Consider the following 57,671-nt stretch of genomic DNA (forward strand, 5'->3'; position numbering starts at 1 on the left):
ACAAATTGGCTGTGCATAAATCATAGTGTGCTTTAAGTTATCCACTGTCTGTGATTAACTTGTGGATAATTATTAACATGCTGTGATTATTTTTATCCACGGGTGTTATTTTTGTGTATAACTAAAAAATTTTGAGAAAGATGGAGTTATTTATGTCTGAAAAAGAAATTTGGGAAAAAGTATTAGACCTCGCCAAAGAACGAATTTCAAAAATTAGTTTTGATACTTTCGTAAAAGATACGCAACTCTATTCACTCCAAAATGATAAAGCCATCGTATTAGTCAGTGAATCTTTCAATGCGAATTGGCTCAATCAAAAATATAGTGAGATTATGCAAAGCATCATATATGAAGTGATTGGTTATGAAGTCAAGCCTCGTTTTATAACTGAAGAAGAACTGTCAAAATATATGAAGACCGATCAAAAACAACCTGAAGAAACTGCAACTCCAGAAACGCATCAACATCAGAATGTCGATAATCTAGGTGGTATTGAACAATTTAATACACACAATACATTTGACACATTTGTAATCGGACCAGGCAACCGTTTTCCACATGCTGCGAGTTTAGCAGTAGCAGAAGCACCAGCCGAAGCATACAATCCATTATTTATTTATGGTGGAGTTGGATTAGGAAAAACCCATCTAATGCATGCCATTGGACATCATGTTTTGGATAATAATCCTAATGCTAATGTGATTTATACATCTAGTGAAAAGTTTACAAACGAATTTATTAAGTCAATTCGTGATAACCAAGGTGATGCTTTTAGAGAGAAATACCGTAATATCGACGTTTTACTAATCGATGATATACAGTTCATTCAAAATAAGGAACAAACACAAGAAGAATTCTTCCATACTTTTAATGAACTGCATAACAATAATAAACAAATTGTTATTTCTAGTGACCGTCCACCAAAAGAGATCTCTAAATTGTCAGATCGACTCCGTTCTCGCTTTGAATGGGGCTTAATCGTGGATATTACACCACCAGATTATGAAACAAGAATGGCTATTTTACAGAAAAAGATTGAAGAAGAGAATTTAGATATACCAATGGAATCATTAAACTACATTGCAAATCAAATTCAATCCAATATTCGTGAACTTGAAGGTGCATTAACACGTTTATTGGCTTATTCACAATTACAAGGTAAACCTATCACGACAGAATTAGCTGCGGAAGCTTTAAAAGATATTATACAAGCACCTAAATCTAAAAAGATTACTATTCAAGATATACAAAAAGTCGTTGGACAATACTATAACGTTCGCATAGAAGACTTTAGTGCCAAAAAGCGTACAAAATCTATTGCCTATCCACGACAAATTGCAATGTATCTTTCACGTGAACTTACAGATTTTTCATTACCTAAAATTGGTGAAGAGTTTGGTGGACGTGATCATACAACCGTCATTCATGCTCACGAAAAAATTGTAAATGATATTAAAGCAGATCCTACATTTAAACAAGAAGTGGAAAATTTAGAAAAAGAAATCAGAAACCAATAGTTGGGAAATAATTTAAAAAATTAAGCTGTTATAGTACAGTTCGAATTGAAGATTAAATTTGATTATAAAAGGGAATAATTACATGGAAAAGCGCATGTCATTTTGTTGTCGTTTTATTATTCTAGAAAAGATAATCAAGTTGTGGATTGTGGACAATGTTGAAAAGGTGTACACAGTATACACACTTTATCCACATGTGCATAACTTTGATATGCCAGACTTATTGTCACTTATCCACTAATTCACAGGCCCTACTACTATTACTATGAATTTAAAACCTATATAATTATATATAAACGACTGGAAGGAGTTTAAATTTTAATGATGGAATTCACTATTAAAAGAGATTATTTTATTAATCAACTAAACGATACATTAAAAGCTATTTCACCTAGAACAACTTTACCAATTCTTACTGGTATTAAAATTGACGCTAAAGAAAATGAAGTCATTTTAACTGGATCAGATTCTGAAATCTCAATTGAAATCTCAATACCAAAACAAATAGATGGTGAAGATATTGTTGATATCTCAGAAACAGGATCAGTTGTACTTCCTGGTCGTTTCTTCGTTGATATTATTAAAAAATTGCCAGGTAAAGATGTTAAATTATCTACTAATGAGCAATTCCAAACACTCATTACATCTGGTCATTCTGAATTCAACTTAAGTGGTTTAGATCCAGATCAATATCCACTATTACCAGAAGTATCAAGAGATGACGCTATTCAATTATCTGTAAAAGTATTAAAAAACATCATTGCACAAACTAATTTTGCAGTGTCCACCTCAGAAACACGCCCAGTATTAACTGGTGTGAATTGGCTTATACAAGATAATGAATTAATATGCACAGCAACTGACTCACACCGCTTGGCTGTAAGAAAGTTAAAATTAGAAGATACATCTGAAAATAAAAATGTCATCATTCCTGGTAAAGCTTTATCTGAATTAAATAAAATTATGAGCGATAGTGATGAAGATATTGATATTTTCTTCGCATCTAACCAAGTATTATTTAGAGTAGGTCATGTTAATTTCATTTCTCGTTTATTAGAAGGTCATTATCCAGATACAACGCGTTTATTCCCTGAGAATTATGAAATCAAATTAGGAATTAACAATGGTGAGTTTTACCATGCGATTGATCGTGCATCATTATTGGCTAGAGAAGGCGGTAATAATGTCATCAAATTAAGCACTGGTAATGAAGTTGTTGAACTATCATCAACATCTCCAGAGATTGGTACTGTAAAAGAAGAAGTAACAGCAACTGATGTAGAAGGCGGCAATCTTAAAATTTCATTCAACTCAAAATATATGATGGATGCATTAAAAGCGATTGATAATGACGAAGTCGAAGTCGAATTCTTTGGTACGATGAAACCGTTCATTTTAAAACCTAAAGACGATGATTCAGTTACTCAATTAATCTTGCCAATCCGTACGTACTAATCATGACTTAAAAAGCGAAAACGAATAATAGCTGAGACAAGATAAAATGTCTCAGCTATTTTTTATTTAAAGTTCATTTTAAAGTGTGTGAGCCTTTGTTTAAGCGTAAGAAATTATTTTTAGGAGGAATTTATCGTTTTATAGAAAAATAAGCTAATATGCCCTTTAAAATTAAAATGACGTTAATACAACTCCAAAAACGTAAGTAAAATAGCATTGAAATTTAAAATAGAGAAATTATCACTATAAGTAAACGTTTACATTCTTTGTTTCACATGAAATTTGAGCACAAAACAGGTATAATATATTAATGACATAAAAAGAAATGGAGTGATGAATTTGATTCAAGAAGTTGTTGTAGAAGGTGACATTACTTTAGGTCAATTTCTGAAAACAGAAGGTATTATTGAATCAGGTGGCCAAGCGAAATGGTTCCTACAAGATTTCGAGGTTTTAATTAATGGTCAACGTGAAGTTAGACGTGGCAAAAAATTAGAACACCATGATCGTATCGATATACCTGAATTGCCTGAAGATACGGGTGCTTTTTTAATCATTCACCAAGGTGAACAATGAAATTAAATACACTCCAATTGGAAAACTATCGTAACTATGAACAGGTTACAATCGATTGTCATCCTGAAGTGAATATTCTCATAGGTGAGAATGCACAAGGAAAGACGAATCTCCTTGAATCAATTTACACTTTAGCTTTGGCAAAAAGCCACAGAACTTCTAATGATAAGGAACTCATACGTTTTGATTCTGAGTATGCTAAAATAGAAGGTGAGCTAAACTATAGACATGGCACAATGCCACTGACGATGTTCATTACTAAAAGAGGTAAGCAAGTGAAGGTCAATCACCTAGAGCAAAGTAGGCTAACACAATATATCGGACATCTAAACGTGGTTCTTTTTGCGCCGGAAGATTTGAATATCGTGAAAGGATCACCTCTAATACGCCGTCGTTTTATAGACATGGAGTTAGGACAAATATCAGCTGTCTATTTGAACGACCTTTCTCAATATCAACGTATTTTAAAACAAAAGAATAACTACCTAAAACAGCTACAAATTGGTAATAAGACTGACACCACTATGCTGGAAGTCTTAAATCAACAATTTGCTGAATATGCGTTAAAGGTGACGTTGCGTCGTGAACATTTTATTAAAGAACTAGAACAATTAGCTCAACCTATTCATGCAGGCATTACGAATGAGCGTGAAGCATTGGTGCTTAAGTATTTACCAAGTTTGAAATTCAGTCATCAGGATCAATCAGAATCAGAAATGTTAGAAGAGATTCTGACATTACTTAATGACAATCTTCAAAGAGAAAAAGACCGTGGTGTGTGTCTCTTTGGACCACATCGTGACGACTTAGGTTTTAACGTTAACGGCATGGATGCGCAAACTTATGGTTCACAAGGTCAACAGAGAACAACTGCATTGTCGATTAAGTTAGCTGAAATTGAACTAATGAATATAGAAGTTGGAGAATATCCAATTTTATTACTAGATGATGTGTTGAGTGAATTAGATGACTCACGTCAAACGCACTTATTGAGTACAATTCAACATAAAGTACAGACATTTGTAACTACGACATCCGTAGACGGTATTGATCATGAAATTATGAATAATGCTAAGTTATACCGTATAAATCAAGGTGAAATTATAAAGTAACAGAAAGTGATGGTGAATACATTGTCAGATGTAAACAACACAGATAATTATGGTGCTGGGCAGATACAAGTATTAGAAGGACTAGAAGCGGTCCGTAAACGACCTGGTATGTATATCGGTTCAACTTCAGAAAGAGGCTTGCACCATTTAGTATGGGAAATTGTTGATAATAGTATTGACGAAGCATTAGCAGGCTATGCTGACGAAATTAACGTAACAATTGAAAAAGATAATTGGATTAAAGTTACTGACAATGGTCGTGGTATCCCAGTAGATATTCAAGAAAAAATGGGACGTCCAGCAGTTGAGGTTATTTTAACTGTACTTCACGCCGGAGGTAAATTCGGTGGCGGCGGATACAAAGTATCAGGTGGTCTACATGGTGTAGGTTCATCTGTTGTTAACGCCCTATCAGAAGATTTAGAAGTATACGTACACCGTAACGATACGATTTATCACCAAGCCTATAAAAAAGGTGTACCTCAATTTGATTTAAAAGAAATTGGTAGCACAGATAAGACGGGTACAGCAATACGTTTTAAAGCAGATAGCAGTATCTTTACCGAAACAACAGTTTACAACTATGAAACATTACAACAACGTATTCGTGAGTTAGCATTCTTGAACAAAGGTATTCAAATCACTTTAACTGATGAGCGAGACGAAGATGATATCAGACAAGATTCTTATCACTATGAGGGTGGGATTAAGTCTTATGTAGAAATGTTGAATGAAAATAAAGAACCTATCCATGGCGAACCTATTTACATTCACCAATCTAAAGATGATATCGAAGTTGAAATTGCGATCCAATATAATAAAGGCTATTCAACGAATTTATTAACATATGCCAACAATATCCACACGTATGAAGGTGGTACGCATGAAGATGGCTTTAAACGTGCGTTAACGCGTGTGTTAAATAGTTATGGTATGAACAGTAAAATAATCAAAGAAGATAAAGATAGACTTTCAGGTGAAGATACACGTGAAGGTTTAACAGCTATTATTTCTATCAAACATGGTGATCCTCAATTCGAAGGTCAAACGAAAACAAAATTAGGAAACTCTGAAGTACGACAAGTTGTAGATAAATTATTCTCTGAACACTTTGAACGTTTCTTATATGAAAACCCTAGCGTTGGTAGAATTATTGTTGAAAAAGGTATTATGGCATCTCGCGCACGTGTAGCTGCAAAGAAAGCACGTGAAGTGACACGTCGTAAATCAGCATTAGAGATTTCAAGTTTACCTGGTAAACTTGCTGACTGCTCTAGTAAAAACCCTGAAGAAAGTGAAATATTCTTAGTCGAAGGGGACTCTGCCGGTGGGTCTACTAAATCAGGCCGTGACTCAAGTACACAGGCAATTTTACCATTGAGAGGTAAGATTCTTAATGTTGAAAAAGCACGTCTAGATCGTATTTTAAATAACAATGAAATTCGTTCTATGATCACAGCATTTGGTACTGGTATTGGTGGAGAATTTGATATTAGTAAAGCACGATATCATAAAATTGTAATTATGACAGATGCCGATGTTGATGGTGCTCATATTAGAACATTATTATTAACATTCTTCTATCGTTTCATGAGACCGCTAATTGAAGCGGGATATGTATATATTGCCCAACCACCGTTATACAAATTAACGCAAGGTAAACAAAAATACTATGTCTTCAACGATAGAGAATTAGATAAATTAAAAGCAGAATTAAATCCAACACCTAAATGGTCTATTGCCCGTTATAAAGGTCTTGGTGAAATGAATGCCGATCAATTATGGGAAACAACGATGAATCCAGAACACCGTTCAATGTTACAAGTAACATTAGAAGATGCAATTGATGCCGACCAAACATTTGAAATGTTAATGGGTGATGTTGTTGAAAACCGTAGACAATTTATTGAAGATAACGCGGTCTATGCCAACCTAGATTTCTAAGCACTATGAACTGAACTTTTGAAGGAGGATCTCTTGATGGCTGAATTACCTCAATCAAGAATTAATGAACGAAATATAACCAATGAAATGCGCGAATCATTCCTAGACTATGCAATGAGTGTTATCGTTTCTCGTGCATTACCAGACGTCAGAGATGGATTGAAACCAGTACATCGTCGTATACTGTATGGATTAAATGAGCAAGGTATGACTCCAGATAAGCCATATAAAAAATCCGCACGTATCGTTGGGGATGTTATGGGTAAATATCACCCACATGGTGACTCATCTATTTACGAGGCTATGGTAAGAATGGCACAAGAATTCAGTTATCGTTATCCACTTGTGGATGGACAAGGTAACTTTGGTTCCATGGATGGTGATGGCGCAGCTGCCATGCGTTATACCGAAGCGCGTATGACTAAAATTACGCTAGAATTACTACGTGATATCAATAAAGATACAATTGATTTTATCGATAACTATGATGGTAACGAAAGAGAGCCGGCAGTCTTACCTGCACGTTTCCCTAACTTATTAGTTAATGGTGCGGCAGGTATCGCCGTAGGTATGGCGACTAACATACCACCTCATAATTTGACAGAGGTGATTGATGGTGTGCTTAGTTTAAGTAAGAATCCAGACATCTCAATCAGTGAATTAATGGAAGATATTCAAGGTCCAGATTTTCCAACTGCTGGTCTTATCTTAGGTAAAAGTGGTATTAGACGTGCTTATGAAACAGGTAGAGGTTCTTTACAAATGCGCTCACGTGCTGAAATAGAAGAACGTGGCGGTGGCCGTCAACGTATTGTTGTTACAGAAATTCCATTCCAAGTTAACAAAGCACGAATGATCGAAAAAATTGCTGAACTTGTACGTGATAAAAAAATTGATGGTATTACTGACTTACGTGATGAAACAAGTTTACGTACGGGTGTAAGAGTTGTTATTGATATTCGTAAGGATGCTAACGCAAGTGTTATCTTAAATAACTTATATAAACAAACACCATTACAAACATCATTTGGTGTAAATATGATTGCCTTAGTCAATGGCAGACCTAAGTTAATTAATCTTAAAGAAGCATTAGTCCATTACTTAGAACACCAAAAAACGGTTGTACGTAGACGTACAGAATACAATTTAAGAAAAGCAAAAGACCGTGCCCACATCTTAGAAGGTTTAAGAATTGCACTTGATCATATTGATGAAATCATTAGTACGATTCGTGAATCTGAAACAGATAAAGTGGCAATGGAAAGCTTACAAGAACGCTTCAAGTTATCTGAAAGACAAGCACAAGCTATCTTAGATATGCGTTTAAGACGTTTAACTGGTTTAGAAAGAGACAAAATTGAATCAGAATATAACGAATTATTAGCTTATATTGATGAATTAGAAGCGATTTTAGCGGATGAAGAAGTATTACTACAATTAGTTCGTGACGAATTAACAGAAATTAAAGAACGTTATGGTGACGAACGTCGTACAGAAATTCAACTTGGCGGATTAGATGATTTAGAAGATGAAGATTTAATCCCAGAAGAACAAATTGTAATTACATTAAGTCATAACAATTATATTAAACGTCTTCCAGTATCTACATATCGTGCACAAAACCGTGGTGGTCGTGGTGTACAAGGTATGAATACATTAGAAGAAGACTTTGTGAGTCAATTAGTTACTTTAAGTACTCATGACAATGTCTTATTCTTTACGAATAAAGGCCGCGTATACAAACTTAAAGGTTACGAAGTACCAGAATTATCTCGTCAATCCAAAGGTATCCCAATTGTTAATGCGATTGAACTTGAAAATGATGAAAGTATCAGTACAATGATTGCTGTTAAAGACCTTGAAAGTGAAGACGATTACCTAGTATTTGCAACACGTAAAGGTATCGTTAAACGATCATCATTAAGTAACTTCTCTCGTATTAATAAGAATGGTAAAATTGCGATTAACTTTAAAGAAGATGATGAGTTAATTGCAGTTAGACTAACCGATGGTGAAGAAGATATCCTTATTGGTACTGCACATGCTTCATTGATTAGATTCTCTGAAAAAGCATTACGTCCACTTGGCCGTACAGCAGCAGGTGTGAAAGGTATCACATTACGTGAAGGTGATGAAGTAGTCGGTTTAGACGTCGCACATGCGAATAGTGAAGATGAAGTATTAGTTGTTACTGAAAATGGTTACGGTAAACGTACACCAGTTGCTGATTACCGATTATCAAATCGTGGCGGTAAAGGTATTAAGACGGCAACAATTACAGAACGTAATGGTAACATCGTATGTATTACAACTGTTACAGGTGAAGAAGACTTAATGGTTGTAACGAATGCAGGTGTGATTATACGTCTAGATGTACATGACATCTCACAAAATGGTCGTTCTGCACAAGGTGTTCGACTTATGCGTCTAGGTGATGACCAATTTGTTTCAACAGTAGCTAAAGTAAAACAAGAAGATGACGCTGATGAAGCAGAATCAGATATTGAAAGTGATAATGCTCAAGGTGAGTCTAATAGCGAAGAAGTTATTGAAGGTGGCGCACCAGGCAAAGCGATTCAAACTGAAGTTACTGATGAAGAACAAGGTTCAGAAGACAATCAAGATGGCGATGAACGAATCGATGTAAGACAAGACTTTATGGATCGCGTAAATGAAGATATCGAAAATGATTCAGACAATAATGAAGATGAATAAACAATAATATAAAGTAAAAAAATAAGACTCCCCTATCACCAGGGGAGTCTTATTTTTATGTAATAAAAAGGGATATGGTGACTGTTAAATGTGACCATATTCCCTATATAAGCTATTCTTCTAATTGTTTCATTGCGAATGGAATTTCATTGATTAAACGTGATGGTGGTACGACATACATCGTTTCAGAAAGCTTTTCTCCGATATAACTATGTGTATATGTGGCGCTCATTACCGCTTCTTTAATACTATCAAATTGACCTACGAAGCTAGTAATCATACCTGCTAAAGTATCACCCATACCACCAGTTGCCATAGCTGGGCTACCGATAGATAGTTTATAATCTTCGTTTCTAAAGTAAACCTCAGTACCATGTTTTTTTAGAACAACTGTCGCGCCAATACGATCAACCGCTTCACGATTACGCTCATATGTTTGTTCTTCAATTGGGATACCACTTAAACGTTCCCACTCTTTTTGATGTGGCGTAAAAATTACTCGACATGAAGGTAGTTGAGGTTTAAGTTTACTAAAAATCGTAATAGCATCACCGTCTACTATTAAATTCTGATGAGGTTGGATGTTCTGCAATAAGAAAGTAATCGCATTATTTCCTTTAAAGTCTACGCCAAGTCCTGGACCAATTAAGATACTGTCTGTCATTTCAATCATTTTAGTAAGCATCTTTGTATCGTTAATATCGATAACCATTGCTTCCGGGCATCGAGAATGTAATGCAGCATGATTAGTTGGATGTGTAGCTACAGTAATCAATCCACTACCACTGAATACACATGCACGTGCTGCTAACATGATTGCACCACCTAAATTGGCAGATCCTCCAATTAATAGGATTTTACCGTAATCCCCTTTATGAGACTCTTCTTTTCTTTTAGGAATATTAATAGTATCTAAAGTTTCCATCTACCTAAACCTCCTTTTACCGGATTATTTATTTCTATTATACTGACCGGTCTATGTTCAATGATTCATTTTATATTGAATATAAGTCACAACGATGCGTGTGCTTTTAAATACAATTATGAATACTATACCTGTAATACACTTTCGTCAATAGAAATTTAAGAAATGTAACGATATAGAAACCTAATATAACAGTGACAATATTTTAGTGTATTAAATAATTAAATTGTTAATGTATTATAAAAATTGTAAAAAGTATTGTTTATATAAAAATGAAAACGTATACTTTTTGATAATGGAAGTTTTAATTCTACATAAAGGGGAGCTGTTTCTATGACTTTATTTTTAAATGGAGATGCTTTAACGATTGAGGATATTAAACAATTATTACACCAAGATTTAAAAATTGAAATCACTGAGGAAGCATTAGAAAGAGTTAAAAAAAGTAGAAGTGTAGTAGAAAGAATTATTAATGATAAAGAAACCATTTATGGGATCACTACAGGGTTTGGTTTATTTAGTGATGTGCGTATTGATTCGACTCAATATAATGACTTACAAGTTAATTTAATACGTTCACACGCTTGTGGGATGGGCGAACCATTTTCTGAAGAAGTATCACTCGTGATGATGATTTTACGTCTTAATACATTATTAAAAGGAAATTCAGGTGTAACGTTAGAATTGGTCGATCAGCTCAAATATTTCATTAATGAGCGTATTATACCTGTGATTCCTCAACAAGGCTCACTCGGTGCATCAGGGGATTTAGCACCATTATCTCATTTAGCTTTAGCACTTATTGGTGAAGGGCTTGTTTACTTTAAAAACGAAGAAGTTGATAGTCGTTATGTCTTAAATGAATTAGGAAGAGCACCATTACATTTACAAGCTAAAGAAGGATTAGCATTAATTAACGGCACACAGGCTATGACTGCTCAAGGGGTCATTAACTATATTGAAGCGGAAGACCTAGGTTACCAAGCAGAGTGGATTGCGGCGCTCACGCATCAAGCGTTAAATGGTATTGTTGATGCATATGATCATAGAGTGCATGCAGTTAGAAACAGTCAAGAACAAGTAGATGTCGCAGCACGTATGCGTGATTGGTTAGAAGATTCAAAGTTAACAACAAGACAAGCTGAGATTCGTGTTCAAGATGCGTATTCTTTACGTTGTATTCCACAAATTCATGGCGCTAGTTATCAAGTGTTTAACTACGTAAAAGAAAAGTTAGAGTTTGAAATGAATGCTTCAAATGATAATCCACTTATCTTTGATGAAGACGGTGAAACAACAGTTATATCTGGTGGTAACTTCCATGGACAACCTATCGCCTTTGCGCTTGATCATTTGAAGTTAGGTGTCAGTGAATTAGCGAATGTTTCAGAACGACGTGTGGAACGACTAGTGAATCCGCAATTGAATAACGGTCTACCTGCATTCTTAAGTCCTGAACCTGGTTTACAAAGTGGCGCGATGATTATGCAATATGCGGCAGCAAGTTTAGTATCAGAGAATAAAACACTAGCACATCCAGCGAGTGTAGATTCTATCCCATCTTCAGCTAACCAAGAAGATCATGTATCTATGGGTACAATTGCTTCAAGACATGGTTATCAAATGATTGAAAATGCACGACGTGTTATTGCGATTGAATGTATTATTGCGTTACAAGCAGTTGAGTTAAAAGGGGTTAATCAACTATCACCTAAAACACGAGACAAATATGACGAATTTAGAAACATTGTGCCATCTATCAAACAAGATAGACAATTCCATAAGGATATAGAAGCCGTAGCACAGTACTTAAAGGATAGTGCGTATCATTAAGACATTCATAAAATGAAAATGATTGAATTTTAAAATAACTTGAAAATTACAAAAAACTTTGCTATATTGTGAGTAAGTTAATAAAACATTGTTCGTAGGCCAAGTAGTATTATTGATGGATTTCAGAGAGCTTGTGGTTAGTGAGAACAAGTAATCCACTTTAATGTGAATCTACCTACATTTAGTGAGCAATCGGCGAATAACCGTTATTTTAGTTAAGTGCAAATGAAGTAACATTTTATTAAGTGTTTGCTTTGTTTGTTAAATAGGGTGGCAACGCGTAGACCACGTCCCTTGTCGGGGCGTGGTCTTTTTGTATGCTTTTATATACATAGTTGGCATGCTAAATATATATTTTTTATGGGAAAGGATGAAGGTTTCATGTTAGATATTAAACTTTTTAGAACAGAGCCAGACAAAGTTAAGAGCAAAATTGAATTAAGAGGAGACGACCCTAAAGTAGTCGATGAGGTATTAGAATTAGATGAAAAGCGTCGTACATTAATAAGCAAGACAGAAGAGATGAAAGCGAAACGTAATAAAGTAAGTGAAGAAATCGCTCAGAAAAAACGTAATAAAGAAAATGCTGATGATGTTATTGCTGAAATGCGTCAATTAGGTGATGACATTAAAGAATATGATACACAATTAAATGAAATTGATAATAAAATGACAGACATTCTATGTCGTATTCCAAACCTTATCAATGACGATGTGCCACAAGGTGCTTCAGATGAAGAAAATATCGAAGTTAAAAAGTGGGGTACACCACGTGAATTTGATTTCGAAGCGAAAGCACACTGGGATATCGTAGAAGATCTTAAAATGGCTGACTTCGATCGTGCCGCTAAAATTTCTGGTGCACGTTTCGTTTATCTAACAAGAGACGGTGCACAATTAGAACGTGCATTAATGAACTACATGATTACGAAACATACAACACAACATGGTTACACTGAAATGATGGTACCTCAATTAGTTAACGCTGATACAATGTATGGTACTGGTCAATTACCTAAATTCGAAGAAGATTTATTTAAAGTGGAAAAAGAAGGATTATATACAATTCCAACTGCTGAAGTACCTTTAACAAACTTCTATCGTGATGAAATCATCCAACCAGGTGTCTTACCTGAAAAATTCACTGGACAATCTGCATGTTTCCGTAGTGAAGCGGGTTCAGCTGGTAGAGATACAAGAGGTTTAATTCGTTTACACCAATTCGACAAAGTTGAAATGGTACGCTTTGAAAAACCTGAAGATTCTTGGGATGCTTTAGAAGAAATGACTACAAACGCTGAAGCGATCTTAGAAGAATTAGGATTACCATATCGTCGTGTTATCTTATGTACTGGAGACATTGGTTTCAGTGCTAGTAAAACATACGACTTAGAAGTATGGTTACCAAGCTATAACGACTACAAAGAAATCAGTTCATGTTCAAACTGTACTGACTTCCAAGCACGACGTGCCAATATCCGTTTCAAACGTGATAATGCAGCTAAACCTGAATTAGCGCATACGTTAAACGGTAGTGGTTTAGCTGTAGGTCGTACATTCGCAGCAATCGTTGAGAACTACCAAAATGAAGATGGTACAGTAACAATCCCTGAAGCCTTAGTACCATTCATGGGTGGTAAAACTCATATTCAAAAGCCAACTAAATAATTTAGATTGTTAGCGAATAAATAAGCTATACAATGCGCGGTAATGAAGAGCCATCATTGCCGCGTATTTTTTATGCGAATAATCAAAAGTAAGAGGGTAGGGGAGGGTCATTAAGTAAAATTTAGATGCAAAAATAGAGGAGGGTCTAATTGTTTACGGAAAATTCTGTCATATTATAAACGCTGTATTTACGACGTTTTTAAAATGAGGGTTGTCTTACGTCACACATACCGACGTCTAAAGTGATTGCCGTTTTCATCATTGTATATTAGACTTGAGTTTATTATTTAAACGTAAATGCATTTGGTACTAGAAAGGGGAGGCAAGATGACCCATCTCACATTTAGACAAGGTGTTAAAGAATGTATTCCAACATTATTAGGATATGCAGGTGTTGGTATTTCATTCGGTATTGTTGCTGCATCTCAAAAGTTTAGTTTATTAGAAATTATATTACTTTGTTTAATTATTTATGCTGGTGCGGCGCAATTTATTATATGTGCGTTAGTCATAGCTGGAACACCGATAACAGCGATAGTGTTGACAACGTTTATTGTTAATTCACGTATGTTTTTATTAAGTATGACGTTAGCACCTAATTTTAAGTCTTATAGTTTATGGAATCGAATTGGACTTGGTTCTTTAGTGACCGATGAAACGTTTGGTGTAGCCATCACACCTTATGTAAAAGGAGAACCTATTAATGATCGTTGGTTGCACGGTTTAAACATTACAGCATATTTGTTTTGGACCTTTTCTTGTGTAGTTGGTGCTATATTCGGCAAATATATTTCGAATCCAGAGATGTTAGGATTAGATTTTGCGATTACGGCTATGTTTGTATTTTTAGGTATTGCTCAATTTGAATCTGTTAAAAAGTCTAAGATCAACATCTATCTCGTGCTTATTCTATGTGTCATTGTGATGATGTTAACGTTAAGCTTTGTTATGCCTTCATATGTAGCGATTATTATATCTGCGGTTGTCGCTTCTACATTAGGGGTGGTGATGGACAGATGATGACAGATCAACATATGTTAATCATTATTATTCTATGTGGTATTGTTACGATTTTAGTCAGAGTGATTCCATTTATGATGATTTCACGAGTGAATTTACCTGACGTTTTGATTCGATGGTTATCCTTTATTCCAATTACACTTTTTACAGCACTCGTCTTGGACGGTTTGATTCAACAACATGAGGGTAGTGTAGGCTATACACTCAATGTGCCATTCATTATTGCATTAATACCAACTATATTATTAGCCATCTATACGAGAAGTCTAACCTGGACGATTTTAGGTGGTATTGCATTTATCGCTCTGTTGAGATTCTTTCTATAGAAATCAAGGTCTATATATTGAATTTCGCAAATGAGTTAGTTAAAATTTAAGTAGTTAGAAAATTTAGATAATTAATGTATTTATTCAAAACTTAATCATAAAATCTTATTCAGAGAAGTTGAGGGACTTGGCCCATAGACGCTTCAGCAACCGGCTACAAAGAATACGAGTACGGTGCTAAAACCAACGAGCACTCGAATGATAAGTACTGAACCGCTTCTTACTTTTCATAGAGTAAGAAGCTTTTTTATTTAAAGGAGGATGGATTCATATATGTCGAATTATACAGTTGATACATTAGAATTAGGCCATTTTACGACAGAGTCAGGAGAAACGATACAAAATTTAAAATTAACATATGAACATGTAGGTTATCCTGGACAACCATTAGCATTAGTTTGCCATGCACTAACTGGCAATCATCTTACATATGGTACAGATGAACATCCAGGTTGGTGGCGTGAAATTATTGATGGCGGATATATACCTATTAATGATTATCAATTTTTAACATTCAACGTGATAGGGAGTCCATTTGGTTCAAGTTCAAAGCATAATGACCCACATTTTCCAGATCATTTAACATTAAGAGATATCGTACGTGCACTTGAGAAGGGGATAGAAGCACTAGGATTTAATAAAATAGATATTTTAATCGGTGGTAGTCTAGGAGGTATGCAAGCACTAGAATTACTTTATAACCGACGATTCCAAGTGGATAAAGCGGTCATACTTGCTGCTACAGATAAAACCTCATCGTACAGTTGTGCCTTTAATGAGATTGCTAGGCAAGCTATTCATATCGGTGGTAAAGAAGGTTTAAGTATTGCCCGTCAATTAGGATTCTTAACTTATCGTTCTTCTAAAAGTTATGATCAACGCTTCACGCCTGAAGAGGTAGTTAGTTATCAACAACATCAAGGTAATAAGTTCAAAGAATCATTTGATTTATCATGTTATTTAACACTGCTGGACGTCTTAGATAGTCATAATATTGATAGAGGTAGAGATGATGTTGATGAAGTGTTTAAATCATTAGACACAAAGGTATTAACGATGGGATTCATAGATGATTTGTTGTATCCAGATGATCAAGTATTAGCGACAGGGCAACGCTTTAAATATCACAGACACTTCTTTGTACCAGATAACGTGGGTCACGATGGTTTCTTACTTAACTTTGAAGATTGGGCGCCTAATTTATATCACTTTTTAAATGCGAAACATATTCGACGATAATGACTAAAACCATGTTCTAATGTTAATTTTATAAGGTTGAATATCGATGTTAAAAGTATAGTATATAAAGAGAATACAAATCGAGAAATTAAATAGGTGGCTATGAGATGAAACAATTGATAATTATATTAAATGCATTGAATTATATAGTTATAGCATCATTAATAATATTCAACTTCAATAATCTATCTGAAAAGGGATTAGATATATGTAGATATTTCCTTTTTATTAGTTGTGTTTTATTTATATTTTCCTTAATTATGTATTTACTAACTAAGAAAGAATTTGTTTTAAAAAGTAGTTTTATTAATCTAGTTAATTTAATTGTAATATTTCCAATTCTACTATTAATAATGATTTGATTTTCATATTACTATGCTTGCTTTTAAAAGGTTTATCGTAATGAATTTTAATTAAAAATTTGTAAAAACTATAGATTATTTCACTCTAAAGTACTGCTGGAATTGACCGACATAAATACCAGTAGTACTTTATTGTTTATTTTTTTCAAAGAGGTTAAAATGGTAATTATAGTCAAAAAAGTATGGGAGTGGCGTGTGTGTTTTCAAAAATACAACCTAAAGCAACTATGATAGGTACATTAGCATTAGTGATAGTCGCTTTAGTAACACATGTATTACCTATTCTCGGCTTAATTTTATGTTTATTTGCAACAATCCCAGGTGTCGTATTATGGAACAAATCTATTCAGTCATTTGGAATTAGTGCCTTAGTAACAGTTATAATTACAACATTATTAGGTAATACATTCGTCTTAAGTATAATGGTTTTAGTGATTTTAACGAGTTTAATCATTGGACAATTACTTAAGGAAAGAGCAACAAAAGAAAGAATTTTATATGTAACAACGGTATCTCTAAGTTTAATGACATTGATAGGATTCATGTTATTACAAGTATTTGATAAAATCCCAAGAGCAGCCGCATTAGTTAACCCTGTTAAAGAAACCGTTCATAACATGTTATTAACAAGTGGAGCAGATGCTGATTACAGACAGATGCTTGAAGAAAGTATCCGCCAAATGACGGTCCAACTCCCTAGTTATCTCATTATTATCGTTTTTCTTTTCGTTTTAATTAATCTGATCATAACATTTCCAATCCTGCGCAAATTCAAAGTAGCTACGCCAATATTTAAGCCGCTATTCGCTTGGCAAATGAATCGTACGCTATTAACAATCTATATTATTGATTTACTTTGTGTAATGTTTGCGACCCAACCAAGTACGTTCCAGAGTATCGTCTTAAACTTTGAAGTTGTGTTATCATTAGTGATGTACATTCAAGGGATGAGCGTGATACATTTCTTCGGAAAAGCGAAGCGACTACCGAATGTAGTAACTATCATATTAATGGTTATAGGGACATTATTAACGCCAATGACTCACATTGTAGGGTTATTAGGTGTCATCGATTTATGTATCAATTTAAAACAACTAATGAACAATAATAATAAAAAGTGATGAGAGGTGGAAGAATGAACCGTCAATCCACTAAAAAAGCTTTGCTCATACCATTTATCATAATGGTACTGACTGCTATAGCATTAGTCATCGTTTGGTTTATATTTAACCAAATCGTGGCAGGCATAGCTGCAGGAATATTACTAGTAATGATTATTGCTAGTGGATTCTTGCTAAGACAAGCTTTTATGAAAATGGACAGTTATGTGGATGGTTTAAGTGGTCATATTACAACAAGTAGTAATAAGGCGATTAAACACTTACCGATCGGGATGATTGTGTTAGATGAGAACGACCATATTGAATGGGTTAACCAATTTATGTCTGAACATTTAACAACTAATGTTATTTCAGAATCGGTAAACGAAATATTTCCTAATATCTTAAAGCAATTGGAGAAAGTTCAAGAAGTAGAGATTGAACATGAAAATTATCATTATAGAGTACGTTATTCAAGCAATGAACATTGCTTATACTTCTTCGATATTACAGATGAAGTGCAAACGAACCAATTATATGAAGATTCAAAACCCATTATTGCAACATTATTCTTAGATAACTACGATGAAATTACGCAAAACATGAATGACACACAACGTTCTGAAATTAACTCAATGGTTACACGTGTGATTAGTCGTTGGGCATCAGAATATAATATTTATTTCAAACGTTATAATTCAGACCAATTCGTAGCCTATTTAAATCAAAAGATCTTAGCGGAAATCGAAGACTCAAATTTCAACATTTTAAGTCAATTACGTGAGAAAAGTGTTGGTTACCGAGCACAATTGACATTAAGTATTGGTGTCGGTGAAGGTACTGAAAATCTTATCGACTTAGGTGAATTATCACAATCAGGTCTAGACTTAGCACTAGGTCGTGGTGGTGACCAAGTCGCTATTAAAAACATGAACGGCAACGTACGTTTCTACGGTGGTAAGACTGACCCTATGGAAAAACGTACACGTGTAAGAGCACGTGTTATCTCACACGCATTAAAAGATATCTTAACCGAAGGCGATAAAGTCATCGTAATGGGACATAAACGACCTGACTTAGATGCCATTGGTGCAGCCATCGGTGTGTCTAGATTCGCTTTAATGAATAATCTAGAAGCATATGTTGTGTTGAATGAATCTGATATCGATCCAACATTACGTCGTGTCATGGATGAAATTGATAAGAAACCAGAACTTAAAGAACGATTTATTACATCTGACGATGCATGGGATATGATGACATCTAAAACAACGGTTGTTGTCGTTGATACGCATAAACCAGAAATGGTTCTAGATGAAAATGTCTTAAACAAAGCAAATCGTAAAGTGGTAATTGACCATCATAGACGTGGTGAAAGCTTTATCTCAAATCCACTACTGGTTTATATGGAACCTTATGCAAGTTCAACAGCCGAACTTGTCACAGAGTTGCTAGAATATCAACCAACTGAACAGCGTTTAACACGTCTTGAATCTACTGTTATGTATGCAGGTATTATTGTTGATACAAGAAACTTCACATTACGTACGGGTTCAAGAACGTTCGATGCCGCAAGTTATTTACGAGCGCATGGTGCCGATACTATTCTTACACAACACTTCTTAAAAGATGATGTGGATACGTACATTAATCGTTCTGAATTAATTAGAACAGTCGAAGTACAAGATAACGGTGTTGCCATTGCACATGGCTCAGACGATAAAATTTATCATCCTGTTACAGTTGCACAAGCAGCCGATGAGTTGTTAAGTTTAGAAGGTATAGAAGCTTCATATGTCGTTGCCAAACGTGAAGACAACCTAGTCGGTATCTCAGCCCGTTCATTAGGTTCAGTTAATGTACAATTAACAATGGAAGCCCTAGGTGGCGGGGGTCACTTGACGAATGCAGCGACACAATTAAAAGGTGTCTCAGTGGAAGACGCCATCGTACAATTACAACAAGCAATAACAGAACAAATGAGTAGGAGTGAAGACGCATGAAAGTAATTTTCACACAAGATGTTAAAGGTAAAGGTAAAAAAGGCGAAGTTAAAGACGTACCAGTAGGTTATGCAAATAACTTCTTATTAAAAAATAATTACGCCGTTGAAGCTACACCTGGTAACTTAAAACAATTAGAACAACAAAATAAACGTGCTGAAGCAGACAGACAACAAGAAATTGATGATGCAAAAGCATTAAAAGAAAAATTAGCTAACATCGAAGTTGAAGTATCTGCTAAAACAGGTGAAGGCGGTAAATTATTTGGTTCAGTAAGTACGAAACAAATTGCCCAAGCCCTTAAAGATCAACATGACATTAAATTAGATAAACGTAAAATGGATTTACCACAAGGTATCCACACATTAGGTTATACAAACGTACCTGTTAAATTAGATAAAGAAGTTGAAGGTACTATTCGTGTGCATACAGTAGAACAATAAAGATGGATTGAAAATAGAGGTGTAATCAATAATGGATAGTATGTACGAGCAAAATCAAATGCCACATAGCAATGAAGCCGAACAATCTGTCTTAGGTGCCATTATTATTGATCCGGAATTAATTAATACAACTCAGGAAGTGTTACTTCCTGAGTCATTTTATAGAGGCGCCCATCAACATATTTTCCGTGCGATGATGCACTTAAATGAAGATAATAAAGAAATTGATGTAGTGACGTTAATGGATCAATTAACGACTGAAGGAAGTTTGAGTGAAGCGGGTGGCCCGCAATACCTTGCAGAATTATCTACTAATGTTCCTACAACAAGAAATGTTCAATATTATACTGATATCGTATTTAAGCATGCGCTTAAACGTAAGTTAATACAGACTGCTGATAGTATCGCCAATGACGGATACAATGATGAGTTAGAATTAGATACGATCTTGAGTGATGCAGAACGACGTATTTTAGAGCTATCATCAACACGTGAGAGCGATGGTTTTAAAGATATTCGAGATGTATTAGGACAAGTGTATGAAACTGCTGAGGAACTCGATCAAAATAGTGGTCAAACACCGGGTATTCCAACAGGTTATAGAGATTTAGACCAAATGACAGCAGGTTTTAACCGAAATGACTTAATCATTTTAGCTGCACGACCATCTGTTGGTAAGACTGCCTTCGCACTTAATATTGCCCAAAAGGTAGCGACACATGAGGATTTATATACAGTAGGTATCTTCTCTCTTGAGATGGGTGCAGACCAATTAGCAACACGTATGATATGTAGTTCAGGTAACGTTGACTCAAACCGATTAAGAACCGGTACAATGACCGAAGAGGATTGGAACCGATTCACGATTGCAGTTGGTAAACTATCTCGAACAAAAATATTTATTGATGATACGCCAGGTATTCGAATCAATGACTTACGATCTAAATGTCGTCGACTTAAACAAGAACACGGTTTAGACATGATTGTGATTGACTATTTACAATTAATTCAAGGTAGTGGTTCACGCTTCTCAGATAACCGTCAACAAGAAGTATCTGAAATTTCACGTACGCTTAAAGCTATTGCACGTGAGCTAGAATGTCCTGTCATCGCACTGAGTCAGTTATCTCGTGGTGTTGAACAACGTCAAGATAAACGTCCGATGATGAGTGACATCCGTGAATCAGGGTCTATCGAGCAAGATGCTGATATTGTTGCCTTCTTATATCGTGATGATTATTATAATCGTGGCGAAGATGAGGATGACGATGATGATTCAAGCTTTGAGCCACAAACTAATGATGATAACGGTGAAATTGAAATTATCATCGCTAAGCAACGTAACGGCCCGACAGGTACCGTGAAATTACACTTTATGAAACAATACAACAAATTTACTGATATAGATTATGCTCATGCAGAAATGTCATAAAATATTTTTAAACATATTTTCCGTACAATAAACAAACATTATGTTTTATTGTACGGTTTTTGTTTTGTATAAAGGTATTTAAAAACCACTAAGTATGTGTCTTGGAATTTCGAATAAACATTTTAAATACCGTCATGAAAGGTTTTATATACATTTTGACTTTCATTATAAAGAAAAACAGATGAATTTGATTGTACGAAATCAATGTTCGATTTTTATTTGCATTATAGTATCTATATTGGTAAAATACTTCATGGTTAAATGAGAAAAATTTGGAGGTGCTCTTATGTCATCAATCGTAGTAGTTGGGACACAATGGGGAGACGAAGGTAAAGGTAAAATTACAGATTTCTTAGCAGAACAAGCAGACGTGATTGCACGTTTTTCAGGTGGTAATAATGCAGGACATACCATCCAATTTGGTGGAGAAACATATAAATTACATTTAGTACCATCAGGTATCTTCTATAAAGACAAATTAGCAGTTATTGGTAATGGTGTGGTAGTTGATCCAGTTGCATTACTTAAAGAATTAGACGGTTTAAATGAACGTGGTATTTCAACAGATAACTTACGTATTTCTAACCGTGCTCAAGTGATTTTACCTTATCATATTGCACAAGACGAGTATGAAGAGCGTCTTCGCGGTGATAATAAAATCGGTACAACTAAAAAAGGTATCGGCCCAGCATACGTAGATAAAGCACAACGAATTGGTATCCGTATGGGAGACTTAGTCGAAAAAGAAACATTCGAAAGACTATTAAAACAAAATATTGAACATAAAAATGCATATTTCAAAGGTATGTTTAATGAAACATGTCCAAGCTTCGATGATATATTTGAAGAATATTATGCTGCAGGTCAACGTTTAAGAGAATTTGTTACAGATACACCTAAAATCTTAGACGACGCAATTGTTGCAGATGAAAAAGTACTATTCGAAGGTGCCCAAGGTGTGATGTTAGACATCGATCACGGTACATATCCATTCGTCACTTCAAGTAACCCAGTAGCAGGTAACGTTACAGTAGGTACTGGTGTAGGTCCAACATACGTATCTAAAGTCATTGGTGTATGTAAAGCTTATACATCACGTGTTGGTGATGGTCCATTCCCTACAGAATTATTTGATGAAGATGGTCATCATATTAGAGAAGTTGGTCGTGAATACGGCACAACAACTGGTCGTCCACGTCGTGTAGGTTGGTTCGATTCAGTAGTATTACGTCATTCACGCCGTGTAAGTGGTATTACAGACTTATCAATCAACTCAATTGATGTGTTAACAGGTTTAGATACAGTTAAAATCTGTACAGCATATGAATTAGATGGTAAAGAAATTACTGAATACCCAGCTAACTTAGATCAATTACAACGTTGTAAACCAATCTTCGAAGAGTTACCAGGTTGGACGGAAGATATTACAGGTTGCCGCACTTTAGAAGAACTTCCTGAAAATGCACGCAAATATTTAGAACGTATTTCTGAATTATGTGGCGTACGCATTTCAATCTTCTCAGTAGGTCCAGATCGTGAACAAACAAACTTATTAGAAAAATTATGGTAATTAATACCGATAGCCGTTAAATGATGTAACAATCATTTAACGGTTTTTTTATGGGAAAAATGCTTGAATATACTACAAAATAACGCATCAATGGTGCTTTATGATTACTGTCTCAGTCCTAATTACAAATAATGTTAAAATTATGTAAAAAATATCTTGTCATTCAAATATTGGCTGTGCTATAATCTATCTTGTGCTTAAGAACGGCTCCTTGGTCAAGCGGTTAAGACACCGCCCTTTCACGGCGGTAACACGGGTTCGAGTCCCGTAGGAGTCACCATTTTTTAGGTCTCGTAGTGTAGCGGTTAACACGCCTGCCTGTCACGCAGGAGATCGCGGGTTCGATTCCCGTCGAGACCGTATTGCCTACCCAAGAGGGTAGGCATTTTTTTATGTCCTTTTATTATCAATGAAAGTAATGCCACTTTATTTAATGATTGTTCCCCATTTTACAAGTCGATGACATTTGGCAATCGAAACTTAACATTTCCCCAATTATCGTTAGAAACAAATGAAAAACATTGAATTAATCGGTTTTATACTAAATTTTAATATTACAAAATTATGAAATTAATATCTTTTGAATTCTCAGCTTACTGAAAGCATTCAACTTATTTTGTGATATAGAATTTTGGTGGTAAACTTATATATAATATTATTCTATAATTTTTTATACAAAAATAGAATTAACCGTTCATAAATGGTAAATTAGATAGTAGTAACTGTGTTGAAAAAGCACATGCGTTTGAGCCTCGTGAAAGGTCTCAATCGATACGAATTAAGATAAGTCGAACGGTAGAATTATACTTTGAGAAATGAGGTTTATATATATGGCTAGAAAAGTTGTGGTAGTCGACGATGAAAAACCAATTGCTGATATTTTAGAATTTAATCTTAAAAAAGAAGGATACGATGTATTTTGTGCGTACGATGGTAACGACGCTGTAGATTTAATTTATGAGGAAGAACCAGACATCGTATTATTAGACATTATGTTACCTGGTAGAGACGGCATGGAAGTCTGTCGTGAAGTACGTAAAAAATTCGAAATGCCTATCATCATGTTAACTGCGAAAGATTCTGAAATTGATAAAGTTTTAGGATTAGAATTAGGTGCAGATGACTATGTGACGAAACCATTTAGTACACGCGAATTAATTGCACGTGTAAAAGCAAACTTACGTCGTCATTATTCTCAACCAGCGCAAGAAGTCAATGACGCAACAAATGAAATTTCTATTAAAGATATCGTCATTTATCCAGATGCGTATTCAATTAAAAAACGTGGTGATGACATCGAGTTAACACACCGTGAATTTGAGTTGTTCCATTATCTTTCTAAACATATGGGCCAAGTAATGACACGTGAACATTTATTACAAACTGTGTGGGGTTATGATTACTTTGGAGATGTACGTACTGTAGACGTAACGATTCGCCGTTTACGTGAAAAAATCGAAGACGATCCATCACACCCAGAATACATCGTGACACGTAGAGGCGTTGGATACTTCCTCCAACAACATGATTAGAGGTTTAGTTGAATGAAGTGGCTAAAACAACTCCAATCCCTTCACACGAAACTGGTCATTGTCTATGTCTTACTGATTATTATTGGTATGCAAATTATTGGTCTATATTTTACTAATAGTTTGGAAAAGGAATTACTCGATAATTTTAAAAAGAACATTACACAATATGCAAAACAATTAGATGTAAGCATTGAAAAAGTATATAACGAAAAAGGTTCGGTCAACGCTCAAAAGGATATACAAAATCTTTTGAGCGAGTATGCCAACCGTCAAGAAATTGGTGAAATCCGCTTTATAGACAAAGACCAAATTATTATGGCAACAACTAAGCAGTCTAACCGCGATTTAATCAATCAAAAAGCCAACGATAGTTCTGTTCAAAAGGCATTATCACTTGGTCAAAGTAACAACCATATGGTGTTAAAAGACTATGGTAATGGTAAGGAACGGGTTTGGGTTTATAACATACCAGTTAAAGTTGATAAACAAACGATAGGTAATATTTACATAGAATCGAAAATCAATGATGTATATAACCAACTTAACAATATTAACCAAATCTTTATCGTAGGTACCGCTATTTCATTATTTATTACTGTGATACTCGGGTTCTTCATTGCGCGAACCATTACCAAACCTATTACCGACATGCGTAACCAGACAGTCGAGATGTCTAAAGGTAACTATACGCAACGTGTTAAAATCTATGGTAATGACGAAATCGGTGAACTCGCACTTGCATTCAATAATTTATCCAAGAGGGTACAAGAAGCACAAGCAAATACTGAAAGTGAGAAACGTCGTTTAGACTCTGTTATCACACATATGAGTGATGGTATCTTAGCGACAGATAGACGTGGACGTGTCCGTATTGCCAACGATATGGCACTTAAAATGCTAGGCATGGCTAAAGAAGACCTTATTGGTTATTACATGCTAAGTGTATTGAATTTAGAAGAAGAATTCTCATTAGATGAAATTCAAGAAAATAATGACAGCTTTTTATTAGATATTAACGAAGAAGAAGGCATCATTGCGCGTGTAAACTTCAGTACGATTGTTCAAGAAACAGGCTTTGTGACAGGTTACATCGCCGTATTACATGATGTAACAGAACAACAACAAGTAGAACGTGAACGTCGTGAATTCGTAGCTAACGTATCACACGAATTACGTACACCATTAACTTCTATGAACAGTTATATTGAGGCACTTGAAGAAGGTGCTTGGAAAGATGATAACTTAGCACCACAATTCTTATCCGTAACACGTGAAGAAACAGAACGTATGATTCGACTTGTTAACGACTTACTTCAATTATCTAAAATGGATAATGAATCAGATCAAATTACCAAAGAAATCGTCGACTTTAACATGTTTATTAATAAGATTATTAACCGACATGAAATGGCTGCTAAAGATACAACATTTGTTCGTGAAATTCCACAACAAACGATTTTCGCTGAAATAGACCCTGATAAGATGACGCAAGTATTTGATAACGTCATTACTAATGCAATGAAATATTCTCGTGGTGATAAACGCGTCGAGTTCCACGTGAAACAAAATGCACTTTACAATAGAATGACAATTCGTATTAAAGATAATGGTATCGGTATCCCTATTAATAAAGTAGATAAAATTTTCGATAGATTCTACCGTGTCGATAAAGCACGTACACGTAAAATGGGTGGTACAGGTCTTGGACTAGCCATCTCAAAAGAAATTGTTGAAGCACATAACGGTCGTATTTGGGCCAATAGTGTGGAAGGCCAAGGTACATCTATCTTCATAACACTACCATGCGAAATCATTGAAGACGGTGATTGGGATGAATAGTAAAGAACACATCAAAACGATTATCCTCGTCTTACTCGTGCTAATGAGTATCGTCTTAACTTATATGGTTTGGAATTTCTCGCCTGATTTATCTAATGCAGATAGTACACCAGAGAATAAGAGAGACAACACTAAACCCATTAGTAGACCAGGAACGGCTAAAATGGATAGTACCATCACACCGTTTCAAATTATTCATTCTAATGGTGAGAAAACAGAAGGTATGCCCGCAACAGGACATGCTATTTCGAATATAATTAGTCCTTTAAAAGATAAAGATATTGTCTCAGTACAACATTTAAAACGAAATCACAATTTAATTATTCCAGAACTGAGTGATAATTTTATCGTTCTTGATTTTACGTATGATCTACCGTTATCAACATATTTAAGCCAAATTTTAGATATTGATGCTAAGACACCGCGTCATTTTAACTTTAATCGACTACTTATAGATCAAGACCATGAAGGACGCGTCGTGTTATATGCAATTAGTAAAGATAGACATCAAGTCGTTAAAATGAAGACATCTGTTAAAGGTCAAGATGTTAATCAATCATTAACTAATCTGAAACCAGATATGGAGAAATATACTGAAATCATTACTAATAAAGAAACAATTGATAAAGCCACACACATTTTTGCGCCTAAAAAGCCAAAAGATATTAAGACATATCGTATGGTATTCAATATTATTAACGTTGAAAAAATGAATTCCGTATTATTCAATGATTCAACGATTGTGAGAAGTGCACAAAGTGGAGTGACAACTTACAACAATAATACAGGTGTAGCCAATTACAATGATAAGAGTGAGAAATATCATTATAGAAACTTATCAGAAGATGAGAAGAGTTCAACTAACATGGAAGATACTATTGGTGGGACATTCGAATTCCTCAATGCTCACGGTGGTTTCTTAGGCGAAGACTACCGTCTGTTTAGTACAGATAATATGAGTGGTGAATTAACATATCAACGCTTCTTAAATGGTTACCCTACGTTTAACAAACAAGATTTAAATGAGATTCAAGTCACTTGGGGTGAAAAAGGCGTCTTTGATTATCGACGTTCATTGCTAAGAACGGATGTAATCTTGAATAGTGGTGATAAAAAGTCACTTGAAAGTGCTGAATCTGTTCGTTCAGGACTTGCTAACAATAGTAATATCGACTTCGAGCGTGTGACTAACATCGCGGTAGGTTATGATATGGATGATCGACCTAACAATGATGATATCGAAGTGCAACGCAATAGTGAGTTTACACCTCGTTGGTATGTCGAATATGACGGTAAGTGGTATGCGTATAAAGATGGGGGGCTAGAATAAATGAACTGGAAATTGACCAAGACCTTATTCATTTTCGTATTTATTCTTGTAAACATCTTCCTCGTCGTGATTTATATTGATAAAGTAAATAAATCACAAATTAATGAAGCGGAAAGCGATAATCGCGTAAACTTCCAACAAGAAGAAATTAAAGTCCCTGAAGACGTCTTGAACAAAGATGTGAAAGATACGCAGATGCAACAAATCACAGCAGAATCTAAAGATTTCTCAAGTTATGCCAAAGAACGTTCAAGCTTGAGCGCATCGGAATCAGGAAAGTTACTTGATGGCGATATCTGTAGTACCGTTAACGTCAGTGATAAAAACCTTAAAGATATTAAGAATTACATGAAAGACAATGTTTATAAAGGTAAATATTATCAATTGAGTAAACTCGGTTCAGATACAATGACTTTTGAGCAAACCTATCAAGGTTACCCAATTATGAATAACAGTAAAGCTAGACTTAGCTTCAATATAGATAATGGCAAAGCAACAAGCTACAAACAGACAATGATGGACAACATTGAAGCGGCTAAAGGATCAAACAGTAGTAAAAACCAAGTCATAGGCCCGAGAAAGGCTATAGAAGCTTTATATTACAACCGTTACCTCAAACGTCATGATGAAGTGATAGACGCACGTTTAGGCTACTATTCAGTCGTTAAAGAAACAAACGTGCAACTACTACAACCTAACTGGGAAATCAAAGTCAAACACAACGGCAAAGACAGCACACAGACTTATTACGTCGAAGCCACAAGCACTAATCCCAAAGTAATAGACAAGTAAAAGGTCTGTAGAAAAGCGTTTAGAGTTTGAGCAGAATCGAAACGGCGAGCAAAATTGTTTTTCAAATTTTGTCGAGCTGTGAGTACTTCTGCCGATAACTCTGCTTTTCGAAAGCCGTCAATTATAGAATTATTATGATTAGTCTTGCTCCGGTAAGGTTGACTAGAAAAGAAAAAAGCTTGATACATTAGACCGTCTTTGTAATTTATTACTTAGACGGTTTTATGCATGAACTTTAGTTCATGTATACCTCTAAAGCTTAATTTGAACACATGAGTCAATACGCATGTGTAAGTCATTCTAATTTCTATAAGAAAAAGAATGACTTTACAGTCAACTACTGCCTAATTTTGAATGTAACTTGAAATATATTGATATCCTAGCTTGGAACCCTCAAAAGTAATACTTCGTATTGTATGACTTCGCATTCTTAGGGTACAGTTTCAGCGAGAAATACTGCACAGATAAATCTGTGAAGATTTTTAAGATCTTTAACTAGTACTGTTCCCTCAGGAGTCTTCGCCATAAATACTTCTTATTAATATATAAGTTTAACTGTCTACAAAGTTTCGTAATTTGTAGACAGTTTTTATATGTTTACTTGTATTTTGAACTAGTGTGAAATTAAATAAATAATCTAGCTGAAAACTTTAATTTAGCAATACACCGGTAGTTTAAAAAACGGAGTATTGGCAGATTAATATAAGAATTGGTATAGTATAATATAAGCTATTTTAAGAACGGGTGGAAGTGGGACAGAAATAACATTTTATTAAAATTGATTTCGTTGTTCCACCACGGCAAGGTTGACTAGAATTGAAAAACTTGATTTAAGTGAAAATCAATTCAGCCAACTACTGCCAATACAAAATGATAGCCTGAAACATTTGTTTATGTCTCCGGCTCAAAAAGTTAATTACTAACTAAAAGAATAATAGAAAAATGATACGGAAGGCACTCTTACGTCACTAAGAGGGATGAGTGCTTCAATTAGAAAGGATGAGCCGCTTGATACGCATGAGTGTATTAGCAAGTGGTAGTACTGGTAATGCCACATTTGTTGAAAATGAAAAAGGAAGTATCCTTGTCGATGTAGGCCTAACGGGTAAGAAGATGGAAGAACTCTTTGGCCAAATCGACCGAAATATTAAAGATTTAAACGGTATATTAGTGACTCATGAGCACATTGATCATATTAAAGGTCTAGGAGTCTTAGCACGTAAATATAACTTGCCTATATATGCGAATGAAAAGACATGGCAAGCAATTGAGAAGAAAGATAGCCGTATTCCAATGGATCAGAAATTTATTTTTAATCCGTATGAAACGCAATCAATTGCTGGGTTTGATATTGAGTCATTTAACGTCTCTCATGATGCGATAGATCCACAATTTTATATTTTCCATAATGATCATAAGAAATTTACGATTTTAACTGATACGGGTTATGTGTCAGATAGAATGAAAGGTATGATTCGTGGTAGTGATGCCTTTATCTTTGAGAGTAATCATGATGTGGATATGTTACGTATGTGTCGTTACCCTTGGAAGACGAAGCAACGTATTTTAGGAGATATGGGACACGTATCGAATGAGGATGCAGGTTTAGCAATGACTGATGTGATTACCGGTAATACAAAGCGTATATATCTATCACATTTATCTCAAGATAATAATATGAAAGATTTAGCGCGTATGAGTGTAGGACAAGTGTTAAACCAACATGATATAGATACTGAAAAAGAAGTATTGTTATGTGATACGGATAAAGCACAAGCGACACCTATTTATACTTTATAATGACATTTTAGACGGGAGTGAGACGGAAAGTCTCGCTCTTTTTTTTATACTATTTCTGTGGAAAAGTGGTAGAAGTAAGTCTTAAAAGTCATATTTATAGGGGATAACTTGATAAAAATAATTAAGACTATCGGGAAGTTATCCACTGAATTGTTCATAGTTACCCACAACTGTGTACAATACACAAAGAAATACCCACATTGTACACATACTTATCCACAAAATAACAGGTTATTCCACAGTTTTTGTGCATAAATCATAAAAATTTATAAAAAATACGAGGAGAAACTGATACAATAAGAGGGAATAGTGTGAACAAGTTGATAACTTGTGGATAACTCTAACAAGTACATCTCGGAGGATATTATGAAAATTACAATTCTGTCAGTTGGAAAACTTAAAGAAAAATACTGGAAACAAGCAATCGCTGAATATGAAAAGCGATTAGGTACATATACCAAAATTGAAATGATAGAAGTGCCAGATGAAAAGGCACCAGAAAATATGAGTGATAAAGAAATTGAACAAGTCAAAGAAAAAGAAGGCCAACGTCTATTAGCTAAAATCAAGCCACAAGCAAGTGTGATTACCTTAGAAATTGAAGGTAAAATGTTGTCATCAGAAGGCCTCGCTAAAGAACTCAACCAACGCATGACACAAGGCCAAAGCGACTTTGTATTTGTGGTAGGCGGATCCAACGGCCTACATCAAGACGTCTTACAACGCAGCAATTACGCCCTATCATTCAGCAAGATGACCTTCCCACACCAAATGATGCGCGTCGTGTTGATAGAGCAAGTATATCGAGCATTTAAGATTATGCGAGGAGAGGCTTATCATAAGTGATAAGGTTTTTTCATTCATTACATAAAATGAAAGTTTCACATTAATATATGTAGAAATATATTACACAGTGTATTACTATAAATTTATAGTTTAAATTATATGATTTAAAACATTATATAAAATATAAATAGGTTTTTAAAAGGGGAGTGTAGATTATATTTTATTTTCCTGATTATTTTGATTTGGATGAAGTTAAAAAACATAGTTTCTATATGTCTAGGTACTTCAACGATAATGTAATAGAAAATATGAGAGACCTATATAAACAAGACAAAAATATGTTTAATCAATTTCGTAAAGAATTACATATTAGAGGTATCGGGTTTAAGGAAGAATTACAAAATAATTTTTTTAAAGGTATAGAATACAGCGTATATCCTTATATTAAAATTAATGATAATAAAGATAGATACAAATCTTTTCCTTTCGAACTTTTTGGGTTAACACAAATAGTGACTGATTTAAAAATAGATTCAGATAAATTTTTTAATTATGTGCCAGTTAATGGTTTTGATAAATTTATAATGCCCGAGCGAAAAGAGTTATTTATCTCGAAATTAAAAGAATACGGGTTTGAATTATTTTATAAGCAAGAGGAAGTTATTGAAAAAAGGGTATATAACGAACTTGATATATCTAACTATGTTCCTTATCAATTATTTTCTCACTTTATTAAATATTGTAATAGAAAAGACTATACCATTAATGAGATTGATGAGGCATTAGTAGAATATAAAAATGCAAAAGGTACTAGAAAGAAAACATGGGAAAAACTATACAAATACTGCGTTGAAAAAAATTAGCAAAAAATTGTAGTAGTATAAAATATAATTTTCATAATAAAGAATTAGATGGACTATTAAGTTATTATAATAAGAGCTATTTGAAGTTTATGGATACATATTTTAGTGAAGATAATTTATTATCGAAAAGACCTTATGTATATGGACAAACTGTAATATGGGATATTTTTGAAAATTATAATGTATCAAACGAACATTATTTATTTAATCTTAATCATAAGTTGGCAGAATTAAAAAATCATGTCAATTATATATATATTAAGGATATTCCTATTTCTGATATTATAAATTTTTATGAGTTATCAAATATATTTTTAAATGAAAGAAGATTGGTAAACGAGTTAGGAATAGAACTTTATGATAAAGCTATTATCAAAATATTTTTAGATTTTATGGAGACATTACCTGATTTAACAAAAATTAAGAATGAGATTTTAAAATCGTTATCTGAAAGAGAATTTAAAGTACTTAGAAATAGACATAAAGGTAAAACTTTAGCGGAAATAGCTAAAGAAATTAATGTTACAAGAGAAAGAGTAAGACAAATAGAATCAAAAGCTAAACGTAATCTGAAAGATTCTAGCGAATTGAACAAAATGATAAATTTTGTTTTATTTAAATTCAGAAATAAATCTATTATTCAAATTTCACAAATTATAAAATACTTAAATATAGATTTAGAATATTGCTTTATAATTGCTATTTTATTAGAAGGAAACTCGATATATCTAGTAAAAAATGAATATATGCTATTGATTTCACATAAATTATATAAAAATATGAGGAATGAAATAGAATGGCATATTTCAAATGGCAGTGTGGTAATACCTTTGAGTGAATTAGAATATTTACATGAAGAAAACATGGAATTCGCTACAAAATGGTTGAATGAATTTAATTATAAATTAGTTAATAATAAATTTGTTCAATCTAATATATCAATAGTAGCTGCATTAGAGTACATTATGTATTCGAACAAAGATAAAATATTTATTAATAATGATGAAGGGTATAAAACTTTGAAATATCAAATCGAGACTTTATTTGATAAGGAAATTAATTCTAATCCCAGAGCGCTATTCTCAAGAGTAGCTGATGCTAAAAATGTTATTTTAATAGATAGAAATGCTTATAAATATGAAGATTTTGAAGATATCGATGGTGAGTTTTTGGTTGCAATCAAACAACTTGTAAATGAAGAACTTAACCAAGGTAAATATGCAGATCCTAGATTAATTTATAAGAATAATCCAAAATTAATGCAAGACAACAATGTTTATTCTTATTCACATTTGTATTCTATAATCAAAAATTTTTACTCTGAAGACTTTAAGGTTGGTCATCAAAACACACTTTATGTTTATGCAAAAGATTCTAATAATTTAACTGCAGAAGATATTTTAAACGATTATCTAAGAGAAAATTCACCTGCAAAAATTGAAGAAGTAATAAAAGATCTAAAATGGAAGAAGATCAAATTAGAACAAATGATTCCTAGGCTCGATGATGTCATAATAAATGGTAACCAAGAAATTATTCAAATTAGTGGAATTGAGGAAGAAATACAATATCAAGCACTACATAATTTAGTGAACAATGAAATAGAAAAAGGATATATAATTACTGCTGACTTGTATACGACAGTAGCTTTTGATGATAAGTTATCTGTATTGATAAATAAATATAATATTAATGATCTTCATAGTTTTGCGCAATTTATAAAATCTAAGTTCATGTTTATGCATGGTCATTCCCAATTCTTATATAGTAAGTATTCCGAATATAGAAATATCGAAGACATTATAGTATTTAAACTACCTAAGTTCACTACTTTTAAAAAATTACGTGATTTTATTTTTGAAAAAGGATATTCTGAACAGCGGTATTACAAAGCTAAAGATATATTAATAGAAACAAATAAAATTGTTCCATATAATAATGACTTTTTTCTTAATCTTGAAAAATTTGATTTTCCATTAAATGTTGAAAGGAAAATATTAGAAATACTTAAACTCAAATTCGAAGATAAAATATACATCAGTAAGTTACAACTTCAAGATATAGATATAGAACTTAATGATTCACTTATGGTTACTCCTGAAATCATAGCTAACGTCGCAAAAGCGAATGGTTATCATTTACTTGATGCTTATTATGGATCAACCTATGAATTACCAATTATCACAGTAAAAAAATTTAATTCTTATGCTGAATTTGTATATAAAATTATTAAAGAAGATTTTAAAGATATATATAATGAAGAAAATTTATTATTGTTTTTAAAAAGTTATGGATTAGTTCATCAAAACTCAGATCAAATATATTTTACACTTAAAGAAAGTGATTATTTTACTTTTGATAATCTTGTTTTTTTTTACTTAAATGAAAGAGGTGAATAAATGTTCGATAGTTTAGAGTTCAAATTACAATATAGGTCAAGTCATGATAATTTATTTGAACATTTTTATAAACCTTGTTTAAATAATGCAATTAAATATGATAGAGCTTCAGGGTATTTTACGAGTGAAAGTTTGAAATTATTAGCCGAGGGTTTAGATATATTTTTACATAATGATGGTCAAATTAGAATTGTAGCTAATCCTAAATTATCTCAAGAAGATATTGAGGCTATTGAAAAAGGTTATGCTGCAAGAGAGAGTGTAATCGAAAGACGTTTATTAAAAGAAATTGAATTAAGTTATAAATCAATTGAAGATGACACACTTAATGTTTTATCTTGGCTAATTTATCGAGGACAATTAGATATTAAAATTGCATTTACTACTAATGGCTCAATATATCACGAAAAATTTGGGATTTTTACTGATCAAAATAATAATTCAATTGCATTTTCGGGTTCCGCTAATGAAACATATAATGGATTAAGTCAAAATTTTGAAAAAATAGATGTCTATTCAAATAAACAAGATAAACATAGAATTGATAACGCAATAATGGATTTTGAAAAATTATGGTCAAATGAAACTAATGAATTAAAAGTAATAAATTTGCCAGAAACTATAAGAAAAAAATGATTGAATACAAATCTTTAGTACCACCGCCTGCCTTAAAAGATAAGGGGTTAGAAGAAAATGAAAGAAGAATTGAACCTAGAAAATATCAAAAAGAAGCAATCAATAGCTGGAAGAAAGCGGGATACAAAGGGATATTAGAAATGGCTACGGGAACAGGTAAAACCATAACCAGTCTATTAGCTGCAAAAGATTATAATGAAAAAGTGAAAAACTGTGTGACTGTTATTATTGTACCATTTCAACATTTAGTGAACCAATGGATAAAAGATATTGATTTTATATTAGGAACAGAGGTAGTTAGATGTATGGGATCTCAATCTTCATGGATAAACAGAGTGAGAGAAATGGTCCAAGAATATAATTTGGGGCTTGTTGATCAATTTGTAGTTGTGACGACTTATAAAACTGCAACTTCCTCATATTTTAAAAATTTATTTAGAAAATTGAATAAACCAGCAATGCTAATTACAGACGAATGTCACTACATCACTTTTAAAGGATTTAAAGATTTCCCATTTGAGAAATTCAATGCTCGACTAGGTTTATCAGCAACACCAGACCGTTGGTGGGATGAAGCAGGAACTACTTATATGAAAAAATCAGTCGGTGAAGTAGTCTATGAATATACTTTAGATCAAGCTATTAGTAATGAAAAATTAACAAAATATGATTATTATCCGCACCTTGTCGAATTTAATGAATCAGAAATGGTGGAATATAATAAAATTACACAACTAATTATTAATAATTTGAATAAAAAAGATAAAGATGAGGTTGATGCGAGAGAAAAATTAGAATCTTTATATAGAAAAAGATCTAATTTAATAAATAAAGCTAATAATAAGATAAATGTTTTCTTGCAAGATTTTAAAACTGAGGATCCTACAAAAATATCTCATACACTGGTTTATTGTGCTCCTGGAGATATAGATATGATTGTCAAATCAATTTCAGACTTAGGTGTAAAAGTTTCTAAATTTAATTCTGATGTTAAAAACAAGGATAGAGAAAAGTTGCTAACTATGTTTGAACAAGAACAAATACAAGTTTTAGTTGCTATTAAATGTTTGGATGAGGGCGTAGATGTGCCTGCAACTAAAACAGCATATTTTTTAGCAAGTACATCTAACCCGAGAGAATTTGTACAAAGAAGGGGACGAATTCTTAGAAAATATAAAGGAAAAACTTTTGCGGTAATACATGATTATATTGTATTGCCAATTGGGTTAACTTATGATGATTTTTATAAAATTGCAATAAAAGAATTACCTAGATTTTCTGAATTTAATGATAGTGCTATAAATACAACACAGAATAAAATAGAGATGAGTAAAATATTAGAAGATTATAATCTAACTCCCCTGATGTATAAAAAGCCATGGGATGTATATAAAGAAATGAAGGAGTTGTTTGATAATGACAGCATTAAATAATGAATTAAGTAAAAGATTATCAAATTTGGACGAGGAGTATGAAATATTATTAAGACCATTACTTAACGACTTAGCAAGTGCGAATACAAGTACAGAAGAAACATTAGCAAAAGATAAGTTCAAAAAACAATTAAGCGAATTTATTAAAGAAAGAGGTGAACAATGATATGAAACTTATTAAAATGGATTTAGAAAATTTTAGACAATACTATGGTAAGCAGTCTATTGAATTTGCATATCAAGATAAGCAAAACACTACTATTTTATTTGGGGAAAATGGTAAAGGAAAGACAGGTATATATAGAGCTATTATGTTTGTTTTATTTGGTTCAAAGAAAATTTCTCAAGATACAGCTAATGAAACTATACATTTGACGAACTTTAAGGTTATCGATGATGCTGCGGGTACATCTCAGTCTTCTGTTACCTTAAAATTTGAGCATGAAAATAATGTTTATGAAATCAAAAGAGTAATGAAAGCTACAAAATGGTCTTCAAATTTAATTCAAGAACAAGAAGGTGATGTCAGTCTTCTTGAAATTGATGCAAAAACAGGCCTAATGCTTTAACGGATAAACAAGAAATCAATATAAAAATAAATAAAATAATTAATGAAGATATTAAAGATTTCTTTTTATTTGACGCTGAAAAAATAGACACAATAGCAAAAGCAGATTCTAACGTGAGAAAAGAAGTTAGAAGTGCAATATTTAGTTTACTACAATTAGATAAAATTGAAACAGCTAAAACATTTGTGAAGGATATTAGCAAAGTTGTTCGTCATCGCTTATCTGAAAGTATGAAAGATGGTAATGCAAACCAAATATCAAAAAAAATGAGTGATATCGATTTAGAGTCAGAAGAAATCAAAGGTTTGTTAGTTAAACTAGATGAAGATAAACAAGTGATGGATGAAATGATCGCAAAGCATTCATTAACATTAGAAAAAAATAAGCATATTGTTGAAATTAAAGATAGAATCAAAGAAAAAGAAGAGCAAATTGAAATATTACAAACTCAATTAGAAAATAATAAGGCACAACTAAGTCGTAGTTTATTTGAGTCAGGACCGTCTTTATTAGTAGAAGGTTTTCTAGATGAAAATAAAAATTATTTTGATAATTTTCTAGGCGATAATAAAGTAAGTATACCTAAAGAAATATTAAATTTATCATTGCTAAATGATAAATGTATCGTGTGTGACAACGATTTAAAAGAACATGAACAAAATAAGAAATACATAGAGTCTTTACTAGAAACATATAAACACTCTGAGTCTTATGAACTAGCTAGAAATTTATTGAAAGAAGCTCAAGATTGTCTAGATGATCATAAAAAAAGTGAACAAGATTTTAATAACAATTTAAAGAGTTATAAAAACTTGAGTAACCAAATTTCAAAAGAAGTAGATGTTATTAGGGATTTAAAAGATGATATTGCTAACTCAGCGAAAAATTCTGTGGATTTAGCAGATATTCAAAGCATGATAGAACAAGAGGAAACAAAAAAAGAAAACATCATTAGAGAAATTGCGCTTAAAGAAAATAAACTTGAAGAATTAGATGTAGAACAAGAAAAACTTGAAAAACAATATCAAGAACTTATGAAAAAGAAAAGTAGAAATGTATTTGATCAATCACAATTACAAATATTGGTAACTCTGGAACATGAATTAAAAGATATTTCAAAAACATTTAGTGAGGATGTAAGAATCTTACTAGGTAGGTATACTTCTGAAATTTTCAAAAAATTAATTGATAAAAAAGATATCGATGTTATTAGTAACGTTGAAATAGATGCAAATTTTCAAATTGTTGCTCTTAATAATAATGGATATAAAATTACTCAAGATATTTCACAAGGACAGAGACAGATACTTTCTCTTTCTTTTATAACTGCATTAGCTAAATTAGCAGTTAGAGAGGGTTCTGTTGATAAAATTGACTACCCGCTGTTTATGGACTCTCCTTTTAACCGCTTGAGCGGAATGAACAGAGATAATTTAATTGAAAAAATACCGAACCTAACGGCACAGTGGATACTACTTGTTACTGATACTGAATTAACTCCAAGTGAAGAAAAAGTATTTAAATCCACAAATCGCTTAGGCAGATGGTATAGAATAAACCAAGTAGACGTACACCATTCTGAAATTGAATCTGTAGATTTAAACGAGACAATGTCTACTAGAGGAGGATTATAAATGGGTATATTAAAAGATAATCAAATGATATTTTTTACTGACAGTAAGTATAATGATGTTTTTGATACTTTTAACAAAAAAGAAGCCAAAAATAAAATAGAAATTAAACACTTATATATACTGGCTGCAACATTAGGATTTAAAAATTCAAAACGTGTTCAAGTTTCAAGTAAAGGTAAAGAAACAAGAACTAGTTACTTATCATATAAAGAAGAAGCATTATTACTTAATATGGTCTTTACTGATAGTGAAATAAATTATAATATTGATAAAATTGTAAATTTAAATAATAAAATGAAAGTCAAAAACATAATAGATGAATACGCAAATGGAGGATTAGAACTAATAGTTGAGAGAGGACTACCTCATAGATGGAATGGCGAGTTTCTTGACAATGAAGATGGAAATTTAACATTTGATTTATCAAAATATATACTTTCTGAAATTCAAAATATCCCATTTTAATAATTTTTATTTGAAAATTTTGTATTTAACTTAAAGTATTTTCGAAAATAGTTCTAAATGATTACTGGTTAACTGTAAGGCAATGTTATAATAATATATAAAGAGTAAGTCCTATAAATTTCAATAGAAAAAATTAACTATACTATCAGTATATTAAAGAATATAAAAATGAGCGATATATTACACTAGTTATCTGAAAAGAAATAAAGATAGAAAAAGTTCACTAAAAAGCATAAAACTGTTAGAAGGACAACAATCACAGTATTCGAATTGAATAGGATTGTTGTCCTTATTGAATTTGTTGTTTTTACTATTAAAATCTTTTAACATTTCGTACCATGTTTCTTCAAAATTTTGTTTAACCTAGAGAGGATGTTACGTCCTAATATATTTATATTATGAAGGATATTTTTATATAAATATCTAAATTATAAGAAATATTGACAAAATAATATTGTATTGAAAAACTCATTATCGTCCGACACGCAGAAGCGTATCATAAGTGATGCGGTTTTATATATAATTTTAATGTAAAATAATAGATAGACAATAAATTAATACACATTTAGGAGATAAAAAAATGAACCAAATTGACCAATGGAAACATAAATTTAACGCATTACCACGTTTACCTAGATCACAATCTAAATTTGGGTATGTAGATACAATAAAGACTATTTTTCATAAAATAATTACTAACACAGAACTAGAAACTGTTGTAAAAATTGAAGGTAGTGAAACAGAACATACACTAAAACATTACATAGAAATACTATTAAGATATCAATTTATAAAAAAAGATAATGAAAATAAGTATTACCTCACTGAGAGTTTAATAAATTTTGAAGAAGAAAGTTTTAGAGAAAATTTAGCTGAATTTTTGCAATTACATGTGAAATATATATCTGAGTTATTGTTTTTTATAAAAGAACCTAAAACTACAAAAGAAGTCTTAAACTATGCAAATGAAAATTATAATATGTCTTGGAAACAAAACGGACAGATTCATGAGCGACTAGCGTGGTTAAATGATTTAGGCTTAATTAATTCAATGAGTTATAAAAAGTTATATGTTATTAACCAAGAGGGAAGAAATTTTATAGAAAAATATCCACCTTTGAAATCTTTTAATATATCTGAATATATTCAAGATATAACTGCAAATGAAAAATTAATTAAATTACCAGAATGGATTGAGGAGTTAGGTTGGAACGTCAACAACATTGATAGAAAAGATGGATTAGGTTATATTCCAGGAGGTAGAGCAAAAGCAACTGAACTGATATTAAACATAATAGAATTTACTTTAAATGCTAAAGATACAGAGTCATTAAGTAATTATATTAATGATAAGTTCAAGTGCAAGGAATCATCTGTGAATAGTTTTTTAACATTTCTAACTAATTTAAAAATTATAGATAGAATTGGAGAAAAAGTTTACGAAACTTCAGAATATGGTATTAAACTTTTAAATTCTGACCGTCCAGATTTATATCTATTATTTTTTATAAACAAAGAATATAAGTATATTTTTGAAATACTTTTCGTGTTAGAAGAGTCTCCTCAAGAGCCTAAAGAATTAATTGCTAGAGGTGTAACTGAGTTTAATATGAATTCTGAAAGACTTGATAGAATTAGAGAAAGACTAGCCCATTTAAAAAATGCTAAATTGATTTTGAATGATAAAGGTAAAAAGTTAAAATTATCAAATCGTGGGCAGTTATTATTATCAGTATTAAAAGGTAAAATGAGTATTAATAACTCTTCAACTAAAGAAATTGGGTTATTAAAAAATAATGAAGAGAGTTATCAAAATTTATTAAAAGAAGTTCGCTTAGCTTCAACTAATTCTTCTAGTCCACACGATTTCGAAAAATTATTAGAAAAAACATTTATTGAACTAGGTTTTAAAACTAAATTGTTAGCGCAATCAGGCACTACAGATATTTTATTAACTGCTAGAACAGTTCCAGATTATACGTATAAGGTAGCTATCGAGGCAAAGACAAATAAGGAAGGTAAAATTACTGAAAACTTAGTGAATTTTGATGCGCTTAAAGAACATAAAAAGAAGCATGATGCAGATTTTATAGTAATAGTTGGCAAAAAATTTAATGGAAGATTAAAAAGATTTGCTGAAAACAATCAAGTTTTATTATTGGATATAGATAATCTTGAATTATTAGTGAAAAGGCATCAAGTATACCCTTTACAAGCAATTGAATATAAAAAATTATTTAATCAAGTAGGAGAAGTAGATATAAGCGTTTTGGATAGTACATATAATAGAATGCGTAGATATAATGTACTATTTAAATCGATTATACAAACTTTAATAGAAAATAGTGATGACGAATTTACAAAGGGTATATTAACTATACGTGAAATTTATATGCTTATAAAAAGCATAGATGAGTTTAATGATGAAGATTTAACTAAAGAAGAAGTAGATAATATGTTAAATTTACTTTCAAATCCATTAATTGGGTGTGTAGGAAAGGAAAAAAATGGTTATTATGCGAAAGGATCTTTAGTTGACGCTCAATTAAAATTTGGGTTTTACTATTCTGCATCAATAAAATAAGACACTATTTATGATTTTATGCTTTTTAATCATTGGATACCTTATTTAATTTGAGATGTTTTTGTATAATTTTATCTAGATGTTGCTATTCTATCTGTAATGTTTCTGTATTTTCTTTTTACTTTACAGTGTCGAAAGTTTCTATAGATCCGCAAAAATTAAACCAAGATTTATTTCACTCGTAAGTGTTAATGTAAATCTTGGTTTTTTGATTATAATTCGATTTTAGTTTCATAGTCTATAGCTGTTTTAGGGCCATTCCAAATTTGAACCGTTCCATCATCTTTAACTACGATAGTATTAGCTCCTGCACCGGGTTTATTATTAGCGTTAATTGTCCATTCTGAACCATTGTATTCAGGTTCTTGAAATTTTAATAAATCTGCATTCCCCACTTTATTTATAGCTGCAATAGCATAATCAAAAACGTTATCTCTAGTTACCTTTTGTTGATTCTTTGCAGTTTCGTGGGTTGTAGTTTGCGTTTTTTCTTGACTATTACTTGGACTTTCATTTGATTGATTCTCATTATTAGAGGTTTCACTAATACTTCGAGAGTTACTTCCAATATTTTCTTTTTGCTTAGCCTGTAATTTATTTTTTTCAAATTCTACTTCTTGATATTTGTTGTAACAAAAAACAACAGGTGCTAATATGCCAAAAATTATAATTATCGCAATTGTAGCTAGTGCTTTTTATTTTATTGTTTCTCCAGGTTCAGGAACTTCGCCACGAGCAGCTTTTTTGTACATTTCTTGTTGTTTTTTATATGATTCATCATAGTCATATGTATTATCTACATTATTTTTATTCTTAGTCCACTCTTCAACCATTCTATCTGAAGATGGCTGTAGTTTACCTTCATCAACTAATTTTTGAGCTTCTGGTGTTACTTCACTAGTTGAGATAAATCCATCTCCGTTTGTATCAAATCTAAGCACACCATTAGGATCATTTTTATCCGTACTTTTTTCTTGAACTCCTAGGTTATTGCCATATTGTGCTTTTTCATTTGTTGCTGTAATTGTTTGATTATTAATCTGGTTTTGATTTTCATTTTCTGTAGTTTTGTTTTTATCAATTTTCTTATTCTTCTCATCCTCTAACTTAGCTTCTTCTTTTTTAAGTTCTAAATCTTTGTAACTCCCATATGCAAATACAACAACAACGCCCAATATTACAACTAATAAAATAACCCCTAAACTCGCGAAAACTTTCTTCACATAATCATCCCCATTCAATAATTAGTTTAAATTTAATTAATATATTTTTTCTACGCTTTTCTATATAAATTTTAAAAATCAATATAGAAAAGATGTATTTATAAAAACAATGGTTTTGCTAGATAAATTTAGATTAATTTAATTTTTCAGATTGAAAAGTATGTTTAAATATATAGAATTAGTTTTGATATGACTATTCTGATGAAAACTCAAATCTTTATTAACTTGCGTGAAATACTTAGACATCAATAGAAACACTTGATAATTCGTATAAAGATGATTATGAAGAAGGTAGTTTTATTAAAAAAATAGGTGATATGTATAAACGTATAATTGTTGTGTATAAATAATATAAAACAATCCCCTGTTAACCATATGATTAACAGGGGATTAGTATATGATCTAATTAAGATTCTGAACGTTGTGCTCTTTGTGCTTCGAATTCATCTAATAACTCACGTGCTTCAGCGATGGATTGTGTATTCATTAATTGATGTCGTAGTTGACTCGCACCTTTAATGCCACGCACATAAATTTTAAAGAATCTGCGTAAACTTTTGAATTGTCGGTCTTCATCTTTGTCATATTTTTGGAATAATGATAGATGTAATCGTAATAGACCTAATAGTTCTTCGCTTGAATGTTCGCGTGGTTCTTTTTCAAAGGCAAATGGATTGTGGAATATGCCTCTTCCAATCATCACACCATCAATGCCATATTTTTCGGCAAGTTCAAGTCCAGTTTGTCTATCTGGAATATCGCCATTAATTGTTAATAAAGTATTTGGTGCTACCTCATCACGTAGTTGTTTAATCGCTTCTATTAATTCCCAATGCGCATCAACTTTACTCATTTCTTTACGTGTACGTAGATGGATCGATAAGTTCGCGATGTCTTGTTCGAAGACATGTTTTAACCAATCACGCCATTCATCTATTTCATAGAAACCAAGACGTGTTTTAACACTTACCGGTAGACCTCCCGCTTTCGTTGCTTGAATAATTTCAGCGGCCACTTCAGGTCTAAGAATAAGGCCAGATCCTTTACCTTTTTGAGCAACATTTGCAACAGGACAGCCCATATTTAAATCAATACCTTTAAATCCCATCTCCGCTAAACCAATACTCATTTCACGGAACTGTTCAGGTTGATCGCCCCAAATATGCGCTACCATAGGTTGTTCATCTTCACTAAACGTTAGGCGACCACGCACACTGTGAATACCTTCAGGGTGACAAAAGCTTGCAGTATTCGTAAATTCAGTGAAAAACACATCAGGTCTCGCAGCTTCACTTACCACATGACGAAAGACAATATCCGTCACGTCCTCCATAGGTGCCAAAATAAAAAATGGACGTGGCAATTCACTCCAAAAATTTTCCTTCATAATATATTTAAACCTTCTTCTTTATTAGTATCTCGCATTTTTACGCATAATGATATTACCATAAAGGGGGGAGATATACAAAGTGAAGTTGACTATTCATAGTTTATAAAAATGAGATGAAAAGGAAACAGATTGATTATTTTTCAGGAGTAATATTAAATTTATTTTTGATTATTACTGTAATCATATAGTAATATATTTTATATATAAATTATATAATTTGACGCTCGCTATATTGTTATATCTACAAATTGGATATAAATACATTCAAATAAGCAAAAAGAGACGTGCGATATACATTGTAAATTACAATTAAACTATAGGTTAGAAATTTATAAATAATATAAAATAGGGGTGTTAATATGGCGGAATTTATCGCAGCAATAATAGGTGGTATTTTATCTTTAATCGGTACTTTTTCAGCAATTTTTCTTCAATTTAAAAATCAAAAGAAAGAAAAGGATGAAGAATATCATAATGATTTAGTCAGTATGATAGACATCATTACATATAAAGCTGCTAAAGTAAGAAATAATGAGTTGAACTTTAAAAATGCAAATTATAGTAAAGAAAATACAATTGAAATTTACACGGATATTGAACAAGATTATAAGTCATTAGATTATCAGATACAGGATTTGATTACTATGATGAGTCATCATATAGATCGTTCAAATACTGCTATTCAAGAATTACTTAGTTATTACGAACCTTTTGAGCGTCAGTTTAACAAATTTAAAGTTGCATATAAGATATATAATCAAAGATACGAAGATGAAGCATTTGATAAAAATGCGATTGCATTTTCAAAAATAAAATTAGATCAAAGTATTGAAAAATTTGTAAATAATATGAAAAAGTTTGCTAAAGAGAACTATAATCATGAGATTTATGAGCCAAATTTAAATAAAATTATAGATAAAAACGAAGCTATTAATGTTCAAAAATATAAGAAGTCATGATTAATTGAGAGAGCATTAAAAGTAGAATATTCGTATCATAAGTTGAAAAGAAATTTAAATGCTATATAATAAATCGGGTTGGTATTTCAACCCGATTTTGTGTTGAATAGGAAAATTAACATTGAATACTAAAAAAGCTCATTAAGGAGAAAAAATGAATAGATTTACGCCTGAAAAGTTAAGTGAACAGTTTTCTAAATTGTTGTTATTAGCGGTTAATATTTGCATTGGTTTCATTGCGATAACACTTGTTATATTTTTATTTACCGAGTGTTTTGGTTTCTTTCAAAACTTATTTTTACAAGATAAAGACTTGAAATATAGCCAAGTTATTGAAGATTTATTGGTATCGTTCATGTATATTGAGTTTATTCTACTCATTATTCAATATTTCAAACACAATTATCATTTTTCGTTACAGTACTTTATTTATATCGGTATTACAGCGATTGTCAGAATTATTATAGTAGAACATAGCGATGCTACTGAGACAATCTTGTTAGTCGCTAGTATATTTATACTAACGATTTCACTATACTGTTTACGAAAATTTACGATTGATTAAAATCAAATACTAAACTTTAAGAGGGAAGCATGTGTGAACGCACTGTTCCCTTTTTTTATTTATAAAAGGGAATGGAATAATTATGACTTATTCTTTGGAGTGTTTTTCGTACATGGAATTGAATTATGCAATATCGTTTCAGTAATATCGTAAATATGTAGTAATTAAATATATAATTATTTGTATAAAATGGATGAGTTATCCCTTTGATATAGTTATTTTCTATACTGAATTATTAGAAGGTATAAAAAATTATGTAAATTGTGCGTCGGTTATTTTTCGATAAAACTAATTGTATCCTAACTTCTTATGAAAATAGTATTTAAAACAACTAAATAAAGTATGGTATTGCAACATTAATGCATGTAAAATGTATATTAAATGCATGTTATTTAAAAATATAGGGGTGTACTATGAGATGTATGATTATGAGTTAAAAGAAGAGAGTACAATAAGTCATCAATCTATCGATAAAACATGGATTGAATTTTATAATGAGTTTGCTATGAAGTTATTAAAGTTTCGTGAGCATCGAGAACAATTAATTCAAAATGTAAAAAAGGCATATCAGATTGCTGATATTAAATTGCCTACTTTAGAAAAGGATAATCAATTAATAGATATTGATCCTTTTACTGTACTTGCATTATTTAATAAAAGTTCTTTAAAAACATCAAATAAGATAAAAATTGCAGAAGCATTTTCAAAGATTTTAGAAATTGAAGCCAAGGTTCCTAAAGATTTTGAAGGGATACCAACGGTCAATAATATGAATGCTACTTTTTATGATTTTATAGGTCTACGTAAAGATAACGATATTGATGAGTTATGGTCATTATTTGAAATTGCAATAAAATATTCAATTGAAAAAAGTGAATATAATAAAGATCAATTTATACGTTATTTTGATTTCATTATAGATAAGAGAGGAATAGGAAATAGTAAATTAACAAACGCTTTATTTTGGATTTCACCTGAAGATTATTTAAACCTTGATAAACGAACGGTTTGGTATATTTACCAATCAGGAAAAGTCCCTGAAATGATTATTAATCAGTTACCTAATGTTTCAACTTATCTGAGTGGAAAAGATTATTTAAAAGTTATCGATGTTATAAAGGAATATTTATCTAGTTCTAAAACCGTATTGAATCAGATAGTTGATTTAAGCTTTGAAGTTTGGAGATATTCCAAAGAAATAAATGAACTTAAGAATAAAACATCTAAAGTAGTGGCAGGGTCAACTGATACAGATCAAGATATTCCATCTAAAAATCATTGGATGTTATGTTTAGATTCAAAAGAAAGAACTTGGGATTGGTTCTATGATAATGGATGTATTTCTATAGGATATAATGAACTTAATGATTTATCCAAATATTTCAAAAAAGAAGAAATAGAAAAGAAACTTCAAAATACTTATGGTGATGAACTCAATTATACTAACGTTACTAATACCATTTATCAGTTTATTAATGAAATGGCTATAGGTGACATAATATATGTAAAAAATGAGCAAGATATGATACTTGGTTGGGGAATTGTTTCTTCAGATACTAAATACGTGCTTGATAAAGAATTTTCTAATATACGTTATATTGATTGGAGAAACAAAGGTGAATGGAAAAGCGATCTTGAAACTACAGATAAAGTATTAGATGATATTACCCCATATAATGAACTTATTAAAAAATTAAACATGTTATTCAATCAAGATAGTATGAATGAAATTAATTCTGTAAAGGAAAATTATCCTGTTTATGAAGTTACAGATTTCTTAAATGAAGTGTATATGAATGAAGATGAGTATTATAGATTAATTCAGTTATTGGAAATGAAGAAAAATGTTATATTGCAAGGCCCTCCTGGTGTGGGGAAAACCTATACTGCAAAGCGTTTAGCGTACTCTATGATGGGAGTGAAAGATAAAAGCCGTGTTAAAATGGTTCAATTTCATCAAAGCTACTCATACGAAGATTTTATTATGGGGTTCAGACCGTCTAAGAATGGATTTGAATTAAGAAATGGAATCTTTTATAATTTTTGCAAACAAGCTGAGGAAGATAGCGAGAATAGTTACTTCTTTATCATTGATGAAATCAATCGTGGGAATTTGAGTAAAATATTTGGTGAGCTATTTATGTTAATTGAAAATGATAAACGAGGTGCTGAGCTCGAATTATTATATGCAGATGAGAATTTTTCTGTTCCACCAAATATTTATATCATTGGTATGATGAATACTGCTGATCGCAGTTTAGCAATATTAGATTATGCGCTTCGCAGACGTTTTGCTTTCTTTGATATGACTGTATCGTTTGATAATGTTGGATTTAAATTGTATCAAGATAGTTTATCGAGTGAAAAATTTGATGCTCTTATTCAATGTGTTCAAAATTTAAATCTTGATATTGTAAACGATGATTCACTTGGAGAAGGATTTACAATTGGGCATAGCTATTTTAGTAATTTAAGTTATGTTACTGATCTTATACTATCTAATATTGTAGAATTTGAGATCATACCTCTAATTAAAGAATATTGGTTTGATGAACCGTCTCAAGTAGATTTATGGACTGATAAATTAAGGACCTCGATAAAATGATAGAAATAAGAAACATTTATTATATGTTGACTTATGCTTTTTCTGTTTTGAAAGAAAATACTTATGTAAATGTCATCGCAGAAGATTTTGATAATGCTAATGAGTTATATACAGCTATTTTAATAAAAGGTGTTTCAAATCAAATTAAGCGTGGTTTACACTATGAATATATTGAAAAACAAGAAGCATTAACAATGGTTCGAGGAAAAATTGATATTTCAGAGTCTATTAGTAATTTGGATATATTAAATAAAAAACTTAGTTGTGTATATGATGAATATTCAATAAATAATTATTTAAATCAAATTATTAAATCAACAATGTTACTTCTGATTAATGAAGATATCTCAAAGGAAAGAAAAAAGAAATTGAAAAATCTATTGATTCATTTCAGTTCTGTTAATCAAATAGATTTAAGCAGTATTAATTGGAATATGCGTTTTACACGAAATAACAAGACATACAAAATGTTAATTGCCATATGTAATTTAATTGTCGAAGGTCTTTTACAATCAAATAACGAAGGAAATAGACAAGTACTGGACTTTAAAGATGAACAACGTATGTCACACTTATATGAAAAGTTTTTATTTGAATATTTTAAGAAAACTTTTCCACAATTGAGTGTAACTGCAGCACACATACCATGGAAATTAGATGATGATGAATCCTCAATGTTACCAACTATGAAAAGTGATATTATGATTTCTAATAAAAAGGATTACTTAATCATAGATGCTAAGTTTTATAAAAAGTCCTTGCAAAACTATTATGATACTTATAAAATACATTCTGCAAATCTTTATCAGATATTTACTTATGTAAAAAATCATGCTTTTTATATAAGGGAGAAAGAAATAAATACAAATGTATCTGGCATGCTCTTATATGCTAAAACAGATGAGGAAAAGACACCTGAAAATAAGTTTCAAATGAGTGGCAACCTTATTAGTGTTAAATCATTAGACTTGAACTGTGAATTCTCACAGATTAAAAAACAATTAAATCAAATTATTATGGAACATTTTGAAATATAAATGTTTGATACAGTTCTATTGTTTACGAAAATTTACGATTGATTAAAATCAAATACTAAACTTTAAGAGGGAAGCATGTGTGAACGCACTGTTCCCTTTTTTAGTTTAAGGAATTGATACGCTTAAGATAAAAGATATGTGTGTGTCACTTACAGTCTATGTAATAGTTGATTATGACGGGGCTTTTTAACAACTCACATTATATAGCTCAAACAATCATATCAAATAACTGTTGCTATTCTAAAAAATCATGGTATTATAATCATAACTTCAAACACTTTCGTATAAATTCATACGTTTATGTATGAGTTCGGCGAGAGTGTTTTTTTATTAATAAGGTTTGTTATCACGTGCTTTAAAATCAAGAAAGAAACTATGAGGTATTTGAATTATGGGCGAAAAACAATGGATTACACCCAGATCATTTTTATTTAATATATTAAATGGATTAGCGATAGCAATCGTTGTAGGTATGCTTCCTAACGCGATTTTAGGAGATTTGAGTAAATACTTAAGTCAGTATAATGAGATATTTTCAAAAATAGCAGTTGTAGTACAAGGCATTCAATATACGATTCCCATATTAACGGGTGTCTTAATTGCGATACAGTTTAATTTAACACAATTACAAACAGCTGTGGTTGGTGCAGCAACATTTGTCGGTTCTGGCGCAACGACAATTACAAATCACCAATGGGTCATTACAGGCATCGGAGATTTAATTAATACCATGATTACCGGAGCGATTGCAGTAGGTATTATTTTAATTATCGGAGATCGTGTAGGCAGTTTAAATATGATTATCTTACCCATCGTTGCCAGTGGTATTCCTGGTCTCTTAGGATTATTATTACTGCCTTATACCAAATTGATAACAGTGGGGATAGGTAATGTTGTTAATAGCTTAACAAATACACAACCTATCATTATGACAATTCTAATAGCAGTGATATTCTCTATTCTTATTGTGTCACCGATATCTGCGATTGGAATTGGTATTGCCATTGGTATTTCAGGGCTCGCAGCAGGTTCAGCCGCTGTAGGTGTCTCTGCCAGTGCTATTATGCTAGCGCTAGGGGCATGGCGTGTTAACAAAGTAGGTGTTCCGATTTCAGTGTTACTCGGTGCCGTTAAATTAATGATGCCTAATACCATTCGACATCCTATTATATTTTTACCAATTACTTGTACCGCTGCAGTATCAGGACTCGTAGGCGGGTTACTTAATATTAAAGGTACACCTGATTCGGCTGGATTTGGTTTAATCGGATTAGTAGGTCCGATTAAATCATTAAACTTACTAGGTACTAGTATGGGCAGTGGTTTGCTATTGGTTGCGATAACTTATGTCATCGTACCAATCGTATCAGCGCTCTTTTTCAATTATCTGTTTGTGAAAATATTGAAACTCTATAAACCAGATGTATTTATTTTTAAATAACTTTATTTAGTCAAAGGCAATTTCTATGAATGAGATAGAAGTTGCCTTTTTTCTATATAAAATGACTATTTCAAATATATTTTAGGGTATAGTTTTATTAAGAAATAAATAATCATAAAAATGAATTCATAAATAATTTAAAAGTTCAGTCTGATTAGAACATTATTAATCGTAGATACTAAATTAATGAGAGGAGAAATATGATGGAAATTAATTTAGAACACCCAGTATATAAAGTTCAAGTTTCTATGAAATTACTTACATCTCAAGGCGTGCCCGGGACACTATATTTACTAAAAGACATGATTTATTTTGAAGCAGATGGATTACTGAAGGGTTCAGAGATTAAAAACGAATTTCACTTTAATGAAAATTGGATATTTGATTACGTGTCACGTAAAGAAGGTAAAAAATTTGTAGAATTATATGAGGCTATCCAAGAAAGTAACGCATAGATAACGTGCAATAGTAAAAATGCCAATTCACCTTTAATGATAGGTGGATTGGCATTTGTTTTATATTATGACTTTCTACAACTCACACTACTAATCAGTCACTTTTTCGTTTCTTATAGCATCGTTTTTCCAACATACATATCAATATATGACCATTTTTTATTTATAAATGAAAACATTTTAAGTTATAAGAAATATTTATACATAACTTTAAAAAATATATAGTAAGTTGTTACAAAATAAGATAATATAAATTTAATAGACTTAAATTTATAAAAAGGAGTACAACCAAATGGTTTGTTGTCAGGTTCCAATGAAGTAGGTCAGAATGATAAATTTTGTCAACATTACGGTACCGATTTAACGGTGATAGAGACTATTATGTAGGTATTTTAATAGTTTATAACAATATGAAAAGGAATTTGGAAGAAAAAACGGGGGAAAACGATGAAAATATTTTTGTCTATCTTAGCATGTGTATGCTTAGTTATTATAATCTTGGCGACTGGTTTATGGGGATATTCTTCTTATAAAAATATTATAACTAAAGAGAAAGAAATGCATAAAACAGAACATAAAGAATCAAAAAAGAAAACAACTAAAGAAAATAATAAACAAACACCTGAAGATACAATGCAAAATAATCAAAATACTGTTAATCAACCAGTAAGCCAACCTCAACAGCCTGTAACAAATATAACGGATACTCAACCTAAAACAGAAAGAAAAATCGATGAAAAGGAAGAACATTCTGACGAAACGATGCCTGAAATAGAGGTTTATGACTATACGGATGATAACGGAGATGGTAAACCAGAAACGATTAATGGTAGTCCAGCTGGGGATGTTGGCCAAGGTGGCGTCCCAGGAGAAACCGTTCATTAGATGAAGAATTTATATAGTTTCAAGAATAAAAGTAAATCATTAAATATATCTTTAAAATAGAATAATAACCCCTTCTATATTGACTATTTGTTTAAATATAGAAGGGGTCTTAATTTTTATAAATGTTTATTGATCAGTCTCTTTTTCGTTTCTTACAGCATCGTTTAATAGATTATCCCAGAAGCCTTGGAATTGCTCGATTGAGATGCCGTTTTCATCTTTTTGTGTTCCGACAAAGTCGCCATGGTCCCAATCGTGTTGGACAGGTGTGACTTGCCATACGCCTTTTTGAATTTGATCTGTAGCATCGACATATTTTTGATTAGATGGATGTTGTGCCGAAACTACTGATACTAGACCGTCATTTTCTCGCCAAGCTTTATCGTCTAATTTACCAATTACATTTGTAGTTGGTAAATATTTAATATTCATATGACTATTACGATGATGGATACCGTTTTTATCTGGGTCAGATGATTCGCCAGTATATGTTTTATAAACTATATTTGGGTTGAGTGACGTATGATTATTCAACTCTTGTGCACCTTCAGTTGTTAAATCATAGAATCCATTATCTTTTGTCTTCCATAAGTTACTATTTTCAACGCGTTTTACATAGTCTATATAAGATTCATCAGGTCTCTGTTTTAATCCCCATTGAGTTAAACCAAGATCGGCACGAGAGAATTTATTACCTTGTGATTTCGCAAAATCATAAACAGCTTGTCTTACAATCGCTTCATTACCTAGTAAATCAGAGGCGTGTGTGCCGTTATGAGGTGACGCTAACGTAGTAATGGAAGAAATCATGTTATCTTGTCCACCTTTATATAATGGTGAAATGTCACCACCATGTTGCTTTTGATATTCGATTTCTTCAGGATTTCCATTACGTAACATTTCTTCTAATAAACGAACGGTTTGTCCACCCATACTATGGCCAATTAAATGGATTTTCTGGCCGGGTTTCCAATCTCTATAGGCACCTGCATAAGATTTGCCATAACGTTCATGACCATATTTAGCTGCATGTGCCGCACCATAATCTACAGTGCCACCTTTGATATAGTAGTACAATTCAACCGCACGATCATAGTTACTACCTAATGCACTAACACTAGCTTCACTCACGTTATAACCTTTTGCACGTGCTTCTTGTGTGATGTTAAGACGTTCGCCACCCCAATAATTACTATCTCCTAAACCAGGTCCATTATCAGCTGTAAAACCATTAAATCCATGTACAAGTATAATAGGGTCATGATTTTTATACTGTTGTTGAGGCGCTACCTTATTTGTTTGGTCTTTAGTAGGTTGAGTAGCCTGTGTTTTGGATTTGTTGTTATGTATGGCTACCGCATTTTTAGTTAATGTATTTAGACCATCTTTAGATTGATCATCGTCATTATCTGCAGGTGTACTATCTTTAGTCGCTTGTTTATCTAGGTTATCTAAATTGATATGGCTCTCAGTCGATGTTGTGTGATCTGGTTTAGATGAATCTAGTGAATGAACTGGCACCTCTTGTGAAGCACTAGCATCTTTAGCCGTGATATGTTGTGTTGTAGATGGATGTTGTGTTGATGATGACTTTGATGGTGCTACATTTACATCTTTATGTGAGTCAGTCTGCGGAACCTCTTGTGTACCTTGCTTCTCTAAAGATGAATCTTCTTGTGATACATGTTTATTTTTTTGAGCATTATCCTCAACAGGTTCTTTAGAAGACTGTTCTTGTTTATCTGCTTTAGATGTTATATTTGACTTTGATGGTACAAGTTTTGAATCTTCATTAGGTTTAGATGTTTCATCAATATCTTGCTTTGTATTGTTAGGTTCTTGTTTGCTTGGAGTTGATTTGTCATTTGAAGCTGGTGTCTCATTTGAGTCGACTTCAGGAGATTGTTCTGATTTGTCTTGAGATGACGTTTGATCTGTATCATTTGTCTTTGTAGTTTCATGTGAAACGTCATTAGTTTTATTAATAATATGTTTAGAATTTTCGTTTGTTTGATTAGTTGATGTATCCTGTATGTTTTCAGTATCTTCTTTTGATGTTTGTGTCGAATTAGACTTAGGACGTTCAACATTCGTATTATTTGTATCAGAATCTTTCGCTTTTGTAGATTCTAAAGGTTGTTGTTGCGTTTGATCAGAGTTAGATGATTCAGTTGTTTCTTTAACATTTTGTATAGTAGTTTGATCTTGTGGTTCAGTTTCTGCTGCTTGTGCAGATTCCGCTCCAACAAATAACATAGATGCAACGATGATGGAAGATGCACCTACACTCAACTTACGAATACTATAAGAATTCTTTCTGTTTTTCATGTTATTAGCACCTCTATCTGTTAAATCTGGATTATGACCAACATTAAAAAATAAAATGCCGACAGATTAACAACGTATTTCAGAAAATCCGACGACACCCCCATCATAAATTAAGATTATGAACGTAATATAAATTTCTCTTTACAACTTCTTAAAGTTCCATCAAACAAAGGTACGTGTGAGCAACAATACACTTTACTTATTGTACAGGTTTTTGTACAATTTATTAAAAGGAGGTACAGATTATGGCAATAGTATCGTACTCAATAGCTAGAAAAAATTTTAGAAGTTTAATAGATAAAGTTAACAATGATTCAGATGCGGTGACTATAACAACTAATGATAGCAATGCTGTATTGATTTCTGAGTCAGATTACAATGCGATGATGGAGACATTATACCTCCAACAATCCCCTGCCAATGCCCAACACTTGGCTAAATCTATAGAAGATGCTGAGCGTGGAAATACAATAAAGGTAGATTTAGAATCATATGAGTAGATTAAATATTTTATTTACACCTGATGCATTTGAAGATTATAAATATTGGCAAATTCATGATAAAAAATTATTAAAAAAGATTAACCATTTAATTAAAGGTATAAATCGTAATGGCCCACTCGAAGGTGAAGGAAAACCTGAAGCTTTGAAAGGTAATTTTAAAGGATATTATAGTAGAAGAATCAATTTTGAACATAGGTTAGTTTATAAAGTACATGATTCAGAAATAATTATTGTTTCTTGTAAATATCATTATTTTAAATAATTTACTATGGTCTCTAAACAACAGATTGATATATTTCAGTCAACTACTGCCTAAATATGAATGTAACTTGAAATATATATTTATGTCCTAGACTGTTTTAATATAGATGTTTAATGATCCAATCTATTTCCCATACGAATTACATATTTCCTCATAAACCATGTTATGATAAAATATTTTAAAGCGCTTACATTTTTCTAAAAATTAAAACGATTTGGTATTTTAGTATTTTGTAATCAAATGCAATATCGTCGTTTCAATATTTAAAGGGGGATGTTAATCATGCAAGGGGATAGTATGTGGTTAACGATTGTTGGTTTAGCAATTATTATTTCAATTGTAGGATTGCTAATTGCTAAGAAGATTAGTCCGGTTGTGGGTATGACATTGATTCCATGTATCGGTGCTTTAATTTTAGGCTATAGTGTTGCCGATTTGGTGAAGTTCTTTGATAAAGGGTTAGCGCAAGTGATGAACGTTGTCATTATGTTCATTTTTGCGATTATTTTCTTTGGTATTATGAACGATAGTGGTCTGTTTAAACCACTTGTGAAGCGGTTGTTACTGATGACACGTGGTAATGTAGTCGTCGTTTGTATTATGACGGCATTACTTGGAACGATTGCACAACTCGATGGCGCAGGTGCGGTAACGTTTTTATTATGTATTCCTGCCTTATTACCATTATACAAAGCATTAAATATGAGTCGCTATTTACTGATTTTATTATTAGCGCTCAGTGCAGCAGTGATGAATATGGTGCCTTGGGGTGGTCCAATGGCGCGTGTCGCAACCGTATTAAAAGCTAAAAGTGTCAATGAATTATGGTATGGTTTAATACCAATTCAAATAATTGGTTTTATTCTCGTTATGTTACTTGCAGTGTATTTAGGTTTTAGAGAAAAGAAACGTATTCAAAAAGGGATCGCAAAGGGAGAAATTGAACAAACTCAAGATATTGATATACATAAGCTTGTTGCACATTATGAACATGAACAAGATATTAAGTTTCCCGTAAGAGGTCGTGCCAGAGAGCATGGGTCTATTAAGTGGATTAATACATTGTTAACTTTATTAGTTATGGTTGCCATGTTAACGAATATCGCTCCGCCAGAATTCGCATTTATGATAGGTGTCTCTATTGCTTTAATCATTAATTATAAGAGTGTAGATGAACAAATGGATCGCTTAAAAGCACATGCACCTAATGCATTAATGATGGCTGTTGTCATTGTAGGAGCAGGGATGTTCTTAGGTATTCTCGATGAGACGGGTATGCTTAAAGCAATCTCTACAAGTTTCATTCATATTATTCCGCAACCAGTCGGACCGTATATTCACATTATTGTAGGTATCTTTGGTGTACCACTTGATCTATTAACAAGTACAGACGCCTACTATTTCGCATTGTTACCTATTGTTAAGCAAACAGCCGCTGAATTTGGCGTATCACAAGTGTCTACTGCTTATTCAATGGTGATTGGTAATATTATAGGTACTTTCGTAAGTCCATTTGCGCCAGCAGTATGGCTTGCACTTGGTCTAGCCGAAGCCAACATGGGCACATATATTAAATATGCCTTCTTCTGGGTATGGGGCTTTGCTATTGTATTGCTACTTATTGCAATGTTAATAGGTACAGTAGCCTTTTAACTACAGGGAAGTGTTAAGGCAGTCTAAAAAATAAGCGTAGTACAGAACATGATAGTTAAGTACTACGCTTGATTTATGCGATTATTGATATTTTATGAATAAAATGCGTCAAAGACTTGATCGATATCTTTAGCTGCATCTTTGATAATATCTTCTTTAGGTAAAATGGATGTACCTTGTGCACGTGCAATGTAGAATTCATCAAAGCCCATAACTTCTTTGAACATTTCTCTTAAATAATGGTATGAGAATTCAAGAGGTGTATAACGATCTTCATTGGTATAAATACCACCACTTGCTTGTAATAGTAATGCTTTATAATCATCTGTCATTAGTCCAACTGAGCCATCGTCTGTATATTTAAATGTTTCTCTAGGAATCATAATATTATCGATGTAATCTTTTAAACGAGATGTGATATTGAAGTTGTGTAATGGTGTCAAAATTACAATACGATGATGTG

46 protein-coding genes, 2 tRNA genes, 1 pseudogene, 1 riboswitch and 1 other annotated feature (1 of these 51 running past the window's edge) are annotated in these 57,671 nt (G+C 32.2%); of the genes and pseudogenes, 43 read left to right on the forward strand and 6 right to left on the reverse strand.

The genetic code is table 11. The features are described 5' to 3' along the window. Positions 1-152: 152 nt before the first annotated feature. The 6 genes from dnaA (at position 153) to gyrA (ending at position 9,319) form a co-directional block, all read left to right on the forward strand. Positions 153-1,517 (forward strand): chromosomal replication initiator protein DnaA, encoded by a 1,365-nt coding sequence (dnaA, locus tag ssp1_RS00005; protein WP_107536068.1) that lies wholly within the window; start codon positions 153-155, stop codon positions 1,515-1,517. Between the two features lie 321 nt (positions 1,518-1,838). Further along, positions 1,839-2,972, forward strand: coding sequence for a DNA polymerase III subunit beta (gene dnaN, locus ssp1_RS00010; protein WP_002451549.1), 1,134 nt, complete (start codon positions 1,839-1,841; stop codon positions 2,970-2,972). 330 nt (positions 2,973-3,302) lie between these two features. Next, positions 3,303-3,548 (forward strand): S4 domain-containing protein YaaA, encoded by a 246-nt coding sequence (gene yaaA / locus ssp1_RS00015; RefSeq protein ID WP_015364547.1) that lies wholly within the window; start codon positions 3,303-3,305, stop codon positions 3,546-3,548. After that, positions 3,545-4,660 (forward strand): DNA replication/repair protein RecF, encoded by a 1,116-nt coding sequence (gene recF, locus ssp1_RS00020; protein WP_107536069.1) that lies wholly within the window; start codon positions 3,545-3,547, stop codon positions 4,658-4,660. The genes yaaA and recF overlap by 4 nt, the downstream gene beginning before the upstream one ends. Before the next feature lie 9 nt (positions 4,661-4,669). Beyond that, positions 4,670-6,604, forward strand: coding sequence for a DNA topoisomerase (ATP-hydrolyzing) subunit B (gyrB, locus tag ssp1_RS00025; protein ID WP_037552329.1), 1,935 nt, complete (start codon positions 4,670-4,672; stop codon positions 6,602-6,604). Between the two features lie 36 nt (positions 6,605-6,640). After that, positions 6,641-9,319 (forward strand): DNA gyrase subunit A, encoded by a 2,679-nt coding sequence (gene gyrA / locus ssp1_RS00030; protein ID WP_118828045.1) that lies wholly within the window; start codon positions 6,641-6,643, stop codon positions 9,317-9,319. Positions 9,320-9,431: 112 nt separating this feature from the next. On the opposite strand, the gene ssp1_RS00035 is transcribed toward gyrA, so the two are convergent. Continuing rightward, positions 9,432-10,244 (reverse strand): NAD(P)H-hydrate dehydratase, encoded by an 813-nt coding sequence (locus ssp1_RS00035; protein WP_107532861.1) that lies wholly within the window; start codon positions 10,242-10,244, stop codon positions 9,432-9,434. A gap of 333 nt (positions 10,245-10,577) precedes the next feature. Here ssp1_RS00035 and hutH point away from each other — a divergent pair, with 333 nt between their 5' ends. The 27 genes from hutH to ssp1_RS00175 all read left to right on the forward strand — a co-directional run bounded on the left by hutH (position 10,578) and on the right by ssp1_RS00175 (position 41,902). Beyond that, on the forward strand, positions 10,578-12,077 hold the full coding sequence (gene hutH / locus ssp1_RS00040) for a histidine ammonia-lyase (RefSeq protein WP_075777917.1): 1,500 nt from the start codon (positions 10,578-10,580) through the stop codon (positions 12,075-12,077). Between the two features lie 83 nt (positions 12,078-12,160). Beyond that, positions 12,161-12,375: a binding site (T-box leader), on the forward strand. A gap of 83 nt (positions 12,376-12,458) precedes the next feature. Next, entirely contained in the window at positions 12,459-13,745 is a 1,287-nt protein-coding gene (gene serS, locus ssp1_RS00045; RefSeq protein ID WP_002451556.1) for a serine--tRNA ligase, read from the forward strand. 327 nt (positions 13,746-14,072) lie between these two features. Then, positions 14,073-14,765, forward strand: coding sequence for an AzlC family ABC transporter permease (locus ssp1_RS00050; RefSeq protein WP_049424832.1), 693 nt, complete (start codon positions 14,073-14,075; stop codon positions 14,763-14,765). Next, the gene (locus ssp1_RS00055) at positions 14,762-15,091 is read left to right on the forward strand and encodes an AzlD domain-containing protein (protein WP_002451558.1); all 330 of its coding nucleotides are present in this window, start codon (positions 14,762-14,764) and stop codon (positions 15,089-15,091) included. Before ssp1_RS00050 ends, ssp1_RS00055 begins: the two co-directional genes overlap by 4 nt. Positions 15,092-15,193: 102 nt before the next feature. Beyond that, positions 15,194-15,299, forward strand: a riboswitch (SAM riboswitch). Between the two features lie 65 nt (positions 15,300-15,364). Beyond that, entirely contained in the window at positions 15,365-16,330 is a 966-nt protein-coding gene (gene metX, locus ssp1_RS00060; RefSeq protein WP_075778541.1) for a homoserine O-acetyltransferase MetX, read from the forward strand. Between the two features lie 544 nt (positions 16,331-16,874). Continuing rightward, on the forward strand, positions 16,875-17,813 hold the full coding sequence (locus ssp1_RS00070; protein ID WP_107536242.1) for a YybS family protein: 939 nt from the start codon (positions 16,875-16,877) through the stop codon (positions 17,811-17,813). Positions 17,814-17,827: 14 nt separating this feature from the next. Beyond that, positions 17,828-19,795, forward strand: a complete 1,968-nt coding sequence (locus ssp1_RS00075) for a DHH family phosphoesterase (protein WP_002451561.1) — start codon at positions 17,828-17,830, stop codon at positions 19,793-19,795. Beyond that, complete coding sequence (gene rplI / locus ssp1_RS00080) at positions 19,792-20,238, forward strand: 50S ribosomal protein L9 (protein ID WP_002466410.1); 447 nt, start codon at positions 19,792-19,794, stop codon at positions 20,236-20,238. The genes ssp1_RS00075 and rplI overlap by 4 nt, the downstream gene beginning before the upstream one ends. A 31-nt stretch (positions 20,239-20,269) precedes the next feature. Further along, positions 20,270-21,670, forward strand: coding sequence for a replicative DNA helicase (dnaB, locus tag ssp1_RS00085; protein ID WP_002451563.1), 1,401 nt, complete (start codon positions 20,270-20,272; stop codon positions 21,668-21,670). Positions 21,671-21,956: 286 nt separating this feature from the next. Continuing rightward, positions 21,957-23,240, forward strand: coding sequence for an adenylosuccinate synthase (locus tag ssp1_RS00090; protein WP_002451564.1), 1,284 nt, complete (start codon positions 21,957-21,959; stop codon positions 23,238-23,240). A 205-nt stretch (positions 23,241-23,445) separates the two neighbouring features. Next, positions 23,446-23,520: transfer RNA gene (locus ssp1_RS00095), tRNA-Glu, on the forward strand. Positions 23,521-23,527: 7 nt separating this feature from the next. Then, a tRNA-Asp gene (locus tag ssp1_RS00100) sits at positions 23,528-23,600 on the forward strand. A 470-nt stretch (positions 23,601-24,070) separates the two neighbouring features. Continuing rightward, positions 24,071-24,772, forward strand: coding sequence for a response regulator YycF (gene yycF, locus ssp1_RS00105; RefSeq protein ID WP_002451565.1), 702 nt, complete (start codon positions 24,071-24,073; stop codon positions 24,770-24,772). A 12-nt stretch (positions 24,773-24,784) separates the two neighbouring features. Beyond that, on the forward strand, positions 24,785-26,611 hold the full coding sequence (gene walK / locus ssp1_RS00110) for a cell wall metabolism sensor histidine kinase WalK (RefSeq protein ID WP_002451566.1): 1,827 nt from the start codon (positions 24,785-24,787) through the stop codon (positions 26,609-26,611). Continuing rightward, positions 26,604-27,941, forward strand: a complete 1,338-nt coding sequence (gene yycH / locus ssp1_RS00115) for a two-component system activity regulator YycH (protein WP_075778537.1) — start codon at positions 26,604-26,606, stop codon at positions 27,939-27,941. Before walK ends, yycH begins: the two co-directional genes overlap by 8 nt. Further along, positions 27,942-28,733 carry a two-component system regulatory protein YycI gene (locus ssp1_RS00120; protein ID WP_118828047.1) on the forward strand — a complete coding sequence of 264 codons (792 nt, stop codon included), beginning with the start codon at positions 27,942-27,944 and terminating at the stop codon, positions 28,731-28,733. It abuts the gene before it with no gap. Between the two features lie 999 nt (positions 28,734-29,732). Further along, positions 29,733-30,533 carry an MBL fold metallo-hydrolase gene (locus ssp1_RS00125; RefSeq protein WP_015364556.1) on the forward strand — a complete coding sequence of 267 codons (801 nt, stop codon included), beginning with the start codon at positions 29,733-29,735 and terminating at the stop codon, positions 30,531-30,533. Between the two features lie 366 nt (positions 30,534-30,899). Then, positions 30,900-31,379, forward strand: coding sequence for a 23S rRNA (pseudouridine(1915)-N(3))-methyltransferase RlmH (rlmH, locus tag ssp1_RS00130; protein WP_075777724.1), 480 nt, complete (start codon positions 30,900-30,902; stop codon positions 31,377-31,379). Positions 31,380-31,561: 182 nt separating this feature from the next. Then, positions 31,562-32,182, forward strand: coding sequence for a hypothetical protein (locus tag ssp1_RS00135; RefSeq protein WP_075777723.1), 621 nt, complete (start codon positions 31,562-31,564; stop codon positions 32,180-32,182). 89 nt (positions 32,183-32,271) lie between these two features. Beyond that, complete coding sequence (locus tag ssp1_RS00140) at positions 32,272-34,581, forward strand: sigma factor-like helix-turn-helix DNA-binding protein (protein WP_118828049.1); 2,310 nt, start codon at positions 32,272-32,274, stop codon at positions 34,579-34,581. Beyond that, the gene (locus tag ssp1_RS00145; RefSeq protein WP_075777720.1) at positions 34,582-35,217 is read left to right on the forward strand and encodes a phospholipase D-like domain-containing protein; all 636 of its coding nucleotides are present in this window, start codon (positions 34,582-34,584) and stop codon (positions 35,215-35,217) included. Continuing rightward, positions 35,214-36,650 carry a DEAD/DEAH box helicase family protein gene (locus ssp1_RS00150; protein ID WP_107536295.1) on the forward strand — a complete coding sequence of 479 codons (1,437 nt, stop codon included), beginning with the start codon at positions 35,214-35,216 and terminating at the stop codon, positions 36,648-36,650. The genes ssp1_RS00145 and ssp1_RS00150 overlap by 4 nt, the downstream gene beginning before the upstream one ends. Then, a complete protein-coding gene (locus ssp1_RS00155) occupies positions 36,634-36,816 on the forward strand; it encodes a hypothetical protein (protein WP_075777718.1) in 183 nt (60 codons plus the stop codon). The genes ssp1_RS00150 and ssp1_RS00155 overlap by 17 nt, the downstream gene beginning before the upstream one ends. 1 nt (position 36,817) lies before the next feature. Continuing rightward, positions 36,818-37,219, forward strand: coding sequence for an AAA family ATPase (locus ssp1_RS00160; RefSeq protein ID WP_075777717.1), 402 nt, complete (start codon positions 36,818-36,820; stop codon positions 37,217-37,219). A 113-nt stretch (positions 37,220-37,332) separates the two neighbouring features. Next, positions 37,333-38,853, forward strand: coding sequence for a hypothetical protein (locus ssp1_RS00165; RefSeq protein WP_118828052.1), 1,521 nt, complete (start codon positions 37,333-37,335; stop codon positions 38,851-38,853). Next, positions 38,854-39,318, forward strand: a complete 465-nt coding sequence (locus ssp1_RS00170; RefSeq protein ID WP_107546872.1) for a hypothetical protein — start codon at positions 38,854-38,856, stop codon at positions 39,316-39,318. A gap of 580 nt (positions 39,319-39,898) precedes the next feature. Continuing rightward, a complete protein-coding gene (locus ssp1_RS00175) occupies positions 39,899-41,902 on the forward strand; it encodes a restriction endonuclease (RefSeq protein WP_075777714.1) in 2,004 nt (667 codons plus the stop codon). A 212-nt stretch (positions 41,903-42,114) separates the two neighbouring features. On the opposite strand, the gene ssp1_RS11945 is transcribed toward ssp1_RS00175, so the two are convergent. The 3 genes from ssp1_RS11945 to ssp1_RS00190 all read right to left on the reverse strand — a co-directional run bounded on the left by ssp1_RS11945 (position 42,115) and on the right by ssp1_RS00190 (position 44,512). Beyond that, the gene (locus ssp1_RS11945) at positions 42,115-42,297 is read right to left on the reverse strand and encodes a hypothetical protein (RefSeq protein WP_228077271.1); all 183 of its coding nucleotides are present in this window, start codon (positions 42,295-42,297) and stop codon (positions 42,115-42,117) included. Between the two features lie 300 nt (positions 42,298-42,597). Beyond that, the gene (locus ssp1_RS00185) at positions 42,598-43,125 is read right to left on the reverse strand and encodes a hypothetical protein (protein WP_075777713.1); all 528 of its coding nucleotides are present in this window, start codon (positions 43,123-43,125) and stop codon (positions 42,598-42,600) included. A 406-nt stretch (positions 43,126-43,531) separates the two neighbouring features. After that, a complete protein-coding gene (locus ssp1_RS00190) occupies positions 43,532-44,512 on the reverse strand; it encodes a tRNA dihydrouridine synthase (protein ID WP_075777712.1) in 981 nt (326 codons plus the stop codon). Positions 44,513-44,874: 362 nt separating this feature from the next. On the opposite strand from ssp1_RS00190, the gene ssp1_RS00195 reads away from it, so the two are divergent. The 7 genes from ssp1_RS00195 (at position 44,875) to ssp1_RS00225 (ending at position 52,462) form a co-directional block, all read left to right on the forward strand. After that, positions 44,875-45,474: a type I secretion system protein gene (locus tag ssp1_RS00195; RefSeq protein WP_075777711.1), complete on the forward strand. Its 600-nt coding sequence runs from the start codon at positions 44,875-44,877 to the stop codon at positions 45,472-45,474. A gap of 154 nt (positions 45,475-45,628) precedes the next feature. Beyond that, complete coding sequence (locus tag ssp1_RS00200) at positions 45,629-46,039, forward strand: phosphate-starvation-inducible protein PsiE (protein ID WP_075777710.1); 411 nt, start codon at positions 45,629-45,631, stop codon at positions 46,037-46,039. A 418-nt stretch (positions 46,040-46,457) separates the two neighbouring features. Further along, positions 46,458-48,644 carry an AAA family ATPase gene (locus ssp1_RS00205; protein WP_075777709.1) on the forward strand — a complete coding sequence of 729 codons (2,187 nt, stop codon included), beginning with the start codon at positions 46,458-46,460 and terminating at the stop codon, positions 48,642-48,644. Then, on the forward strand, positions 48,641-49,681 hold the full coding sequence (gene mcrC / locus ssp1_RS00210) for a 5-methylcytosine-specific restriction endonuclease system specificity protein McrC (RefSeq protein ID WP_075777708.1): 1,041 nt from the start codon (positions 48,641-48,643) through the stop codon (positions 49,679-49,681). The genes ssp1_RS00205 and mcrC overlap by 4 nt, the downstream gene beginning before the upstream one ends. 391 nt (positions 49,682-50,072) lie before the next feature. Next, positions 50,073-51,122 carry a PTS sugar transporter subunit IIC gene (locus ssp1_RS00215; protein ID WP_075777707.1) on the forward strand — a complete coding sequence of 350 codons (1,050 nt, stop codon included), beginning with the start codon at positions 50,073-50,075 and terminating at the stop codon, positions 51,120-51,122. Between the two features lie 203 nt (positions 51,123-51,325). Next, positions 51,326-51,577 carry a hypothetical protein gene (locus tag ssp1_RS00220; protein WP_075777706.1) on the forward strand — a complete coding sequence of 84 codons (252 nt, stop codon included), beginning with the start codon at positions 51,326-51,328 and terminating at the stop codon, positions 51,575-51,577. Between the two features lie 447 nt (positions 51,578-52,024). Next, on the forward strand, positions 52,025-52,462 hold the full coding sequence (locus ssp1_RS00225; RefSeq protein WP_075777705.1) for a hypothetical protein: 438 nt from the start codon (positions 52,025-52,027) through the stop codon (positions 52,460-52,462). A gap of 126 nt (positions 52,463-52,588) precedes the next feature. Here ssp1_RS00225 and lip read toward each other — a convergent pair whose 3' ends face one another. After that, entirely contained in the window at positions 52,589-54,790 is a 2,202-nt protein-coding gene (lip, locus tag ssp1_RS00230) for a YSIRK-targeted triacylglycerol lipase (protein WP_075777704.1), read from the reverse strand. Between the two features lie 245 nt (positions 54,791-55,035). Here lip and ssp1_RS00235 point away from each other — a divergent pair, with 245 nt between their 5' ends. The 3 genes from ssp1_RS00235 to ssp1_RS00245 all read left to right on the forward strand — a co-directional run bounded on the left by ssp1_RS00235 (position 55,036) and on the right by ssp1_RS00245 (position 57,208). After that, a complete protein-coding gene (locus ssp1_RS00235) occupies positions 55,036-55,290 on the forward strand; it encodes a type II toxin-antitoxin system Phd/YefM family antitoxin (protein ID WP_075777703.1) in 255 nt (84 codons plus the stop codon). After that, positions 55,283-55,555 (forward strand): Txe/YoeB family addiction module toxin, encoded by a 273-nt coding sequence (locus ssp1_RS00240; protein WP_075777702.1) that lies wholly within the window; start codon positions 55,283-55,285, stop codon positions 55,553-55,555. Before ssp1_RS00235 ends, ssp1_RS00240 begins: the two co-directional genes overlap by 8 nt. A gap of 282 nt (positions 55,556-55,837) precedes the next feature. Then, the gene (locus ssp1_RS00245; protein ID WP_002450206.1) at positions 55,838-57,208 is read left to right on the forward strand and encodes a CitMHS family transporter; all 1,371 of its coding nucleotides are present in this window, start codon (positions 55,838-55,840) and stop codon (positions 57,206-57,208) included. Between the two features lie 92 nt (positions 57,209-57,300). On the opposite strand, the pseudogene ssp1_RS00250 reads toward ssp1_RS00245, so the two are convergent. Beyond that, positions 57,301-57,671, reverse strand: a pseudogene (locus tag ssp1_RS00250) (FMN-dependent NADH-azoreductase); its annotated part runs 244 nt beyond the window's last position; the annotation flags it as partial.

Origin of the sequence: Staphylococcus sp. M0911 (assembly GCF_003491325.1) — a bacterium.
In the GTDB taxonomy this organism is placed as follows: Bacteria; Bacillota; Bacilli; order Staphylococcales; family Staphylococcaceae; genus Staphylococcus; species Staphylococcus warneri_A.

Excerpts from the sequence above, each read along its gene's own strand:
- dnaA (WP_107536068.1), top strand. The coding sequence starts at position 153 with ATGTCTGAAAAAGAAATTTGGGAAAAAGTATTAGACCTCGCCAAAGAA.
- dnaN (WP_002451549.1), top strand. The coding sequence starts at position 1,839 with ATGATGGAATTCACTATTAAAAGAGATTATTTTATTAATCAACTAAAC.
- recF (WP_107536069.1), top strand. The coding sequence starts at position 3,545 with ATGAAATTAAATACACTCCAATTGGAAAACTATCGTAACTATGAACAG.
- gyrB (WP_037552329.1), top strand. The coding sequence starts at position 4,670 with ATGGTGAATACATTGTCAGATGTAAACAACACAGATAATTATGGTGCT.
- gyrA (WP_118828045.1), top strand. The coding sequence starts at position 6,641 with ATGGCTGAATTACCTCAATCAAGAATTAATGAACGAAATATAACCAAT.
- ssp1_RS00035 (WP_107532861.1), bottom strand. The coding sequence starts at position 10,244 with ATGGAAACTTTAGATACTATTAATATTCCTAAAAGAAAAGAAGAGTCT.
- hutH (WP_075777917.1), top strand. The coding sequence starts at position 10,578 with ATGACTTTATTTTTAAATGGAGATGCTTTAACGATTGAGGATATTAAA.
- serS (WP_002451556.1), top strand. The coding sequence starts at position 12,459 with ATGTTAGATATTAAACTTTTTAGAACAGAGCCAGACAAAGTTAAGAGC.
- ssp1_RS00050 (WP_049424832.1), top strand. The coding sequence starts at position 14,073 with ATGACCCATCTCACATTTAGACAAGGTGTTAAAGAATGTATTCCAACA.
- ssp1_RS00055 (WP_002451558.1), top strand. The coding sequence starts at position 14,762 with ATGATGACAGATCAACATATGTTAATCATTATTATTCTATGTGGTATT.
- metX (WP_075778541.1), top strand. The coding sequence starts at position 15,365 with ATGTCGAATTATACAGTTGATACATTAGAATTAGGCCATTTTACGACA.
- ssp1_RS00070 (WP_107536242.1), top strand. The coding sequence starts at position 16,875 with ATGGGAGTGGCGTGTGTGTTTTCAAAAATACAACCTAAAGCAACTATG.
- ssp1_RS00075 (WP_002451561.1), top strand. The coding sequence starts at position 17,828 with ATGAACCGTCAATCCACTAAAAAAGCTTTGCTCATACCATTTATCATA.
- rplI (WP_002466410.1), top strand. The coding sequence starts at position 19,792 with ATGAAAGTAATTTTCACACAAGATGTTAAAGGTAAAGGTAAAAAAGGC.
- dnaB (WP_002451563.1), top strand. The coding sequence starts at position 20,270 with ATGGATAGTATGTACGAGCAAAATCAAATGCCACATAGCAATGAAGCC.
- ssp1_RS00090 (WP_002451564.1), top strand. The coding sequence starts at position 21,957 with ATGTCATCAATCGTAGTAGTTGGGACACAATGGGGAGACGAAGGTAAA.
- yycF (WP_002451565.1), top strand. The coding sequence starts at position 24,071 with ATGGCTAGAAAAGTTGTGGTAGTCGACGATGAAAAACCAATTGCTGAT.
- walK (WP_002451566.1), top strand. The coding sequence starts at position 24,785 with ATGAAGTGGCTAAAACAACTCCAATCCCTTCACACGAAACTGGTCATT.
- yycH (WP_075778537.1), top strand. The coding sequence starts at position 26,604 with ATGAATAGTAAAGAACACATCAAAACGATTATCCTCGTCTTACTCGTG.
- ssp1_RS00120 (WP_118828047.1), top strand. The coding sequence starts at position 27,942 with ATGAACTGGAAATTGACCAAGACCTTATTCATTTTCGTATTTATTCTT.
- ssp1_RS00125 (WP_015364556.1), top strand. The coding sequence starts at position 29,733 with ATGAGCCGCTTGATACGCATGAGTGTATTAGCAAGTGGTAGTACTGGT.
- rlmH (WP_075777724.1), top strand. The coding sequence starts at position 30,900 with ATGAAAATTACAATTCTGTCAGTTGGAAAACTTAAAGAAAAATACTGG.
- ssp1_RS00140 (WP_118828049.1), top strand. The coding sequence starts at position 32,272 with ATGGATACATATTTTAGTGAAGATAATTTATTATCGAAAAGACCTTAT.
- ssp1_RS00145 (WP_075777720.1), top strand. The coding sequence starts at position 34,582 with ATGTTCGATAGTTTAGAGTTCAAATTACAATATAGGTCAAGTCATGAT.
- ssp1_RS00150 (WP_107536295.1), top strand. The coding sequence starts at position 35,214 with ATGATTGAATACAAATCTTTAGTACCACCGCCTGCCTTAAAAGATAAG.
- ssp1_RS00155 (WP_075777718.1), top strand. The coding sequence starts at position 36,634 with ATGACAGCATTAAATAATGAATTAAGTAAAAGATTATCAAATTTGGAC.
- ssp1_RS00160 (WP_075777717.1), top strand. The coding sequence starts at position 36,818 with ATGAAACTTATTAAAATGGATTTAGAAAATTTTAGACAATACTATGGT.
- ssp1_RS00170 (WP_107546872.1), top strand. The coding sequence starts at position 38,854 with ATGGGTATATTAAAAGATAATCAAATGATATTTTTTACTGACAGTAAG.
- ssp1_RS00175 (WP_075777714.1), top strand. The coding sequence starts at position 39,899 with ATGAACCAAATTGACCAATGGAAACATAAATTTAACGCATTACCACGT.
- ssp1_RS00190 (WP_075777712.1), bottom strand. The coding sequence starts at position 44,512 with ATGAAGGAAAATTTTTGGAGTGAATTGCCACGTCCATTTTTTATTTTG.
- ssp1_RS00195 (WP_075777711.1), top strand. The coding sequence starts at position 44,875 with ATGGCGGAATTTATCGCAGCAATAATAGGTGGTATTTTATCTTTAATC.
- ssp1_RS00200 (WP_075777710.1), top strand. The coding sequence starts at position 45,629 with ATGAATAGATTTACGCCTGAAAAGTTAAGTGAACAGTTTTCTAAATTG.
- ssp1_RS00205 (WP_075777709.1), top strand. The coding sequence starts at position 46,458 with ATGTATGATTATGAGTTAAAAGAAGAGAGTACAATAAGTCATCAATCT.
- mcrC (WP_075777708.1), top strand. The coding sequence starts at position 48,641 with ATGATAGAAATAAGAAACATTTATTATATGTTGACTTATGCTTTTTCT.
- ssp1_RS00215 (WP_075777707.1), top strand. The coding sequence starts at position 50,073 with ATGGGCGAAAAACAATGGATTACACCCAGATCATTTTTATTTAATATA.
- ssp1_RS00220 (WP_075777706.1), top strand. The coding sequence starts at position 51,326 with ATGGAAATTAATTTAGAACACCCAGTATATAAAGTTCAAGTTTCTATG.
- ssp1_RS00225 (WP_075777705.1), top strand. The coding sequence starts at position 52,025 with ATGAAAATATTTTTGTCTATCTTAGCATGTGTATGCTTAGTTATTATA.
- lip (WP_075777704.1), bottom strand. The coding sequence starts at position 54,790 with ATGAAAAACAGAAAGAATTCTTATAGTATTCGTAAGTTGAGTGTAGGT.
- ssp1_RS00235 (WP_075777703.1), top strand. The coding sequence starts at position 55,036 with ATGGCAATAGTATCGTACTCAATAGCTAGAAAAAATTTTAGAAGTTTA.
- ssp1_RS00240 (WP_075777702.1), top strand. The coding sequence starts at position 55,283 with ATGAGTAGATTAAATATTTTATTTACACCTGATGCATTTGAAGATTAT.
- ssp1_RS00245 (WP_002450206.1), top strand. The coding sequence starts at position 55,838 with ATGCAAGGGGATAGTATGTGGTTAACGATTGTTGGTTTAGCAATTATT.